Origin of the sequence: Pseudomonas sp. IB20 (assembly GCF_009707325.1) — a bacterium.
GTDB lineage: Bacteria > Pseudomonadota > Gammaproteobacteria > Pseudomonadales > Pseudomonadaceae > Aquipseudomonas.
This window is the reverse complement of sequence record NZ_CP046103.1, coordinates 4060101-4117771: the sequence shown is the minus strand read 5'-3', so window position 1 is coordinate 4117771 and position 57671 is coordinate 4060101. Positions and strand designations below refer to the sequence as shown.

Sequence of the window (57671 nt, the reverse complement as noted above, 5' to 3'; positions counted from 1 at the left end):
TAGTCAGGCCACTTGCGCAAGTAAACATTTAAGGATGCATTTATGTGAATTACTTTGAATGTTTGTAGCAAAGCTACGCAATCGAGTTAATTAGTAGGTGTATGCCTAAAGATAATCTCGTTTATTTTCCGATAACTGCCCGAGGTGACATTTTACGGCCATATAGCGGCTGTAAAACCTTACGCTGTTAAGGGCTGTACCCAGGGCGCGGGGACAGAATAAGGTGCAAGGAATACTGCAGTTTTTCTGCGTAATCGATAGAATGGCGGCCTTTGCGAAGTTCTGGAGTTTCCCCCTAATGCGCACTTTTCGGCTGGTGATCGCTTGCCCGGACCGGGTTGGCATCGTTGCCAAAGTCAGTAACTTTCTGGCCTCCCACAACGGCTGGATCACCGAGGCGAGCCATCACTCGGACGATCTCAGCGGTTGGTTTTTCATGCGTCACGAAATTCGTGCCGACACGCTGCCCTTTGGTCTTGAAGCCTTTCGTGAAGCGTTCGCGCCGATCGCCGAAGAGTTTTCGATGACCTGGCACATCACCGACACCGAGCAGAAAAAACGCGTTGTGCTGATGGCCAGCCGTGAATCGCACTGCCTGGCCGACCTGCTGCACCGCTGGCACAGTGATGAGCTGGACTGCGAGATCGCCTGTGTCATTTCCAACCATGACGACCTGCGCAGCATGGTCGAGTGGCATGGCATTCCTTACTACCATGTGCCGGTCAACCCGCAGGACAAGGAGCCGGCGTTTGCCGAGGTTTCCCGTCTGGTGAAGCAGCACGACGCTGACGTGGTAGTGCTGGCGCGCTACATGCAAATCCTGCCGCCGGAACTGTGCCGTGAGTACGCCGGTAAGGTGATCAACATTCACCATAGCTTCCTGCCATCGTTCGTCGGTGCCAAGCCTTACCACCAAGCCTCCCTGCGTGGCGTGAAGCTGATTGGCGCAACCTGCCACTACGTTACCGAGGAACTGGACGCCGGCCCGATCATCGAGCAGGACGTGGTGCGCGTCAGCCACAGCGACAGCATTGAAGACATGGTGCGTTTCGGCCGTGATGTCGAGAAGATGGTGCTGGCGCGCGGCCTGCGTTATCACTTGGAAGATCGCGTGCTGGTGCACGGCAACAAGACAGTGGTGTTCTGATAACCGCGTTTTGAACGATTGAAGAATAAAGGGCCTGGGCGTTAAATCGTCCCAGGCCCTTTTTCTTTGCCTGCCATTGAGGATTGATTGATGAGCGATCCACTCGACAAAGCCACCTCCAAAGCCCCGGCGACACTGGGGGAAGGCTGTTTGAGTCGATATGACCCGGATGACCTCGACGCCGAGGACGGCACCGAGTTTCCTGGCGCCGCCGAACTGTGGGAGCGTGAGCAGGGCCCATCCCGGACCAAGGACGAATAACGCCCGCCGCCCTGTGAGACGGCGAGCACGCGGATCAGATCCGGAAACTGCCTACCAACTGTTTCAAGCGCGCCGCCTGTTGTTCCAGGTCGGTGCAGGCGCGCAGGGTTGAATGCAGGTTTTCCACACCTTCCTGGTTGAGGGTGTTGATCTCGGTGATGTCCATGTTGATCGACTCCACCACCGAGGTTTGTTCCTCGGTGGCGGTGGCCACGGACTGGTTCATGCCGTCGATCTCGCCGATGCGCTGGGTCACGCTGTTCAGGCGCTCGCCGGCCAGGTTGGCGATTTCCAAGCTGTCCTGGCTGTGGCGCTGGCTTTCACTCATGGTGCTGACCGAATCTCTGGCGCCGACTTGCAACTCCTCGATCATCTTTTGCACTTGTTGCGCCGACTCTTGCGTGCGATGCGCCAAGTTGCGCACTTCATCGGCCACGACCGCAAACCCGCGCCCGGCTTCCCCGGCACGTGCTGCTTCGATGGCGGCGTTAAGCGCGAGCAGGTTGGTTTGCTGGGAGATGCTGGTGATCACTTCCAGAATCTGCCCGATATTCACGGTCTTGCTGTTCAGCGCTTCGATATTGCTGCTGGACGCGCTGATCATCGCGGACAGTTGGGTCATCGCCTTGATATTACGATCGACCACCTGTTGACCGTCTTCGGCCAAGTGCCGCGCGTCGCTGGCCTGGTTGGAGGCTTGTGCGGCGTTACGCGCAATTTCCTGGGCCGCAGCGCCCAGCTCGTTGATGGCCGCTGCGACGCTATTAGTGCGGTTGGCCTGCTCATCGGAATTCACCATCGACGAGTTGGAGGCGCTGACCACGCGTAAAGCGACTTCGTTTACTTGCTCGGTGGCCGAGGACACTTCGCGAATCGATGTATGAATCCGCTCCACGAATCGATTGAAGGCATTACCGAGCGTACCGAACTCGTCGTTGTTCTGGATGGTCAAGCGGCGGGTCAAGTCACCCTCGCCATCGGCGATGTCCTGCATGGCGCGGGTCATCACGTGCAGCGGTTGCAGCAGCACACGGATCAGCATGCCCAGCAGCGCAATGATGATTACCACGGCAATGATCGTGGCAATCACTGCCGAGGTGCGAAATTCGCTGAGCATGGCGAAGGATTTGTCTTTATCCACCGAAATGCCCAGGTACCAGTTCACTGACGGCAAGCCCTTGATCGGTGTGAAGGTCACGATGTTGTCCTTGCCGTTGGCCTGGACTTCGCTGAAATTACCCGTGATCTTCGGTGTGTTTTTTGGGTAGACGTCAGCCAGGGTTTTCATCACCAGGCTCTTGTCCGGGTGCACCAGCACTTTGCCGTCAGCACTGACCAGGAACGCATAACCCATGCCGCCGAAGTTCAGCGCGCCGATGTTATCCACCAGGGTTTGCAGGCTCAGGTCGCCGCCTACCACGCCGATGCTTTGGCCGGATTTGGTGCTGCTGGGAGTGGCGACGGAGATGATCAACTGGCCGGTAGCGGCGTCAATATAAGGTTCGGTCAGCGTCGAACCGTTGCTGCTCTGGGCGCCCTTGTACCAAGGGCGAACCCGCGGGTCGAAGCCGTCCGGCATCTTGGTGTCGGGACGGATGGTAAAGGCGCCTTTGCTGTCGCCCACGTAGGTGGCCATGAACGAGGAGGTCAGGGTTTTCTGCTCGAGCAGGTTGGTAATCACGGTGGGTTCAGGGTTGATAGCAATGTTTTGTGCAGCGTTTTCCACCAAGGCGATACGCCCGGTGAGCCAGGTTTGGATATTGCTGGCGGTGACATCGCCCATTTCGTGCAGGTAGTTATTGAGGTCGTCGCGAATCGCATTGCGTTGCAGGTAGTCGTTATAGAGGGTAAACAGTGCGAAAGCGGCGATGACGATAAGGGAGGCTGCAAGCAGGATTTTGTGGCTGAAACGCAGGTTCTTATTCATGGCTTGTAGGGTCCGCTAGGGTCTAAATATCCGAAGCGCGTCTTTGTGGGATGCGCAAAATGGCTGCGTCAAAAAAGGTGTGATACTGCGGGTGATAGCTCTGTGGGTCCCTCCTGTAGGAACTATGCGCACAGGCACTATCTGACCTATTTTTAGACTTTGTTGGTCTTACATCTGTCTGTATCGACCTGGCTGCACTAAAGATTAACCAAAGGTGACGAAATGCCTGACTCCTCGCAACTGCTTATCGGCGCCGGCCCAGACGGCCAGCCCATCGCCCAGGCCATGCGCCTGGCCAACCGTCATGGGTTGATTGCCGGTGCCACCGGCACAGGTAAAACCGTCACGTTGCAGCGCCTGGCGGAGGCCTTCAGTGAGGCGGGCGTGGCCGTGTTCGCCGCTGATATCAAGGGCGACCTGTGTGGCCTGGGGGCTGCGGCCAACCCTCAAGGTAAAGTGGCCGAGCGCATCGCGGGCATGCCTTTCCTTAATTACACGGCGAAGGCTTATCCGGTAACGCTGTGGGATATTCACGGGCAATCCGGTCATCCGCTGCGCACCACCATCAGCGAAATGGGGCCGTTATTGCTGGGCAGTCTGTTGGAACTCACCGACAGCCAGCAGTCGGCGCTCTATGCCACCTTCAAGGTCGCGGACCGCGAAGGTCTATTGCTGCTGGACCTCAAAGATCTCAAGGCGTTGCTCAACCACTTGCGCTATCACCCGGAACTGCTGGGCGACGATGCCGCGCTGATGACCACCGGCTCCAGCCAGGCGCTGTTACGGCGCCTGGCCGTGCTTGAGCAGCAGGGCGCCGAGGCCTTGTTTGGCGAGCCGGCCCTGCAACTTGAAGATATTTTGCAGCCCGCCAGTGACGGTCGCGGGCGCATCCATCTGCTGGATGCCAGCCGCTTGGTGCATGAGGCGCCGAAAGTCTACGCGACCTTCTTGCTATGGCTGCTCGCAGAGCTGTTCGAACAGTTGCCTGAGCGTGGTGATGCTGACAAACCGCTCTTGGCGCTGTTCTTCGACGAGGCGCATTTGCTGTTCGCGGACACGCCCAAGGCTTTGCAGGATCGCTTGGAACAAGTGGTGCGCTTGATTCGCTCCAAAGGCGTCGGCGTGTACTTTGTCACGCAATCCCCAGGTGATTTGCCTGACACGGTCCTGGCGCAACTCGGCCTGCGTATTCAGCACGGCTTGCGGGCGTTCACCACGAAAGAGCAGAAATCCCTGCGCGCAGTGGCGGATGGTTTTCGGCCCAACCCGGCGTTTGATGCGTTGTCGGTGCTGACTGAACTGGGCACGGGTGAGGCGCTGGTGGGCACCTTGCAGGAAAAAGGCACGCCGGAAGTGGTCCAGCGCGTGCTGGTAGCGCCGCCGCAATCACGCATTGGGCCACTCAGTGAGGCCGAACGTGCCGCACTGATCGCCAGTTCGCCGTTGCAAGGGCGCTATGACAAGCCGATTGATCGTGAGTCAGCCTATGAAGTGCTGATGGCACGTAAGGAGCTGGGGCCGAGCGAAGAGGCCAAGCCCGCCGCCGAAGAGCCGAGCTTTACCGACAAGGCTGGCGCGTTTTTGGGCACTGCGGCCGGCAAGGCGCTTAAATCCGCGATGCAACAGGCCGCCAATCAGATGGGGCGTCAGTTGGTGCGGGGGTTGTTGGGCTCGTTGCTAGGCGGCAGCAAGCGCAAGTAGCGGTTCAGGCTTTGGGCTTGGCGTGGGCGGCCAACCGCTCTAGTGCTGCACGCAAGCCCGGATCGCTTATGCCGTCGGCCGTGGCCTGGATGGTTTCGGCCGCATTTACCGAGAGGTCTATGCTGTGACCCACTGCGCGTTGTGGCGCAGTGGGTGGCTGCACCTTGAACTGGATACGGGTCAATCTGGCAAACTCGTCAAATGCCATCAATTGCCGCAGCAGGCGTTTTTGCTGATAACGCAAACGGGTGGCCCAATGACCGTCGGTGACAATTAATAGAAGATTACCTTCGCGCCAGGACGCCACATGGCAATGTTCCCGCGCGGCAGGTTGCAGCTGGCTTTCTAAAAGGCGTTGCAAACGGCCCAGGCGCTGCGCGTGGCCGAAGATGGCTTTCAACGGTTTGGCTTCGCGGAGCAACACGCTTGGCGCGCGGGCTGTAAGAGGGCGAAATGCCATGTCTAGACACCTTAGGTAACAGAGCCGCCATCTTAGCAGAAAGCGCCTGTGTGCCCCCAGGCCATGCGTCAGCCAGCTTTGCCCATGAAATCAATAGGTAACTTCTGCGCTCCATGGGTTGAAGTTCCAGCAAAAGCCCTTATTTTAAACAAGCCCTCTCACAGCGCCATGCCAGCATCGAGGAACAACGCCACTTTCCTCACCCACGATTCCGGGTAGAATGCGCGTTCGCATGCGGCCGTGAGGGCTGCTCGGGCCACTCACGGTGCGCCCTCCATCCCTATGTGTGGAAGAACCTGCCGATATGTTTGCGCCTTTGTTAAAGAAACTTTTTGGAAGCAAGAATGAGCGCGAAGTTAAACGCATGCTCAAGACGGTGCAGCTGGTCAATGCCTTCGAAGAGCAGATGGTTGCCCTTTCGGACGAGCAATTGCGCGCCAAGACCGAAGAGTTCAAGGCCCGCATAGCCAAAGGTGAAACCCTCGACAAGCTGCTTCCCGAAGCCTTTGCGGTCGCCCGTGAAGCCGGTAAGCGTGTCATGGGCATGCGCCACTTCGACGTCCAGTTGATCGGCGGCATGACCTTGCATGAAGGCATGATTGCCGAAATGCGCACCGGTGAAGGCAAGACCCTGGTGGCAACCCTGGGTGTTTACCTCAACGCATTGTCCGGCAAGGGCGTGCACGTTGTGACGGTGAACGACTACCTGGCTCGCCGGGATGCCAACTGGATGCGTCCGCTGTATGAATTCCTCGGCCTGACCGTCGGCGTGGTAACGCCGTTCCAGCCGCCGGAAGAGAAACGCGCCGCCTACGCTTGCGACATTACCTACGGCACCAACAACGAATTCGGTTTCGACTACTTGCGCGACAACATGGCGTTCAGCATGGATGAGAAATTCCAGCGCGAACTCAACTTTGCCGTGATCGACGAAGTCGACTCCATCCTCATCGACGAAGCCCGTACCCCGCTGATCATCTCCGGCCAGGCCGAAGACAGCTCGCGTCTGTACACCGAGATCAACAAGTTGATCCCGCGTCTGGAGCAGCACATCGAGGAAGTGGAAGGCGTGGTGACCAAAGAAGGTCACTTCTCCATCGACGAGAAGACCCGCCAGGTCGAACTCAACGAAGCCGGTCACCAGTTCGTTGAAGACATGCTGACCCAGATCGGTGAGCTGGCCGAGGGTGAAAGCCTGTATTCGGCACACAACCTGGGCCTGTTGACCCACGTGTATGCCGGCCTGCGCGCCCACAAGCTGTTCCACCGCAACGTTGAATACATCGTCCAGGACGGCCAGGTCGTACTGGTTGACGAACACACCGGTCGTACCATGCCGGGTCGTCGTCTGTCCGAAGGCCTGCACCAGGCCATCGAAGCCAAGGAAGGGCTCAACATCCAGGCCGAAAGCCAGACGTTGGCGTCCACCACCTTCCAGAACTACTTCCGTCTGTACAACAAACTGTCCGGCATGACCGGTACGGCCGACACCGAAGCGTTCGAATTCCACCAGATCTACAGCCTGGCCGTGATGGTGATCCCACCGAACAAGCCGCTGGCGCGTAAAGACTTCAACGACCTGGTGTTCCTGACTGCCGAAGAGAAATACGCGGCAATCATCAACGACATCAAGGACGGCATGGCCCAGGGTCGTCCGATCCTGGTGGGTACCGCCACCATCGAAACTTCCGAGCACGTGTCCAACCTGCTCAACAAGGAAGGCATCGAGCACAAGGTCCTCAACGCCAAGTTCCACGAAAAAGAAGCCGAGATCATCGCCCAGGCCGGTCGCCCAGGCGCGCTGACCATCGCCACCAACATGGCCGGTCGTGGTACCGACATCCTGTTGGGCGGTAACTGGGAAGTGGAAGTGGCTTCGCTGGACAATCCGACCCCTGAGCAGATCGCCCAGATCAAGGCCGACTGGCAGAAACGCCACCAGGCAGTGCTGGAATCCGGCGGCCTGCAGGTGATCGCTTCCGAGCGTCACGAATCGCGCCGTATCGACAACCAGTTGCGTGGTCGTGCGGGTCGTCAGGGTGACGCCGGTTCCAGCCGCTTCTACCTGTCGCTGGAAGACAGCCTGATGCGTATCTTCGCCTCTGATCGGGTGAAGAACTTCATGAAAGCCCTGGGCATGCAGTCCGGTGAAGCGATCGAGCACCGCATGGTGACCAACGCCATCGAGAAAGCCCAGCGCAAGGTTGAAGGCCGCAACTTCGACATTCGTAAGCAACTGCTCGAGTTCGATGACGTCAACAACGAACAGCGTAAAGTGATTTATCACATGCGTAACACGTTGCTGGCCGCCGACAACATTGGCGAGACCATCGCTGATTTCCGTCAGGACGTGCTCAACGCCACCGTCAGCGCACATATTCCGCCACAGTCCCTGCCGGAACAGTGGGATGTTGCCGGTCTGGAAGCGGCATTGAAGAGCGACTTCGGTGTCGACTTGCCGGTTCAGCAGTGGCTGGACGAAGACGACCACCTGTACGAAGAGACGCTGCGCGAGAAGCTGATGACCGAGCTTCTGGCCGCATACAACGAGAAAGAAGAGCAGGCCAGTGCCGAAGCACTGCGCACCTTCGAGAAGCAAATCGTACTGCGCGTGCTGGACGACTTGTGGAAAGACCACCTGTCGACCATGGACCACTTGCGTCATGGTATCCACCTGCGTGGCTACGCCCAGAAGAACCCGAAGCAAGAGTACAAGCGCGAGTCGTTCACGCTGTTCTCAGAGCTGCTGGATTCGATCAAGCGCGATTCGATTCGCGTGCTGTCCCACGTTCAGGTGCGTCGCGAAGACCCGATCGAGGAAGAAGCTCGCCTGCGCCAGGAAGCCGAAGCACTGGCGGCCCGCATGCAGTTCCAGCACGACGAAGCGCCGGGCCTGGACGCGCCTGAAGTATTGGGCGAAGAGGTCGATGTGGCCTTGGCTCAAGCGCCGGTTCGCAATGATCAGAAGCTGGGCCGTAACGAGCTGTGCTGGTGCGGTTCGGGCAAGAAGTTCAAACACTGCCACGGCGAAATCAACTAAGATTTTTGCCTGACGCTGCAACACCCCGCGCCGCGACCGGCATCAGCCGTCGCGGCGTTTTGCCATTAATTCCCACCGTCGATAGCGACGGCACAGACATCACCTATTTTTAAGGAGCGCATTCATGGCTGTTGGTCTTGGTCCTTTGCCCACATTGCACCCGGTTGCCGGTTTTGAACTCGGTATCGCTTCGGCCGGCATCAAGCGCCCGGGGCGCAAGGATGTGGTGGTGATGCGCTGTGCCGAAGGCTCGACCGTCGCCGGTGTGTTCACCCTTAACGCGTTCTGCGCGGCGCCGGTAATCCTGGCCAAGCAACGCGTGGCCGGGCCGATTCGCTACTTGTTGACCAACACCGGCAACGCCAACGCCGGCACCGGCGAGCCAGGCCTGGTGGCCGCCGCGCGCACCTGCGCCAAGCTGGCTGCGCTTACTGGCGTGGACGCCAGCCAAGTGCTGCCGTACTCCACCGGCGTGATCGGTGAGCCGTTGCCGGTGGAAAAAATCGAAGGCGCCCTGCAAGCCGCACTGGATGACCTGTCTGTGGATAACTGGGCGGCTGCGGCCACCGGCATCATGACCACCGACACCCTGCCAAAAGGCGCGAGCCGTCAGTTTGTGCACGACGGCGTGACGGTCACCGTCACCGGCATCAGCAAAGGCGCGGGCATGATTCGCCCGAATATGGCCACCATGCTTGGCTACATCGCCACCGACGCCAAAGTCTCCCGTGACGTGCTGCAACGCCTGATGCTGGACGGCGCCAACAAGTCGTTCAACCGCATCACCATCGATGGCGATACCTCGACCAACGACTGCTGCATGCTGATCGCGACCGGCCAGGCCAACCTGCCGGAAATCACGTCCACCGAAGGCCCGCTGTTTGCGGCGCTGAAACAGGCGGTGTTCGAGGTGTGCATGGACGTGGCCCAGGCCATCGTGCGTGACGGCGAGGGCGCCACCAAGTTCGTCACGGTTGAAGTCAACGGCGGCGGCAATCACCAGGAATGCCTGGATGTGGGCTACACCGTGGCGCATTCGCCGCTGATCAAGACTGCACTGTTTGCCTCCGACCCGAACTGGGGTCGTATCCTCGCCGCGGTAGGCCGTGCCGGCGTGCCGGACCTGGACGTGAGCAAGATCGATGTGTTCCTCGGCGACGTGTGCATTGCCAGCCGTGGCGCCCGCGCCGAAACCTATACCGAAGCCCAGGGCTCGGCGGTGATGCAGCAAGAAGAAATCACCATCCGTATTGAGTTGGGTCGCGGTGAGTGCAGCGAAACCATCTGGACCACTGACCTGTCCCACGAGTACGTGAAGATCAATGCGGAATACCGCACCTGACAGCCAAGAGGATAAGTGCGGTGAAACGAGTGCATGTAGCAGCAGCGGTGATCCGCGGTGTCGATGGCAGGATCCTGCTGGCACGCCGCGCCGATACCCAACACCAGGGCGGCCTCTGGGAGTTTCCCGGTGGCAAGGTGGAGGCCGATGAATCGGTCGCTGCCGCGCTGTCTCGCGAGTTGCAGGAAGAACTGGGCATCCAGGTCACCACGGCGCGGCCGTTGATCAAGGTGCAACATGACTACCCGGACAAGCAGGTGTTGCTGGATGTCTGGGAAGTCTCGGCCTTTACCGGCGAGCCCCATGGTGCCGAAGGGCAACCGTTGGAATGGGTCGCCCCGCGGGACTTGATCAACTATGAGTTCCCCGCGGCGAATGCCCCGATCGTTGCGGCGGCGCGGTTACCGGCTGAGTACCTGATTACCCCTGGCGAGCTGGAAACCCCGGTGTTGCTGCGCGGTATTCAGAAAGCTGTTGCCGGTGGTATCAAGCTGATCCAGTTGCGTGCGCCTAATGGCTACGACCCGAAATACCGTGACCTGGCGGTGGATGCAGTGGGTTTGTGTGCTGGCAAGGCGCAGTTGATGCTCAAGGGCCCGTTCGAGTGGCTGGGAGATTTCCCGGCGGCCGGTTGGCACATGACGTCGGCTCAGCTGCGTAAATACGCGAGCAAGGGCCGGCCGTTGCCGAAGGATCGCTGGTTGGCGGCCTCATGCCACAATGCTGAAGAGCTGGCACTGGCGCAAATGATGGACGTGGATTTTGTCACGCTGTCGCCGGTGCAGCCGACCCAGACGCATCCTGATGCTCAGCCATTGGGTTGGGAGCAGTCGGCCGAGTTGATCCGTGGGTTCAGCAAGCCGGTGTTTCTGTTGGGCGGCGTTGGGCCGGCGGAGCGGGAACAGGCTTGGGAAGCTGGGGCTCAGGGTGTGGCAGGGATTCGGGCGTTCTGGCCGCAGGTTTGATGATCGTACCCACGCTCTACGTGGGAATGCAGCCGAGGACGCTCCGCGTCCCAAAGCGTGACGCGGAGCGTCACAAGAGGCATTCCCACGCAGAGCGTGGGAACGATCTTAGTGTGGCTTCGCTGCCGCCTGCCACAACACCTCAGCCACCCCCTGTCGCTTGGCAATCACCCGCGCCGCCACAAACAACAAATCCGACAACCGATTGATATACGCCAACCCCACGCCTTCCAGCGGTTCCAGCGTATTCAACTGCTGACACCGCCGTTCCGCACTGCGCGCCAGGCTGCGGCACACATGCGCCTGGGCAATCAGCGCTGAACCACCGGGCAAGATGAAGTTTTCCAACGGCCCGACTTCCTCGTTCCAGCGGTCAATCGCCGCTTCAAGCCGGTCGACTTCAGCCGCATTCAACGCCTTGTACACCGGCATCGCTAGCTCACCGCCCAGGTCGAACAGGCGATGTTGGCAAGGTGTGAGCACCTCAATCACATCGTTCAGTTGCGGATGTTTGCCGCTCTGCTCTTCAAGGTTGGCCAACAACAAGCCCAACTGGCTATTCAGCGTGTCCACCTCGCCAATGGCCTCCACCCGTGGGTGGTCCTTGGGCACGCGGCGGCCGTCGCCCAAGCCTGTTTCGCCTTTGTCGCCGGTACGCGTGTAGATTTTCGACAGGCGAAAGCCCATGGTCATTGCTCCAGTTGAGTCAGGTCAAAGGATGGTATTTGGCTGCCGGCCAGGGGCAGGCGCAGGGTGAAGCACGTGCCTTGGCCGAGGGTGGAGTGCACTTCCATCTGGCCTTTATGGTTATTGGTGATGATGAAATACGACACCGACAGCCCAAGCCCAGTGCCTTGGCCGATCTCCTTGGTGGTGAAAAACGGCTCGAAGGTGCGTTTGCGCACGTTTTCGCTCATGCCGATGCCGTTGTCTTCCACTTGGATCTCCGCCCACGGTGCATTGAGGCGTGTGCGCAAAATAATGCGTCCAGGCTCGCGGCCGTCTTCACGCAGGTGAATGGCTTGGGCAGCGTTTTTCAGCAAGTTGAGCAGCACCTGTTCCAGTTCGTTGGCGGTGCCGGGCACTGGGCCCAGTTGCGGGTCGAACTGGCGGATGATCGCCAGGCCCTTGAAGTCGAAGCCGACCGTGAGGTCGAAGTCGTTACCGGCAATTTCTACCGCTTGGTCGATCAGCGCCGGCAAATCGCACGGCGCCATCTGGCGATTACTGCGGCGGCTGAAACTGAGCATATGGGTGACGATCTTCGCCGCCCGCGCGCCGGCTTGCTGGATGCCGTCAAGCAGTTGCGGGACTTCGCGGCCTTGCAGGTAGCGGTTGACCGTATCGAGATCGATGCCCGACTGTTCGGCGTGTTCCAGGTTCTTCGGCAGGTCGGGGGACAGGCGGCGGCGGATGTTTTGCACGTTATGCAGGATCGCGCCCAACGGGTTATTGATCTCATGGGCCATGCCGGCCGCCAGGCCGCCGACGGAGAGCATTTTTTCTGACTGCACCATCATTTCTTCCAGGGACAGGCGCTGGGTGATGTCGTCGATACGGATCACCACGCCGCGCCCGGCGCCGCCCATCAACGGGTAGAACGTCAGGGCGTAATGCTTGGCCTCATCGTCCTTGAACCAGGTGACGCGCTCAATGCGTTCCACCGTGTGTCGCTCGACCGTGGCCTTGATTTGCGGCAGGTAGGGCTTGAGCGGTTGGAAGGCGAGGAAGATCGGCTGGTTCAGCGCTTCATCCAGGCGTGTACCGGAAAGCGCGCTGGCCTCCTGGTTCCACTGGGTGACGTAGAGCTGTTCGTCCAGGGCGATCAGGGCCGACGGCATCGAGTCGATAATGCTGTTCAGGTAGTTCTGAAACCCAGTGAGCTTTTTCTCGATCTTGCTGCGTACCTGGACTTCCAGTTCCAGCTTGCGGTTGGTGTGGCGTGTTTCCTCGGCCAGGCCCTGAGCCTGAGCGTAGGCGGCCTGGGAGTCGTCACGCGCACGCTTGAGTTGTTGCTCGCGGGCTTCGATGCGCGACAACATGGTGTTGAACGCTTCGGCCAAGCTGCCGATTTCATCGTGGTTGCCGCGCCCGGCGCGCAGGGCATAGTTTTCTTCGCGGGTGACCTGGCGCGAGAGTTCTTCCAGTTCGTGGATCGGGCGGGTGATCAGGCGTTTGATCTGCCGGGCGATGACCAGCCAGAGCAACACACTGAAAATCAGGATGCCGAGGCTCGCGGTCAGCGTGCCGGTATAGAACGCCACGGGCAGCTCACTGGTGGCCACCAGCAGCAGGTGCCCAGAAGGCTGGCCGGTGCGGGGCAGGGTGATGATCTGGTTACTGCGAAACTCGGTGACGCGCCAGGCCTCGATATGCCGGTAGTTTTCCGGCAACTGCAAACGGTTGCCGTGTTGCATCTGCGCCAGGCGGTTGCCTTCGCCGTCGTAAAGCGCGGCGGCGCGCAGCGGCGAATAGCTGGTCAGTTCATTGAGCAAGGCTTCGGCCTTGGCTGGGGATTCCAGGCCTTCAGCGGCAAGTGACGGGTTGGACACCAGACGCCCGATGGCCTGCAGCGCCTGGGGCGCCATGCTCTCCTGGGAAATCCAATAGGCGGCACTGATAAACGTCAGGTTGGCCACCAGCAATACGGTGGTCAACAACACCAGCAAGGCGGCCAGCAGTTTCTGCCCTACCGGTAGATTTTCAAGACGCTGGCGCAGTGGCATCAGGGTTTTCCCAGGTGATAGACAGGTAGGCAGGGTAGCGCGTGCCTCAGTTGCTGGCCAATCCGCGTGCACGTAAGTGGTCGATCAGCCGCGATTGCAGTTGTTGCAGGTGCGGCAGGACCAATTGGTGACGGGCGGCGGCCGAGCAGGCATAGCCCAGCAAGTAGCTGATTTCGGTGCGTCGGGCGTTCGCCACGTCCTGATACATGGACGAGTAGTTGGCCGCTGTGGCCTGGATCACCCGTTCCACTTCATTGTGCAGATCCTCGGCCGCCGCCGGCTGGCCGCAACATTCGAGTAACTCGCTTAATTCGGCGCACAAGGTGGCGACTTCACACTGATGATCCTGCAGGCCACCGTTGGGGCACTGGTACAGCACGGTCAGTGGGTTAATGGCGCAATTGAGGGCCAGTTTGCGCCACAGGCGCGTAAGAATGTCAGTGCTCCAGGCGTGGGGAATGCCGGCGGCGTGCAGGTCGTCCAGCCATAACGGTGGAGTAGGGTGGCCTGCATCGCCCAGCCAGGTGTAGCCGTGGCCGGCAAACACCACGCGCCAATCGCCATCGCGGAATGCGCCTTCGGTGCTGGAGGCAAAGATACAGCGGGCCTGGGGAAGCTGTGCGGCCACCGCGTCCTGGCTGCCGAGGCCATTTTGCAGCAGGATCAGTTCGGCATCCGGTACCAGCCGGTGTTGCAGCTGTGCGATGGCGCCTTGGGCGTCGTAGGCTTTGCACGCCACTAGCAGGCGATGAATCGGCTCAGGGCTGTCGGGCATTTCGCCGATCACCGGGTAGGTGTGTTCTACGCCTTGTTCGACCAGCGTCAGCCCAGGTCCTGCCTGGTAGCTGGCGAGGCGCGCAGCATCGCGCAAGATCAGTTTCACGGGCACGCCCGCGCGGGCCAGGCGGGTGGCCCAGAGTGTGCCCAGGCTGCCGGCGCCGAGAATGTGCCAGGTGGTCGACATCAGTTTATGCTCCGTGGGGTCGCTCACAGTGAACGGGACGAAAGAACCGCTATAATGCCTCGGCATTTTAGCTCGGGCGCGCTCCATCTCTACTGAGCCCGCCCCTTATATTGGAGAAATGACATGCCTTCGTTCGACGTGGTATCCGAACTGGACAAACACGAAGTCACCAACGCCGTCGAGAACGCCGTCAAGGAACTGGACCGCCGCTATGACTTGAAAGGCAAGGGCAGCTTCGAATTCAAGGAAAAGGAACTGACCGTCAACCTGACCGCTGAAGCCGATTTCCAGCTGGAAGCGATGATCGAAATCCTCAAGCTGTCGCTGGTCAAGCGCAAGATCGACGCGCAATGCCTTGAAATCAAGGATGCCTACGCCTCCGGCAAGCTGATGAAGCAGGAAGCGGTCCTCAAGGAAGGCATCGACAAAGAGTTGGCGAAGAAGATCGTTGCGCACATCAAGGACGCCAAGCTGAAAGTCCAGGCCGCCATCCAGGGTGAGCAGGTTCGCGTTACCGGCAAGAAGCGTGATGATTTGCAGGACGCGATCGCGGCCCTGCGCGCCAAGACCTTCGACATGCCGCTGCAGTTCAATAACTTCCGCGACTGATGGCACTTTGGGGAACCTGTAGACGTTTTTGACGTCCCACGCCCCAGAGTCTGTGCCTACACTTGAGCCCCACGGGGCTCATTTGCGTTTTCAGGCAGTCAATAAAGCCGCATATCCGCTAAATAGGAGAAGCTACATGGATTTAAACGCAGAAGTGGATCAACTGATCAAGACCTCGCAGTCATGGATCCCGATGATCATGGAATATGGCAGCCGGGTATTGCTGGCCGTTATCACCCTGGCCATCGGCTGGTGGTTGATCAACAAACTGACTCACAAGATGGGTCGTCTGTTGGCCATGCGTAACGCTGACCTGGCGCTTCAGAGCTTTGTTACCAGTATCGTGAACATCGTGCTCAAGATCATGCTGGTGATCAGCGTGACTTCGATGATTGGCGTGGAAACCACTTCGTTCGTTGCGGCTATCGCAGCTGCAGGCTTTGCCATCGGCATGGCGCTGCAAGGCAGCCTGACCAACTTTGCCGGTGGCGTACTGATTCTGTTGTTCCGCCCGTTCCGCATTGGTGACTGGATCGAAGCCCAGGGCACATCCGGTACGGTCGACAGCATTCAGATTTTCCACACCGTGCTGCGTACCGGCGACAACAAAACCGTGATCGTACCGAACGGCATCTTGTCCAACGGCATCATCACCAATACCAACCGTCAGCCGACCCGCAAGGTGGTGTTTGACGTAGGTGTAGACTACGAAGCCGACCTGCAGAAAGCCCGTGAAGTGCTGCTGGAACTGGCGAAAGACCCGCGCGTGCTAACAGATCCTGAGGCGGTGGCTGTGGTGTCGACCTTGGGCGACAGTTCGATCACCGTGTCTTTGCGCTGCTGGACCAAGACGTCGGATTATTGGGACGTGGTATTCATGCTTAATGAATTGGCGCGTGATCGCTTGAAAGGGGCGGGGATTGATATTCCGTTTCCACAGCGGGTTATTCGAGTAATGCAGGAACCAGCGGCCAAATAACTAAGCGGCAAGGGTTCGAACTTGGCCGATAGGTCAGGTTCGAGTCTGGCAGCTAATCTCGTTAGTTAGCTTGCTAGTTATTTTAAGCTGAAATAAAACTGCAATAAAAAAGCCGCTCCCTTTTAAACAGGGGAGCGGCTTTTTATTTAAGGCCGAGGCCTTAAGTCATCGTTGTAATCAAACAGCCAATTACAAGATGTTCAGCGGGTATTGCGCGATCAGACGCAGTTCGTCGAGAGAACCCGAGTAAACCTGATCAGACGAGCGATAGGTCGCTTGACGTACGCGCAGGCTCAGGTCTTTTGCCGGGCCGCTCTGGATCACGTATTTGGCTTCGATATCGCGTTCCCACTCTTTACCGTTGCTGGTGCTGGCGATGTTGGCGCCCGTACCTTTCACGTAGCGAGTCATGAAGCTCAGGCCAGGAATACCGAAGGTAGCCATGTTGAGGTCATAACGTGCCTGATAGGACTTCTCGCCTTCGGCGTTGAAGTCGGAACGGGCGATGGAGTTGGCCAGGAAGATCGTGCCGCCGCCGTCTACGCCGTAGGCGTATTGGCCGTCGCCGGTGACTTTCTGCGCTGCCAGGGTGAAGGTATGGGCGCCGACAGAGTAAGCACCCTGCAAGCTGAACGCACGGTTGTTGAGCTTGGTAGTGCTGTCTTTGTCGGAACGTACCAGGCCTGCGCCGTCGCTCTTGGTGTCGTATATGTTGAAGTCGACAGCCACGGATTGGTCATTGCTGAGCGCGTGGGTCCAGTTCACGTTGGCGTAGAGCTTCTTCCAGTAGTCTTCCACTTTGGAGTAGTAGAGGCTGGTGGTGATCTCTGGAGTCCAGGCGTAGACACCGCCCACGAAGTTGGCATCGCGCAGGCCAGTCTTCGTGCCAGGCTCAGAGCTCCCGATGCTGTCGCGGAAGCTTTTGTCCTGGGCAACGATCGATGTGAAGTGACCGGCTTCCAGTTTCAGGTCTTTGATCTCGCTGCTAGTGATGGAGATGCCTTGTGGCAACTCCGGAAGCAAACGGCTGTCATCGGAGGCGAACACTGGCGCGGTGGTGTATTGATCACCGACCTTCAGGACCGTATTGGAAATACGGAACTTGACGGCAGCGCCGCCTTTGGAATAGTCGTCCTGCGAACGACCGTCGGAACCCGTAGGGAACAGACCGGTACCGGCACGACCCTTGCCGCTGTCGAGTTTGACGCCCAGCAGGCCGATGACATCAACGCCGACACCGATGGTGCCTTGGGTGTAGCCCGAACTGAACAGACCGTGGAAGCCGAGACCGGTTTCTTCGTAACGGCTTTGCTTCGCATCGTGGTTACGGTAGTCACGGCTGAAGTACAGGGTACGAGTCAGAATGCTGGCTGTGCTGTCTTCAATAAAGCCCTTGGAATCATCTTGGGCGGACGCCATTGCGTACTGCGAGGTGCCTGCTGAAACAGCCAGGGCGATCATGCTCCACTTCATCACGCGCATCGTGATTTGCTCCTTTGGTTTTAGGAAGAGTACTGCCGTCCCACCTGTATTTTTATCTGGGCGGCTCTTTCTTTTTTGTGTCGGCGCAAAGTTATATCACGCAGACTCTATTGACGATACTTAGTCATCTATCCTTTCAGCTTCTTTACGAGGCTGTCGTAAATTGCTAGTTCCCTGTCGCAAATTCACAGCCCGAATGTAAACAGGCTGACAACTTAAGTGCTGCTTTCAGACCCCTTTCGAAGTTTGAACTCATCCTTGATAGGCACTCAAACGCTACTGTTTTTTATCGCGAAACACCTGCGTCCAAACGGGTGCCGTTGCCGACGATACGGGTGTGAATGCAACAAGCGTGCACAAAGCGGTAACCGAATGTCATTTTTTCGTGAAAAACGTTACGGCAGTGTAAAAACCTCATAAGCACGGGCTTTTTGCGTCGTTTGGTTTGGGCCTGGCGCTCACGTTTTACCGAGGCGGGGTCGTACACAAATCCTGTGCCTGTGCAAAACGTTACCGGTTGACCCTCATAGTGAGCGATCCCTTTGAGGCACAAGTGGGTCATTTTGGTGCGTTCCGCCCGGGCCCGATCTAGCGTAGCTCAAATATCCGACTGCCTCGAACGGGTGTGTTTTTTTATCGGGCCGCTTCAAAGCTCCCCGTATTCGCCGTGAAGCCTTGAGCATTCAAAGGTATGCTGGGCGCCTGAAACTGACTTGCCCGAACGGAGTGCCCGCGTGTTCGCCTTAGACCAACGCCTGCAACAAGACACACTGGCTATTGGAGACTTCCCGCTCTGCCGCCTGCTGCTGTCCAATGACGCGAATTACCCTTGGTTCATCCTGGTACCGCGCATAGACGGTATCAGTGAAGTGTTTCAACTGGATGTCGCAGATCAACAGATGCTGTGGCAAGAAACGACGGCCTTGGCACAACTGCTCAATGAGGGCCTAGCTGCCGACAAGATGAACATTGGCGCGCTGGGGAATGTCGTCAGCCAGTTGCATGTGCACGTGATTGTGCGCAAACGCGATGATGCCGCCTGGCCCGCACCGGTCTGGGGCAAACATCCGGCCCAGCCGTATACCGAAGAGCAAGTGGCGGCGATTCGCGCCCGACTGCGCGGGTTATTGCCAGCCCACTTCATCTTTACCCAGGACTGAGCCATGGACCTGCAAGACCGCGTCAACGACCTGGAAATGCGCCTGTCCTTCCAGGACGACACCATCGACACCCTAAATGCCATCCTCGTCGCTCAGCAGCGGGCGGTGGAGCGCCTGCAATTGCAGATGATGGCGCTGCTTAAGCGTCAGGAGGAAATGGGCGGCCAGTTCGAATCCTCCGAAGAAGAAGCGCCGCCGCCGCATTATTAAGTGCACGGCATAAAAAAACCGCGACCCAGCAGAGCTGGATCGCGGTTTTTTATTGCGCCGAGGGTGGGAATCAGCGACGCGGCAATGCCGCGATCACGTCTTCGGCTTGCAGGCCCTTGTCGCGGTTCATGACGGAGAACTCTACGCGCTGGCCTTCGACCAGAACGCGGTGACCTTCGCCGCGGATGGCCCGGAAATGGACGAAGATATCGTCGCCCGAATCGCGGGAAATAAAGCCGAAGCCTTTGGAAGTGTTGAACCACTTGACGGTCCCGGTATCCCGGTTGGTCATGTCGTAGTTTTGCGACGCAGCGGCGGGGGACGAACGGTAGAAGCTGATGGCCAGGTGAAGAACGATGGCGACCACAGCAATCACCAGGCTGAGCAGGATGGCCGGGTGGCCGCCGACTTCAGGCATCGGTGCGAGGAGGGTGAGGGTTTGAACGACAACGGTCAGTACCAGCAGCGCGCTGACCAGGTTTTGCAGTTGATGACGCGTGCCTTTGTTCCAGTAAGGGATCACCGGTGCCAGCGTCAGGTTAAGAAGGCCGAACAAGGCCAGGTACAGAGCGTCGTGTTGTTCCAGGTAGGGAGGGCTTCCCTGTTGCAAGCTCGGTATAAAGGACAGCAGCAACGCTGCAACGCCCGTTAGCAGGTGGACGATTTTCAACATTTTGATTAACTCACGTTTAGAAGGATCACAAGGAAGAGCTGACTGGCACGGTTCGCTTCTGAACAATGGGAGGCGTTGGGCACGTGCGCGGGTATCAGCCTATGTGGCGTGCCGCAGAAATAAACGGCCAACCACACAGCGCCTATTTAACAGCAAAGGCTGTGCCTACTCAAATCAAGCATTTCGGGGCGTTGCGAGCGCCATGGCATTTCTGCGTCAAACGCTTGTCCTAGACAGGTGCGGGCTTTTTTTGCGGCATTTTTGAGAATTTTCCTACTCTGTGAAAAGGCTTGCGCGCCGCCGTCAGGCGAGCCGCAGAGGGGCGATTTGCCGCATGCCAGCTGTGTGTGTCGGGCTGCACAGAGTCGGCACTCTTGCTAGAGTGGTCCTGCACCTGATCAATGAATGCTCGTCAATTGAAGGGGAAAAACATGGCAATCGATATTGGTATCAGTGAAGAAGATCGTAAATCCATCGTTGATGGGCTTTCGCGGCTGCTGTCCGATACCTATGTACTGTATTTGAAGACCCACAACTTCCATTGGAACGTCACGGGCCCCATGTTTCGTACGCTGCACTTGATGTTTGAAGAGCAGTACAACGAACTGGCGCTGGCGGTGGACTCCATTGCCGAGCGTATCCGCGCCCTGGGTTTCCCGGCGCCGGGCGCCTATTCGATCTATGCCCGCCTTTCTTCGATCAAAGAAGAAGAAGGTGTGCCCAGCGCTGAAGAGATGATCAAGCAGTTGGTGGCGGGCCAGGAAGCGGTGACGCGCACCGCACGTGGCATCTTCCCCTTGCTGGATAAGGTCAGCGATGAACCGACTGCCGATCTGCTGACCCAGCGTATGCAAGTTCATGAAAAAACCGCGTGGATGCTGCGTTCTCTGCTCGAAAACCAGTAAACCCGCGCCTGAGCGGCGCCGCCCTGGCGCCGCTCACTTGTTTCGCTGCACTTCCTGGCGTTGTCCTACGACTATCAGATCCCCGTCTTCTGGCTGCCCCGCGCTTCCTGCTGTTTTATAGACCCACTGTCCGATGGGAGAAACCCATGGGCTGCTGTTTGGCAATGGAGTGTCAGGTGTATGTCACGCGGAGTGGGTAATGGAGTGATGGAAACCTGTGGTTTTCATAAGATAAAGGTCGACCCCTTTGCAAAAGGGTTCGATATGGGACTGGCCAAGCCATTGTCCCGGTCGGTCAGGCTCAACGGGTTTTCCACCTGTCTGCGGCTCGAACAGATCTATTGGAATATCCTCACGGAGATAGCCAGGATCAATGCCTGCTCAGTCAGTGCGTTGCTGTCTTATGTCGATCGGGAAGTGCATTTGCGTTATGGGGGAGTGAAGAACTTCAGCGGGTTGGTCAGGGTGGTGTGCGTGGTTCACGTATTAAAAGCTCGCACTACCCCGACGAGCGCCGATTAATCCGGCGGTTGCGGAGCCGGCCTTGCGTCATGGCGGGCCGGCCCTGGGGTAGAAAGCCGGCTGCGCTGTGTCGATTTACCAGATATAATCCCGCGCTTTGCTACGCATCCCGGGCTTGCCCACAGGGCCGGCGTGGCGCAGTTAGATCTGATCGCCGAGACATCTCCATGCCCATGTACGACTATCAATGTGCTTCCTGTGGTCATCAGTTGGAAGCCATTCAGAAGATCAGCGCAGCGCCGCTGGTCGATTGCCCTGCCTGCCAGGCGCCTGAGCTGAAGAAGATGTTGTCCATGCCGGGCTTCCGCCTGAGTGGCAGCGGCTGGTACGAGACCGACTTCAAGACCGGCGCCAAGAAGAACCTGGCAGGCGGCGACAAAGCAGACTGAGTTGAACTCTACGCGCAGGCTCCTGCATTATCCGTCCCCTGCTTAACTGTACGGTGACGAGGCGAGCCTCCACCGAATTTCGAATTACGAGAAGTGAAACCACTACCATGATGCGCAGCCACTATTGCGGCCAACTGAACGAGACCCTGGAAGGTCAGGAAATCACCCTTTGCGGATGGGTTCACCGTCGCCGCGACCACGGCGGGGTGATTTTCCTCGATATCCGTGATCGTGATGGTCTGGCCCAGGTGGTGTTCGACCCGGACCGCGCTGAAAGCTTCGCCGCCGCCGACCGCGTGCGCAGCGAATACGTCGTGAAAATCACTGGCAAGGTTCGCCTGCGTCCGGCCGGTGCCGTGAACGCGAACATGGCTTCCGGCGCCATCGAAGTGCTGGGTTACGAGCTGGAAGTGCTGAACGAGTCGGAAACCCCGCCGTTCCCGCTCAACGAATATTCTGATGTGGGCGAAGAAACTCGCCTGCGCTACCGCTTCCTGGACCTGCGTCGCCCGGAAATGGCCGAGAAGCTGCGTCTGCGTTCGCGCATGACCACCAGCATCCGCCGCTTCCTCGACGAAAACGGCTTCCTCGACGTCGAAACGCCAATCCTCACCCGGGCCACCCCGGAAGGCGCGCGTGACTACCTGGTGCCGAGCCGTACCCACGCCGGTTCCTTCTTCGCCTTGCCGCAATCGCCGCAGCTGTTCAAGCAACTGCTGATGGTGGCCGGCTTCGACCGTTACTACCAGATCGCCAAGTGCTTCCGCGACGAAGACCTGCGCGCCGACCGCCAGCCTGAATTCACCCAGATCGACATCGAGACCAGCTTCCTCGATGAAAAAGAGATCATGGGCCTGACCGAACAAATGATCCGCAACCTGTTCAAGGAAGTGCTGGATCTGGAATTCGGCGAATTCCCGCACATGACCTTCGAAGAAGCCATGCGCCGCTACGGTTCCGACAAACCAGACCTGCGTAACCCGCTGGAACTGGTGGACGTGGCCGACCAGCTCAAAGAAGTCGATTTCAAGGTGTTCAGCGGCCCGGCCAATGACCCTAAATGCCGCATCGCCGCCCTGCGCGTGCCTGGCGGCGCGAGCATGCCGCGCAAGCAGATCGACGACTACACCAAGTTCGTCGGCATCTACGGTGCCAAGGGCCTGGCGTACATCAAGGTCAACGAGCGTGCGAACGGCGTTGATGGCCTGCAGTCCCCAATCGTGAAAAACATCCCGCTGGACAACCTGAACGCGATCCTCGATCGCGTCGGTGCGGTCGACGGCGACATCGTGTTCTTCGGCGCTGACAAAGCCAAGATCGTCAGCGAAGCCCTGGGCGCGCTGCGGATCAAGCTGGGCCACGACCTGGACCTGCTGACCTGCAAGTGGGCCCCGATGTGGGTCGTCGACTTCCCGATGTTCGAAGAGAACGACGACGGCAGCTTCAGCGCCTTGCACCACCCGTTCACTGCGCCGAAGTGCTCGCCTGAAGCGTTGGAAGCCAACCCGGCAGGCGCGCTGTCGCGTGCCTACGACATGGTGCTCAACGGCACCGAGCTGGGTGGCGGTTCGATCCGTATCCACCGCAAAGAGATGCAACAAGCGGTGTTCCGCCTGTTGGGCATCAACGAAGCGGAACAGGAAGAGAAGTTCGGCTTCCTGCTCGACGCCCTGAAGTACGGCGCACCGCCGCATGGTGGCCTGGCATTCGGCCTGGACCGTCTGGTGATGCTGATGACCGGCGCCCAGTCGATCCGTGAAGTGATCGCCTTCCCGAAAACCCAGAGTGCTGCGGACGTCATGACCCAGGCGCCGGGCGTGGTTGATGCCAAGGCGCTGCGCGAGCTGCACATCCGTCTGCGCGAGACGCCGAAGGCTGAGTAAGGCTGCTGCGTGAAAGCGCACTGAGGTTTACGCAGTCTAAAAAGGCGCATCTTCGGATGCGCCTTTGCGTTACAAGGGTTGTGCTTTTAAGAGAGAAGTCCTGCCTGGGGCGGGATTGTTAAGGTTTCTAGAGAATTTCGGAGTTGTGTTATGGCTGGCCATTCCAAGTGGGCGAACATCAAGCACCGCAAAGAGCGACAGGATGCCAAGAAAGGCAAGATCTTCACCAAGTGGATTCGCGAACTGACCGTCGCTGCCCGCCAGGGCGGCGGTGACCCGGGCTCCAACCCACGTCTGCGCCTGGCGCTGGACAAGGCGTTGGGCGCGAACATGAGCCGCGACATCATCGACCGCGCTGTGGCCCGTGGTGCCGGCGCGGCCGACACCGACGACATGGTCGAGCTGAGCTACGAAGGCTACGGCCCGGGCGGCGTGGCGGTGATGGTCGAGTGCATGACCGACAACCGCAACCGTACTGCCGCAGCCGTGCGCCATGCGTTCAGCAAATGCGGCGGTAACCTGGGCACCGACGGCTCGGTGGCTTACCTGTTCGAGCGCAAGGGGCAGATCTCCTTCGCACCCGGCGTGGATGAAGATGCGCTGATCGAAGCCGCAATGGAGGCAGATGCCGACGACGTGGTGACCAACGAAGACGGTTCCATCGACGTATTCACCTCGTTCGCAGGTTTCTACGCGGTGCGTAATGCCCTGGAAGCCGCCGGTTTCAAAGGCACTGACGCGGAAATCGTGATGCTGCCGACCACCAGCGCCGAGCTGGACCTGGACGGTGCGCAGAAAGTGCTAAAGATGCTCGATATGCTTGAAGACCTGGATGATGTGCAGAACGTTTATTCGAATGCCGACATTCCAGAAGAAGTGGCCGAACAGCTCTCTTAAGGGGCGCGCCGCTCCACTGTGTGAGCTGGTTTGGGTGGGTGTTGGCTTGCCTGCGATAGCGTCACCTCGGTTTGACAGAAGCACCGAGGTGTCTGCATCGCAGGCAAGCCAGCTCCCACAGTTGATTGATGTTGGCCGCAAGAATTGTGTTTTCCCTACTCCGCAGGCGTTATGACTTTAATCCTAGGTATCGACCCCGGTTCGCGCATCACCGGTTTTGGCGTGGTGCAACATACCCCGCGCGGCTGCGTTTACGTCGCCTCGGGCTGCATCCGCACCGGCGCGGGCGAGTTGGCCGAGCGCCTGCAGATCGTCTATCGCGGCGTGCGTGAAGTGATCCAGACCTACGGCCCGGTGACCATGGGCATCGAAAAAGTGTTCATGGCCAAAAACGCCGACTCCGCGTTGAAACTCGGCCAGGCGCGTGGCGCCGCCATCGTCGCCGGCGCGGAGGAGGGTATGGAAATCGCCGAATACACCGCGACCCAGGTCAAGCAGGCTGTGGTCGGCACCGGTGCGGCGAATAAGGAGCAGGTGCAGATGATGGTTATGCACATGCTCAAGCTCACCTCAAAACCGCAGATCGACGCCTCCGACGCCCTGGCCATTGCCATTTGCCATGCGCACACCCGCTCAAGCTTGCTGCCGCATGGCCTGGGCACGGCACGCAGTCGTGGCGGGCGGCTGCGTCTCTGATAGCATCAGCGCAATCGTTATTTCCGGTCAGGCCTTGTTCTGACCCTAAGCTTTAAGGATCTGAACCGTGATTGGACGCTTGCGCGGCACCCTGGCTGAGAAACAGCCGCCGCACCTGATTCTGGATGTAAATGGGTTGGGCTATGAGCTGGAAGTGCCCATGACCACCCTGTATCGCCTGCCGTCGGTCGGCGAGCCGCTGACCCTGCACACCCATCTGGTAGTGCGTGAAGATGCGCAATTGCTCTATGGTTTCATTGGCAAGCGTGATCGCGACTTCTTTCGCGAGCTGATTCGCCTCAATGGCGTGGGCCCCAAGCTCGCGCTGGCATTGATGTCGAGCCTGGAAGTGGATGAGTTGGTGCGCGCGGTTTCGGCCCAGGACACCTCGGCGTTGACCAAGGTGCCGGGCGTTGGCAAGAAAACTGCCGAGCGCCTGCTGGTGGAACTCAAGGACCGTTTCAAAGCCTGGGAAGTCGTGCCGAGCATGTTTGCCCTGGTGCCGAACCAGCCGGATATGCCGGCCGGCCAGGTCGCCAGCGCCGAAAGCGATGCGGTCAGCGCGTTGATCTCCCTGGGCTACAAGCCGCAGGAAGCGAGCAAAGCCGTATCGGCCATCAAGGATAAGAACCTGAGCAGCGAAGACATGATCCGCCGAGCCCTGAAGGGAATGATTTAAGTGATTGAAGCTGATCGTCTGATCGCGGCCACTGGCCCGCGCGACCGTGAAGAAGTCCAGGACCGGGCCATCCGCCCGCTGAGCCTGGCCGACTATATCGGCCAGCCTACCGTGCGTGAGCAAATGGAGTTGTTCATCCAGGCCGCGCGCGGGCGCAGCGAGTCCTTGGACCACACGTTGATCTTCGGCCCGCCGGGGCTGGGTAAAACCACCCTGGCAATGATTATCGCCAATGAAATGGGGGTGTCGATCAAGTCCACCTCCGGCCCGGTGCTGGAGCGTCCGGGGGACTTGGCGGCGTTGCTGACCAATCTTGAGCCGCACGACGTGCTGTTTATCGACGAAATCCATCGGCTGTCGCCCATCGTCGAGGAAGTGCTGTACCCCGCCATGGAAGACTTTCAGCTCGACATCATGATCGGCGAAGGCCCGGCGGCCCGCTCGATCAAGCTCGATTTGCCGCCCTTCACTCTGGTGGGGGCGACCACCCGCGCAGGCATGTTGACCAACCCGCTGCGAGACCGTTTCGGCATTGTTCAACGTCTAGAGTTCTATAGCACTGCGGATTTGGCCACCATCGTCAGCCGTTCGGCGAGCATCCTTGGCTTGCCCCTAGACCCGGACGGCGCGTTTGAAATCGCCCGCCGCGCCCGTGGTACGCCGCGGATCGCCAACCGTTTGTTACGGCGTGTGCGCGATTTTGCCGAGGTGCGGGCTAAGGGGCATATCACCAAGGCCGTGGCTGATCTGGCCTTGAACCTGCTGGATGTGGACGAACATGGCTTCGATCACCAGGATCGGCGTCTACTCTTGACCATGATCGAGAAGTTCGACGGCGGCCCGGTGGGCGTAGACAGCCTGGCGGCGGCGATCAGCGAGGAGCGCCACACGATTGAAGATGTGCTGGAGCCGTACCTGATCCAACAGGGTTACATCATGCGTACGCCAAGGGGGCGGGTGGTGACGCGCCATGCCTATTTGCACTTCGGGTTAAACATTCCGTCACGATTGGGTGAGATGCCTGTAGTAGACGAATTCCTCGATGCAGTGGACGATTAAAAAGGTCACGCCAGTCGATTTATCTGAGCTTTGTGCTGTCCTAGTGGCTGGTGTCGTCATTCAGTTGTTAGAAATGTGTCATAGGATCAAAAAACAGTTGCCCAGCCGGATTGGCAACCTGAGGAGTAAGCACTAGAGTATGCGCGCGCAAAACGGGGATCAGTCGTTCGCACATCGCTGTCGCGTTTATTACGAGGACACCGATGCTGGCGGCATCGTTTATTACGTCAACTACCTCAAGTTCATGGAGCGGGCTCGAACCGAGCGGCTACGGGAGCTGGGCTTTGCCCAATCCCAGCTGGCAGGGGAGGACCTGTTATTTGTCGTGCATTCCAGCGAGGCGCGCTACCACGCACCGGCGCGATTGGACGATGAATTGTTGGTCAGCGCTGAAGTAATCGAATTGAACCGTGTCAGCCTGCGCTTTAAACAGCAGGTCAGGCGGGCAACGGATGCAACGCTGCTCTGTGAGGGGCAGTTCCTGGTGGCCTGTGTGCGCACCAATAGTTTGAAACCCCGGGCCATTCCCGAAGCTCTACGTGCGGCCTTTGCCGGCGTAAGCGGCGCGGGTAAACAATCAAAGCAGGAGATTTAGCGTGGAACCTACCGTCGTCGACCATTCCTCCATGTGGAGCCTGGTCAGCAATGCCAGTGTTGTGGTTCAACTGGTGATGCTGATCCTGGTAGCCGCATCGGTTACCTCTTGGGTCATGATTTTTCAGCGCAGCAACCTGCTGCGTGCCGGTCGACGTGCCCTGGAGAGCTTCGAGGAGCGCTTCTGGTCGGGTATCGACCTGTCCAAGCTGTACCGCCAGGCCGGCAGCAACCCGGACCCTGATTCGGGCGTCGAGCAGATCTTTCGCGCCGGTTTCAAGGAATTCTCCCGCCTGCGTCAGCAACCGGGCGTTGACCCGGAAGCGGTCATGGAAGGCGTGGCCCGTGCCATGCGCGTCGCCATTTCCCGCGAAGAAGAGAAGCTTGAGCAAAGTTTGCCGTTCCTCGCCACCGTGGGTTCCGTCAGCCCGTACATCGGCTTGTTCGGTACTGTGTGGGGGATCATGAACTCCTTCCGCGGCCTGGCCCAGGCCCAGCAAGCGACCCTGGCCACCGTGGCCCCGGGTATCGCCGAAGCCCTGATCGCCACCGCGATCGGCTTGTTCGCCGCTATCCCGGCAGTAATCGCCTACAACCGTTTTGCCGCGCGCGGCGAGACTTTGATCAGCCGTTACTACACCTTCGCCGATGAATTCCAGGCGATCCTGCACCGTAAAGTGCACACCAGCGAAGAATAAGCAGGTAATTCCCAATGGCTTTAATCGCTCGAGCTCGCAAAAAGCGCAAGCCGGTCGCCGAGATGAACGTAGTGCCCTACATCGACGTGATGCTGGTGCTGCTGGTGATCTTTATGGTGACCGCGCCGATGCTCAATCAGGGCGTGAAAGTTGATTTGCCCAAGGTTTCCAGCGAAGCCTTGCCGCAAGACAACAACACTCAGGTCCTGACCATTTCGATCAAGGCTGACAAGACCTATTACTGGAACCTTGGCAGCGAAGTCGACACCCAGAAACAGCAGGACAAGGCCATGACCTTGCCGCAGATGACCGACGCCGTGACCAAGATCATCCGGTCCGGCAACGAAGGCGGCAAGCACACGCAAGTGTTCATTCGCGGCGACAAAGTGGTCGACTATGGCTCCGTCATGGGCGCCATGGGTGGGCTGCAGAAGGCCGGCGTGGGTAACGTTGGCTTGATTACCGAGGCGCCCTGATGCACCAACAGCGAGAGCCGTCCGCCTCGGAAAGCTTCTTCTGGCCTAGCGTCTGGGCAATTGCCCTGCACGTCCTGGTGTTTGGCATGCTGTTCGTCAGCTTTGCCATGACCCCGGACCTGCCGCCAGCCAAGCCGATCGTGCAGGCGACCCTGTATCAGCTGAAATCGAAAAGTCAGGCCACCACCCAGACCAATCAGAAGATTGCGGGTGAGGCCCAGAAGTCGGCTGCGCGCCAGACTGAAGTCGAGCAGATGGAACAGAAGAAGGTCGAGCAGGAAGCGGTGAAGGCTGCTGCGGAACAAAAGAAAGAAGAGGCGGCTCAAAAGGCCGAGGAATCGAAAAAGGCTGACGAAGCCAAGAAAGCTGACGAGGCGAAAAAGGCTGATGAAGCCAAGAAAGCCGACAAAGCTGCCGAAGCTAAAAAAGCCGAAGAGAAACAATTGGCTGATATAGCCAAGAAGAAGTCTGAAGAAGAAGCCAAAAAAGCGGCCGAAGAAGAGGCCAAGAAAAAGGCCGCTGAAGACGCCAAGAAAAAGATAGTCGAAGACGCGAAGAAAAAAGCCGCCGAAGACGCCAAGAAAAAAGCTGAAGCAGACGAGGCGAAGAAGAAAGTCGCCGACGACGCGAAGAAGAAAGCTGCCGCCGACGCCAGCAAGAAAAAGGCCCAGGAAGCAGCACGTAAATCCGCCGAAGAGAAAAAGGCCCAGGCCTTGGCAGATTTGCTCTCCGACACGCCGCAGCGTCAGCAAGCCTTGGCAGATGAACGTGGTGATGAAGTCGCGGGCAGTTTCGACGATCTGATTCGGGCACGGGCAGCGGAAGGCTGGACACGTCCACCTTCGGCACGCAAAGGCATGACAGTAGTGCTGCAGATCGGCATGTTGCCGGACGGTACGGTGACTTCGGTCAGCGTGGCCAAGTCCAGTGGTGACGGTTCGTTCGACAGTTCGGCGGTTGCCGCGGTCAAGAACATTGGCCGGTTGACCGAGATGCAGGGAATGAAACCAAGCGACTTCGCTCCCTATCGTTCATTCAAGATGACATTCACACCTGAGGATCTAGCCTTGTGAGAAACCTTCTTCGAGGAATGCTTGTCGTTATTTGCTGTATGGCAGGGATAGCGGCGGCGGATGAAAAGAACATCCTGGTCACCAGCGGTAGCGATCGGGCCACCCCGATCGCCGTAGTACCGTTCGGCTGGCAGGGCGGCAGCGTGCTGCCGGACGACATGGCCCAGATCGTCAGTGACGACCTGCGCAACTCCGGTTACTACGCGCCGATTCCGAAAGGCAACATGATCAGCCAGCCCAACCAGGCGAGCGAAGTTGTGTTCCGTGACTGGAAAGCAGTGGGCGCGCAGTACCTGATGGTCGGCAACATCACGCCAGCCGGCGGTCGCCTGCAAATCCAGTACACGTTGTTCAACGTGGCCACCGAGCAGCAGGTCTTGACCGGCAGCGTATCGGGCACCGCCGAACAACTGCGGGACATGGCGCACTACATCTCCGACCAGTCGTTTGAAAAGCTCACCGGTATCAAAGGTGCTTTCTCGACGCGTCTGCTTTATGTAACGGCTGAGCGTTTCTCCGTAGATAACACGCGTTACACATTGCAGCGTTCGGACTACGACGGTGCACGGGCTGTGACGTTGTTGCAATCGCGTGAGCCAATCCTGTCGCCGCGTTTTGCGCCGGACGGCAAGCGTATTGCCTACGTGTCGTTCGAGCAGCGCCGTCCACGTATCTTCGTGCAGCACATTGATACGGGTCGTCGTGAGCAGATCACCAACTTCGAAGGCCTCAACGGTGCACCTGCCTGGTCGCCGGATGGTTCGCGCCTGGCGTTCGTACTGTCCAAAGACGGCAACCCGGACATCTACGTGATGAACATGGCTTCGCGCCAGATCAGCCGTGTTACCAGCGGCCCGGGCATCAACACTGAACCGTTCTGGGGTAAAGATGGTTCTACCATCTACTTCACCTCCGACCGGGGCGGCAAGCCACAGGTCTACAAGGCAAATGTGAGCGGCGGCAGCGCGGAACGAGTGACCTTTATTGGTAACTACAACGCAAATCCGAAGCTTTCGGCTGATGAAAAGACGTTGGTGATGATTCACCGTCAGGATGGTTTCACTAATTTCCGGGTTGCGGCCCAGGATTTGCAGCGCGGAACCGTAAAAATCCTTACAGATACCAACCTTGATGAGTCAGCTACTGTTGCGCCCAACGGCACCATGGTAATCTACGCCACCCGCCAGCAGGGCCGGGGAGTCTTGATGCTCGTATCCATTAATGGACGCGTAAGGCTCCCACTTCCTACCGCACAAGGCGAAGTCAGAGAACCATCCTGGTCCCCTTACCTGAACTGACGCGGCGCTACAAAAAGAAGTACTTAACACACTGGGGTTCATTAGGAGTTTCACGATGGAAATGCTGAAGTTTGGTAAGTTTGCTGCTCTGGCTCTGGCTCTGTCCGTAGCCGTTGGTTGCTCCTCTAAAGGCGGCGACAATGCCGGTGAAGGCGCAGCTGTTGATCCAAACGCTGGTTACGGCGCTAACACTGGTGCAGTTGACGGCTCCCTGAGCGAAGAAGCTGCTCTGCGCGCTATCACCACTTTCTACTTCGAATACGACAGTTCGGACCTGAAGCCAGAAGCCATGCGCGCTCTGGACGTTCACGCCAAGGACCTGAAAGCTAACGGCGCTCGCGTTGTTCTGGAAGGTAACACTGACGCCCGTGGTACTCGTGAGTACAACATGGCACTGGGCGAGCGTCGTGCGAAAGCCGTTCAGCGCTACCTGGTACTGCAAGGTGTTGCTCCAGGCCAACTGGAACTGGTTTCCTACGGTAAAGAGCGTCCAGTTGCAACTGGCAACGACGAACAGTCGTGGGCTCAGAACCGTCGCGTCGAACTGCGTAAGTAATTCGTCATGCGAACGTGCCGTCGTGCTCTAACTGTATTGGCTCTCAGCCTCGCACCGCTTGCGGTGTGGGCTGCGGTTCCTGTAACGGATAGCAACTCAGGCTATAACAATAGCGGGAGCAGTTATCCGCCAGCGGGTTATGGCACGAACGGCGCCTATGCTGGGGGAGCGGTTACGTCCGCTCCCTCGGCACAGGGCGAACTGTTCAACCAGCTGCAACGCATGCAGGATCAATTGTCCCAGCAACAAGGCGCAATTGAAGTTCTGCAGAACCAAGTGAACCAGCTGAAGCAAGAAGGCCTGGAGCGATACCAGGATCTTGATCGTCGTATTGGAGCCGGTGTTACACCTGCCGCCACTCCTGATAATTCTTCTGCCGGTGGTGCGCCAAGTGCTGCCGCCGGTGGTGCTGCAGCGGGGGCCGCTGCTGCCAGCCAAGCCCCTGCCGCCAGTAGCGAACCGGGTGATCCTGCGAAGGAAAAACTGTATTACGATGCAGCCTTCGACCTGATCAAAGCCAAGGATTTCGATAAGGCCAGCCAGGCTTTTACCGCCTTCCTGCGCAAGTACCCGAACAGTCAATACGCGGGCAATGCCCAGTACTGGTTGGGCGAGGTCAACTTGGCCAAGGGTGACTTGCAAGCAGCAGGCCAGGCGTTTGCCAAGGTCAGCCAGCTTTACCCAAAGCATGCCAAGGTGCCTGATTCGCTGTACAAACTCGCTGACGTAGAACGCCGCCTGGGTCATACCGACAAGGTCAAAGGCATTCTGCAGCAGGTGGTTGCCCAATATCCGGGTACCTCCGCTGCCCAGTTGGCGCAACGGGATCTGCAACGCTTGTAAGCGCTGCAGCCCCGTTCAGAAGAAACCCGCGCCTGGCGCGGGTTTTTTCGTTAGAATCCACGCCCTTTTATGAAACACGCTCCTTGGGGTTGACGCGTTGGCGCAATCCCTCGAAGTGCCTGACGGAGGCGGACAGCCTGTTTAGCTGTTACGCCCGTGGCGACTATGCAAGACACATTACGTATTACCGAAGTTTTTTACTCGTTACAGGGTGAAACGCGAACCGCTGGCCTGCCCACCGTATTTGTACGGCTGACCGGCTGCCCTTTGCGTTGCCAATACTGTGACAGCGCCTACGCCTTCAGTGGCGGCACCGTGCGCACCATCGACGACATCCTTGAGCAGGTTGCCGGCTTCAAGCCGCGCTACGTCTGTGTCACTGGCGGCGAGCCCCTGGCCCAACCCAATGCCATCCCATTGCTCAAGCAGCTGTGTGACGCCGGTTACGAGGTCTCGTTGGAAACCAGCGGCGCCTTGGACATCTCGGCGGTGGACCCGCGCGTCAGCCGAGTGGTCGACCTCAAGACCCCAGGCTCCAAAGAGGCGCACCGTAACCTCTACGACAACATGGACCTGCTGACGGCCAACGATCAGGTCAAGTTCGTGATCTGTTCCCGCGACGATTATGACTGGGCGGCCTCCAAGCTGATCCAGTACGGCCTTGACCGTCGCGCAGGCGAGGTGCTGTTCTCCCCAAGCCATCACGACCTGAACGCCCGCGACCTGGCGGACTGGGTGGTAGCGGACAACCTGCCGGTACGCCTGCAATTGCAGTTGCACAAATACCTGTGGAATGACGAACCGGGGCGCTGAGATGGCTGATCAACAACGTGCAGTCATCCTGCTCTCTGGCGGCCTGGATTCCGCCACGCTGGTGGCCATGGTCCGCGCCCGAGGCTACAGCTGCTACACCATGAGCTTCGACTACGGCCAGCGCCACCGCGCCGAGCTGGACGCCGCCGCGCGTGTCGCCCATGACCTGGGCGTAGTCGAGCACAAAGTGATCGGCCTCAACCTCAATGGCATCGGCGGTTCGGCCCTGACTGACAGCAGCATCGACGTACCCGAGAGGCCGAGCGAAGGCATCCCGCTGACCTATGTGCCCGCACGTAACACCGTGTTCCTGTCCCTGGCCCTCGGCTGGGCCGAAGTGCTGAATGCCCGCGAGATCTTCATCGGCGTCAATGCACTGGACTACAACGGCTACCCGGACTGCCGTCCAGAGTATGTCGAGGCATTCGAGCGCATGGCCAACCTGGCCACCAGAGCCGGTGTAGAAGGGCAGGGGTTTCGCATCCAGGCGCCGCTGCAGAACATGAGCAAGGCGGACATTGTGAAGGTTGGTCTAGGGCTTGGCGTCGATTACACGCTGACTGTTTCCTGCTACCAAGCAGACAATGCCGGCCGTGCGTGTGGGAAATGTGATGCTTGCAGACTGCGTGCAGAAGGCTTTCAAGCGGCCGGAATTGCTGACCCAACGCGCTATTTCTGATTTATTTCAAATAAGGTGTTGAATAATCCTTAGAAGTCAGTATTATACGCGCCACAACACAGCGGGTCGTTAGCTCAGTTGGTAGAGCAGTTGGCTTTTAACCAATTGGTCGTAGGTTCGAATCCCACACGACCCACCATTTTTGGCGGTTTAGAAAATCCGGAAGGCCCACGCAAGTGAGGATTTCCGGGTTTTTTTTTGCCTGCGATTTGGTGGGGTTCGAGTCCCGATACACGGGTATCACCAACGTACGGTACTGCTAGCTGTGCAGGCGTCTAATATCACGCCTGAGTGCTAGACGTCTTCTGTCACATCAACCGTGACTGTCAGTTACTGACCTTGTTTTTTTAGGAAAAGCCCGGGCTCTTTTAGTGATTTTTCTGACAGTCTCTTCTGGTGTCGGCCCTCTACTGTTGTGTTATGAAAAATTAACGAGCCGCGTGGTATCGCTTCGAACACTGTGCATCCCCTCTCAAATGGTGCTGCTGGCGCACGGACTGTTTTGCCAGCGCTCACTACCGATACTTCAAAGCTTAATAAAGTCAGCGATCCAAGGCACGAAATTAAGAAAGAGGCAACATCGCCCAATGGACTGCTTGCTGTGAGTTACTCACTTGCTACACCTAGCTCTGGGTTGAGCAATATCACCTTTCCAATGTCTATCGACGAAGGTCTTCAAAGAAAGAGTGGCACGGACGCGGGCATTTATTACGCGATGATGTTTGGTGTTAATACCGAGAAAAATACCTATCTTGGCCGCGGCTATATCGGCATGCAGCCGCGCGGGGACGCAAAGGCGCTGATTATTTTTTCTGGGTATGGGCCGCACTTCAAAGCATCACAAGGCACAGCTGAGTTTGATGGAGTAAAGGGGGCCAGCAATAGCACATTGGTAGACTTTAAATTTGGCAATAAATATAACCTTACGGTTGAGCGAGATCCTGCGAATGCGAAGAACTTGAAAGCCTATATTCAGGATGTCACGGATCCCGATAATCCTGAGCCCAGGCAGCATGTCAAAGATCTGTCTGTCGATCAGCGTGTTGTATTGGTCGGCACAGATACAGGTTTCGTCGAACAGTACGGCGCGAAAATAAATCAAAGCTCGCAGATAGCGCCTACTCGAGGTAGTTTTTTTGCACCTTTCACGACAGATGATGAGGGCAATATTAAAGTGGGTGAAATCAAGAGCAATGGTTTATATGGAAGGTACAAAAACTCAGTGGTGGGTCAGCAGCAGATTGTCAAAGCAGGGGGTGTAGGTAAGGAGTTAGAGTTTTCTTTACAGGGCGTGGTTAAAGAGGAAGCCCCGGCGGCGGCGAAATGATAGAAACTGTTTCTTCGGGGCTATAGAAACTGTTTCTTGACCTGCGGGGCTCTGTCAGAGTCCCGCACGCCCCACGATGAAGGCGGTACTTATAAAATACACTGCCAACGGCTCAGCCAAACCGCTCGGTAATATAGTCCTCGGTCTGCTTCATCTTCGGCTTGGTAAAAACCTCGTCTGTATTCCCATACTCAATCAATTCCCCCATGAACATGAACGCGGTGTTGTCCGACACCTGCGCGGCTTGCTGCATGTTGTGGGTCACGGTGATCACCGTGTAGTGCGCCTTCAACTCTGTAATCAGCTGCTCGATACGCCCAGTGGAAATCGGGTCGAGCGCTGAAGTCGGTTCGTCCAGCAGCAACACCTGCGGGCGCAGCGCAATGGTGCGTGCAATGCGCACGCGCACGCGCCTTCGCCTGGGGCGTTGGTCATGATCAGGTTGAAGTCCTTGGCGTTGGCCCAGTCGGCGGTATCCGCAGCCCTCGATACGCCCAGTGGAAATCGGGTCGAGCGCTGAAGTCGGTTCGTCCAGCAGCAACACCTGCGGGCGCAGCGCAATGGTGCGTGCAATGCGCACGCGCACGCGCCTTCGCCTGGGGCGTTGGTCATGATCAGGTTGAAGTCCTTGGCGTTGGCCCAGTCGGCGGTATCCGCAGCCGCCTGGAACGCCTTGGCGTCAGGTTTGACGAATGTGCCCGACGCATTTTTCAGCTGGGCGTAGGTCATCTTGTTCTGCAGGGCGTAGGCGTATTCCACAAAGCCGATGGAGTTCTTGATCTGCTTCACGTAGGCCGAAACGCCTTCGTTACCCTTGCCGCCCACACTGACCGGCCACGGCACGGTGGTGCCGAAACCAATCTTGGTTTTCCAGCTGTCACTGACTTTGGCCAGGTAGTTGGTGAACATTTAGAAATGTTTGCAGCGGTGAACGTAGGCGTGCCCACGTCCACCGCCGCGATGCTACTTAGTTGATGCTCTGGTCGCGGCACGGTGGTGCCGAAACCAATCTTGGTTTTCCAGCTGTCACTGACTTTGGCCAGGTAGTTGGTGAACATTTAGAAATGTTTGCAGCGGTGAACGTAGGCGTGCCCACGTCCACCGCCGCGATGCTACTTAGTTGATGCTCTGGTCGATCCCAGCCTGCAACTCTTGGCTATCACTGTGCCCGCCGACCCGCAGCGGCCCAAGGTTGAAGGCTTGATCCTTACGCGTGGCGTCGTCCTGTTTCTGGGTCAGTTCGTCCTTGGCGCCCAGCACCAGGTTGACCGGTGACTTCGACAGGTTCAGCCCCACATCGGCTCGGTAGTCGCTGCCGGCCAACGTCGTTGCCGTCACCTTGGAACCACCCAGGTCGACCTTGCCCTGGTCCGCGCTGATCCGCGCGCCCGTCAGGCGGGTTTCGCCACTCACCTGCAGGTTGACGCCCTGCGTACCGCGGATGCCCGATGCTTGAGTGACGCTGTCTTTCACCACATGGCTGACGTCCAGGTTCAACGTCGGGGTGTAGGACGTGTTGCCGCTCTTGTCGCCGAGCAGCACGCTTTCGGCGGTATTGGCCACCGAGCTGCCGGTGGTGTTCTTGCCGCTGACGGCGTAGCTGTCAGTGGTTTTTGGCCAGACCTTTTCCTTGAGGTCCGACAGGCGAGTGCCCACGGCATCCTTCTTGTCCGCCAGGTAAGCCTTGGCTTTGTCCACGCTCGTACCGAAGGCGCTACGCGGCTCGGGGTTCACGTCGTAGCTACCGTTGCGGGTGAGTTTTTCGCCCAGGCGTTCCTTGGCGTTACCAACGCTGTTGACCACGCTGTCCTTGGCCGAGGCCAGGTGCTCGGTGCCCTTGTCGACGGCGTTCTCCAACTTGTCGCGATGCTTGTCGAACGCGCCCTCGGCCTTGGCTTGCACCTTGTCCTTGAGCGGGCCGCTGGCCTTAGCCAGTTTGTTGACCACGCCGGGCTGGTTTTTCTCGACATCAAGCTTGGCGTCGACGTTGACTTGGGTGCTGCTGACTTGATCCTTGCGGCTCTCAACGACGAGGTCGCCGCCGACATTGCCACTGACCTGCTCGGCTTCAATCCGCGCGCCGGCCAGATGGGTGTCACCGGCACTGTTGATCACCACCGTATTCGCCTTGATCAGGCTGTCGTGCTGGGTGGTGCCTTGCAGGTGATCCACGTCGACCTTGGCCCGCGCATTGATGCCGTGCTGGGTCTTGGGGGTGTCGTGTTCACCGGCGTCGGCCAGGGTCGTTTTTCCGCCGCTGCCGCCTGCGCCCAGGGTCACGCCCCAGCTGTTATGCGCCTGGGTCGATTGCGCCGATTCTTGCAGGATGCCGCCGTTTTGCGCATCCAGATTGACGCTGTCAGCCACCACCTGAGTGCCTTGCAGGTGGATGGCATCCGCCGCGTTGGCGCCGCTGGTGAGGCTCACCTTGCCGTGGCTGTGCAACTGCCCGACGCTAACGCCTTGGTCGTTTTCGGCGACTTTGCCGATGTTGAAGTTGGCGCTCAGGCTGCCGGTGGTGCCGCTGCTTTCGGCGCTGTTGGTCTTGCCGGCACCGACCGTCAGGCCGCCGCCCAGGTTGCTGCCGCTGCTCACGTGAGTATCGGTGGCTGCTTGCAGGTTCAGCTTGCCGCCAGCGTTGAGGCTGATGTCACCGGTCTTCGCGGTGCTGCTGCCGACCTGAGTGCCTTGCAGGGTCATGTCGCCACCGCTGCTGAGCTGGATCGGGCCGTTGCCCTGCAGCGTCGCGACACGCGCCAGGCTGTCCTGGGTGTTCAGGCGCTTGTCGTCCAGTTGCACACCGGCACCGAGGTTGACGTTCGTACCGTTGCTGCCCGGCGCCGTGCCCACGGTCAATGAACCGCTGCCACGCAGGCTGTTATTGGTGTTGCTCTGGGTATCGTTGGCCTGGTTCAGCGCCAATTCGCCACCGGCTTTGAGGTTGACGCCCGCCTGGCCGCCGTTGAACTGGCTGCCTTCATAACGCGCGTCGCCTTGGGTCTCGATGTTTACACCCTGGGCGCCGGCGTAGCTGCCGACCACCGCTGTGCTGCTGGCCTCGCGCACATCGCTGCTGCCGCCTGCGCCATTGCCGCGCACGTTCAAGTCTTCACCGGTGGTGGTGTAGACGCGCACGCCCACTTTGGCGTCAACGCCTTGCTCGCTGCTGGTGTGGGTGTTGGCGGCGGCGGTGGCGAGGTGCTCGCCAGCATTGATCTTCAGCCCGCCCTCACTGGCGCGGTATTGAGTGCCCTCATCTTTTACGGTGTTGGCGACATTGACCTGCACCGTGCCACCACTGAACTGGCTGACCACGGCGGTACTGTCCTGCTGTGTGCGGGTCTTGTTGGTATGGCCGATTTCCACATCGAGCCCGACATTCGGTTGCTCGAAGGCATCCAGCAGGCCTGGCTGATGGAATTTGGCCTGCGCCACGCCTTCGACGGCTTTTTCGATAGGCCGGGTGAGGCCTTTGTATTCGACATTAGCGCCGACGTCGGCGGTCCAGCCGTTCTCCTTGTGGGTACCGGTCTCGGTGTTATGCGCCGCCTGGTTATCGACCTGGGCCGCGTTGACCTGCAACTCAGAACCGGCCTTCACCTGCGCGCCTTGGCTGGTGAGGGTGTTGCCGGCGTTGATCGTCAACGTGCCGGCCGACGCCACGCTGCTGGTTTGCGCCGTGGTTTTGTGGCTGGTGTCATTGCTGCTCTGATGGCTGAACTGAGCACCATTGCCGGCTCGGTCCAGGCCGCCGGTGTAATACACGCCGCCAGCGGTGGTGGTGGTGTCGGTTTGGTTGCGGGTGCTGTTATCGGTCGCCAACAGCTCGACGTTTTTGCCGCTCACGGTCGCATCGCCCTGGGTCGCCTTCAGCTCGGAACCCTTGATGCTCACGTCGCCACCGGCCGTAACGGCCAGGCTGCCGCCGCTGAGGCTGGAGGCTTGCTGCTGGGTGGTGTCGGTCTTGCTGGTGTGCTGCTGGTCTGCATAGTTCACACCCGCGCGGTACTGACGGGTGCCGTCGGCGGTTTCCTTGGCGTAGCCATCGAAACCCCGCGTGTGAGTGCTGGTGGTGGTGTCAGAGGTGTTTTCAGCCGATACGACCTTGATGTCACCCTTGGCATCCGCTTGCAGTTTGCCTGCCGCAGAGACCTTGGAGCCGCTGACGCTGATGTCCTTGGCGCTTTGCAGTTTGAGGTTGCTGTCCGAGCGCAGGTTGCTGGCGACGACGGTGCTGTCCTTGAGGTTCTTGCGGCTTTCATCCTTGGAGATACCAAAGAACTTGCTGTCGTTGCTGTAGCTATTGTCGTGGGAGGTGTCTTGTACGCCGTCGATCACCAGTGAGCCTTTGTCGCTGATGACGCTGGCCTGTTGGCCACCACGCGCCTGGCTACCGCTGATGCGCACGTCGTCCGCCTTGACGATCAGCTTGCCGTCGGCGTTGACCTTGCTGCCGGTGTTCAGGGTCTTGCCCTTATCGCCATCGCCGTTCTTGCCGAAGAAGCTGCCGCCGGTCAGGTCGCCGGAGTAAGCGTTGTCGCGGCTGCTCTGGGTACGGCTGGCGCTGGTGATATCGACTTGCCGGGCGGCCAATTGAATATCGCCCGCAGATTTCAGCTCGGCGCCCTGCAGCTGCAGTTTTTGCTGGCTGGTCAGCTCCAGGGTCTTGCCGGCCTTGAGGCTGCTGGTGACGCTGCGCTGTTCGCTGCTGGACTTGTCCCAGTTGGCTTTCCACAGGTGCTTGCGATGGTTGCCTTGGTCGCGGGTTTCATGGGTTTCGGTGGCGGCACTCAATTGCAGGTCGGCGCCGCTGTTGACGCGCAAGTCTTCGCCCGCTTCGACCTTACTGCCCTCGATCTCGGTCTTGGCACCCGACGACAGTGCGGCATTGTGTTGCGCGACGACGTTGTTGCCGTGCTGGCGCGAGTCCTTGTCGGTGGTGGTGCGGTCATAGGTTTCGTAGGTGAACAGGAAGTTGCTGTTGTTCCACTGTTCACGCTTTTCCTGGAGCTTGCGGCTTTCCAGGCTGCTGAGGGTGAGGTTGCGGCCGGCGTCGAGCTTGACGTTGCGCCCGCCGACGTCGGTGGCGGCGAGGCTCAAGTCCTTGGCGCTGTGCAAGTCGACATCGCCCTGGCGGCTTTGCACACCGGCGCGGGTGGCGTCGAGGCTGTTGGCGTGGACCTGGCCGCTGATATCGAGGTCGCCAGCGGAGCTTACATTCACTCCGTCGCGACCCTCGACTTGCACCGCGCCCACGCGCACACCGGCCCCTTCGGCGGTGCTGATGATGTTGATACGGCCGGCCTGCATCGCCCCAAACAGACGGGCGTCGATACGCTGGTCTTGGGTTTTGCTCGCCGGGTCGACCTGGCGCACCTGGCCGCTGGCGTAGTCGACCTGATTGCGGCCGACCGTGAGGTTCAATTGGTCACGCGCACTGAGGCGCCCATCGCTGTCGATGCGCGGCGCAATCAGGTTGATCGAGCCCGCGCCGTTTTGCAGGCCCTGGCCTAGCACCGTCAGTTGGCCGCTGGCATCGCGCGTGTTCAAACCTTGTAGCTTGCCGTCGTTGAGCTCAGGGCGGCCCACCACCAAGTTGGCATTCGGGGTGTTGATGAAACTGCCGCCGTTGACGGAAATCCCGTTGGGGTTGGCCAGTACATAATCGGCGGCCCGGCCAAAAATCTCCTGGGCGCCATTGATGGCCGAGGCGTTGCGGCTCACCACCTCGTTGAGGATCACGCTCGCCGCCTGGCCCTGGAACTGCGGGTTGGCCGCCAACTGCCCGGCGAGTTGCGATTGGCCGGCCTGCAAGGCGTTGTTCAACACCACGCCTTGGCGGTCGACGTTGTAGTCCAGGAACTGGTTATGGGACAGGCCGCCGGCATTTGGCGCGACGATATTGACGATGGGCACGCCGCCCTGGTTTTGCAGCTGCGGGGTCCCGCCAGGCCCTTCGACGACGGTCAAGCCACCGGCCAGCACTAGCTGCGGCAGCAGGAACAGGCTGGCGATGGCCCAGCGCAGTTTGCCCTGGGGTGAAAGGTGAAACGTATGGATGTTAGTCGGCATAAATAAATTCGCTCTGTGTTGGCTGATCCGCGACGTGCGTTGTTCGTTGCAACGCTGCTGGGGTGGTCAGGTACGGCGGTTAATTCAGGCTAAACAGGTGTTTGTTCATATCTGCAAGCTAAGGCGCGTCAGCCAGACCTCCGGTTCCTGGCCAAACCCCGTGGGCGTGTTGAGGTTGCGTTGGTAATCGAGGTCCAGTTGCACATTTTTCCAGCTCAGGTTGAGCCCGACACTGGCGCCGCTCAGGCGCTGGCTTTGGGCGCCGTGTTCGCGCTTGAGCCAGCCGTTGTCCAGGCCCAGGCGCGGGGTGATTTTTACCGGCAGGTTGCTGCTCCACGGCAGGCGCAAGGTGTTGCGCCATACCGCACCGATGGCCCCGGACGCGCTGTTTTCGCGGTAGCCACGTACCGCCGAATCGTCGGTGCCCAGCAGTTGTTCGATGGCAGGCAACGCATCCGGGCTGTATTGCGCCGACAGCTGGCTCTGCCACTGCCACGGCTGGCCCAGCCATTGGCCGTTGCGCCATTGGGTGAGGTTGGCGCGGTACTTATGGAATTGCGCCTGGGGCAAGTTTTTTTGCGTTTGGTCAGCATCACGGTCGGCGCCGAACCACGTCAGGCCTTGGGCGTAATTGACGTCGAGGTTCCACACTGCGCTGTTGAGCCAGAACAGATTCAGGCCAGCCTCGGCCACTGTCAGCGTCGGGCTCTGGATGCCTAAGCGAACCTTTTGCAGGTAGCTGTCGACGTCCTTGTAGGCCAGTTGCAGGTTGGCGCTGAGTTGATGGCCCTGGTCGCGCCACAGCACGCGGTCGGTGCGCAAACTGACCTGGTCGGTACGGCCGCTGTTATAAAACGTGGCGCGGCTGAGCTTGAACGGCGAGCGGTATTCGTTATGGCTGGCGAACAGGCTGTAGGTCCAGTACCCGTAAGGGATGGAATAAAACAGGCTGTTGCTGCGGCTGTAGCGCGGCCCGTGGTTGAGCGTGTCGCTGAAGCTCAGGTTGAGCGAATCATTGAGCTCCAGCGGGCTGTCCAGGCTCAGGTTGATGGCATTGCGATCACGCCCGGTGCCGGCGCTGCCGAGGTTATCCACCCCAAGCCCCAACGCCCAGCGCGAGGCGGTGCTGCGCGAACGCAGGATGATGCGCGAGGCGCCAGCTTCACTGCCAGGGGCGATGTCGGCGGTAAGGTCCACCGAGCGCAGGCGGTTGAGCTGGTCCAGGCCTTGTTCCAAATCGCGCAGGTTCAGCGGCTTGCCGAGCATCCCGGGGAACGCGCCGCCTAACGACACCGGCAGGCTCTGGTCGGCCAGTTCGATGGCTTCGAGGTAGCCCTCTTCGACGTGAATATCCAGCGACTGCCCGGCCGCCGGCGGGCTGATCAGGTACGGGCGGCTGGCGATATAGCCGGCTTGCACATACAGCTGGGTGATCTCGGCCAGCAGGCGGTTGATCTGGGTGACGCCCATGCACGGCGCCACATAGGGTTCGATACGTTTGTTCAGCTCAGCCTGGCTGAACAGCGTGACCCCGGCCAGGCGCGTGCCGCTCAGCGGCCAGCAGCGTTCATCTTTGGCGATGTCTGTTGGCAAGGCCGGCGTGGCCGGTTGCGTACCGAAACTGCCGCGTTGCAGCTGCCGTTGACGCTGCTCCAGTTGTAATTGCTGCAAGTCGCGCTGCTGTTGCTGCTGCAAGCGCAGCGCTTCATGGCCCGCTTGCGGCCCATCGGCGGCGGCGGCCGGCAGCGCGCACAGGCAGAGCAGGGCGACGCCCAGTCTCTGGATACAACACCGGCGTTGTGTTGAGGGCTGATTCGGCACTAGACATCCTTAACGTAAACATACACACGATTCATAACCCTGAGCCAAACCGTGGGCCCAGTGGTCTTTTGCCACTAGAGCCATCATTAAACGGATTGTTACGTCGGCTGTAGGATTTATTGCATAATAACGTGAGGAATGCCGCGTTATTCAATAAAAGAATGCGCAAACATGGTGCGTGGTGCCGGTGTGGGCACCTAGTGTGTGTTGAATTTTCGGGTTTTGGTTGCAATGCAGAGGCGCGGGGCAGTTTCTGATTGTTGCAGAGGAACCGTTCAATCGGCGTGTTTATAAACGGGGCCTGCGCAGCCCCGGTTCTGGCTTAGGCTTGTGCAATCAGGTTCAGACGGCTCTTGACGACTTTTTGCAGCAGCATGGCCAACCCCTCGGTGGAGTAGGGCTTTTGCAGCAACACAAAGCGCTGGGCTTCTTCCTGGGCAATGCGTGCGTATTCATCGTTGTAGCCGGTGGTGAGTACCACCGGCAGCCAGGGGTAGAGGGCTTCGATGGCGTCGAGTAATTCCAGCCCGCTCATGCCCGGCATGGAGATGTCGGAGAACACTACCTGGAAGCTTTCCGGGTTGGGCGCCAGGGCTTCCAGCGCACTGTTGGCGTCTGCCACCCACAGCACTTTAAAGCCCATCTGCTCCAGGGTCTGCGAGGTGTAGAGGCCGACATCGGCGTTGTCCTCGACCATCAGCACGCACAAGTTCGAGGCGATGAGGGCGTCGTGATTGTCCTGGATGACTGGCGTCACACCGGCCTCGACCTTGGGCAGGTACAACATGAACTGGCTGCCTTTGCCGCATTCGCTCTGCACCAGAATTTCCCCGCCCGACTGCTTGGCAAAGCCATACACCTGCGACAGGCCCAGCCCGGTGCCTTGGCCGATGCCCTTGGTGGTGTAGAAGGGTTCGAAGATCGCGTCGAGCTTTTCCGCTGCAATGCCTGAACCGGTGTCGCTCAACTCAATGGTCACGTAGTCGGCGATGCGCACCGGGTGGGCACGCACTGAAGGCAGCCACGTAGCTGTTGCTACCTTGATCGCCAACTGGCCACTGCCGTCCATGGCATCCCGGGCATTGACCACCATATTCACCAAGGCGGTATCGAACTGGCTTTCATCGGCGTTGATAAAGCAGGCTTCTTGCGGCACCTCGATAGTGACCTTGATGCGAGAGCCGGTCAGGCTGTCCATCATCTCGCCCACCCGCAGTACGCTGTCGCTGACGTTGAAGACTTCCGGGCGCAAGGCTTGGCGGCGGGCGAAGGTCAGCAATTGGGCGGTCAGGCGCGCGGCGCGGTCCACGGTGTTGGCGATGGCGTCCACGTACTTGATGCGCCGCACTTCGCTCAGGGAAGGGGTTTTGAGCAAGTCAGCGCAGGACTTGATCACGGTCAGCAGGTTATTGAAGTCGTGTGCGACGCCGCCGGTCAGTTGGCCAATCGCTTCCAGTTTCTGCGATTGACGCAGGGCGTCTTCCGTCAGGCGCAGGGCTTCCTTGGCTTCTTCCTCGGCCTGGATATCCCGGCCCACCGCGTGGATGTAGTCGCTGTCGGGCACGGCGGTCCAGGCAATCATGCGGTAGCTGCCATCCTGGTGGCGGTAGCGGTTCTTGAAGTTGGGGAAATTCTTGCCATCCCCCAGGCGGCTGACCGCTGACGATGAGACGGCCAGGTCGTCCGGGTGCACCAAGGCCAGCAGCTGGCTGCCCACCAAGTCGTGTTCGGTGTGGCCGAGCATGCGCGTCCAGGCCGGGTTGACGGCGGAGATGACGCCGTCGAGTTGGGCGACCAGCATCAGGTCCGGCGACAGGCGCCAGATACGGTCACGGTCGCGGGTGCGCTCCACCACCCGTTGTTCCAGGGATTCGTTGAGGCTGCGCAACGACTCCTCGGCTTCACGCAGGGCGGTGATATCTCGGGAGACGCAGAGGATCTGCTCCGGCTGGCCGGCACTGTCAAGGATCGGGCTGACCTGCACATGCCACCATTTCGGGTTACCGGCCAAGGTCTGGGCGGGGCCGATGAAGCTCGCGCTTTCACCGCGTTTGGCGGCCTGCACGGCCGCCTTGGCATCCAGGTTGCCCTGGTCTTGCCAGAAGTCGGGCCATGGGCAGCCACGGATGCTGTTGAAGTCGCTGACTTCCATGATTTTCATGCCGCCTTCACTCATAAAGGTGAGGCGGGCATCGAGGTCGAGGACCTTGATGCAGTCGTTGATGCTGGCCAACACGCGCTCGGTGAATGCCTCGTTCCTGCCCAGGCCGCTGGTGGCCAGTTCGCTTGGCTCAGGGCCCATCCCGACAGTGGTATTCATTTGAGTGTGGCCGAGTGGGTTAAATGGTCTTCATCATGTCATTACGATACCTATCCCACCAGCGACTTCCTCACGCACGGCGCTGCCCAATGCTGTCACGCCGATCGATAACCTGACCTTCGACGTGGCGTATTCCTACTTGAAGGAAGAGCCGATCAAGGTGCGCCAGACTCAGCCAGCACGGGGCCTGACCTACCACGCCAAGTATGAAAACAGCGCCAACGGTTTTGGTGGTTCGGTGACTTACCGTTTCTGAGCTTCGTTGTACCGCGAAGAGCCCGGCTTGTGGCAGGGCTCTTCGCCGTTTATTCCCCCCGACAGACGTGCCCGAGAATGCCAGATTAGGCTTTTGAACAAGTATGAAAACAGCGCCAACGGTTTTGGTGGTTCGGTGACTTACCGTTTCTGAGCTTCGTTGTACCGCGAAGAGCCCGGCTTGTGGCAGGGCTCTTCGCCGTTTATTCCCCCCGACAGACGTGCCCGAGAATGCCAGATTAGGCTTTTGAATCCATTCGATATTCTGTAGCCTTGCGCAGCTTCACCCGTGCTTGATGAACACAACCACTTCGTCCGGCGGCGCCCAAAGGGCTCCAGAGCCGGTGGTACACTCGACTTTCGCGCAACTGCGCCTGCAGGTCTTGCGAACATGACGCAAATTTCCGAACGCCTTCTGGTTCAAGCCCACCTCGACGCCAAGCAGCCCAAAACTCTGAGCGCCGAAGAGGAGACGCGCCTGCGTGCCGCCATCGCCGCCGAGCTCAAGGCTCAAGACGCGGTGCTGGTTGCCCACTTCTACTGCGACCCGGTGATTCAGGCCTTGGCCGAAGAAACCGGCGGCTGTGTTTCCGACTCCCTGGAAATGGCCCGCTTCGGCGCTGCCCACCCGGCCAAGACCGTGTTGGTTGCCGGCGTGCGATTCATGGGTGAGACCGCCAAAATCCTCACCCCCGAAAAGCGCATCCTCATGCCCACCCTGGAAGCCACCTGCTCGCTGGACCTTGGCTGCCCGGTGGATGAGTTCTCGGCGTTCTGCGATCAGCATCCGGAGCGCACGGTGGTGGTGTATGCCAACACCTCGGCGGCAGTTAAAGCCCGGGCGGATTGGGTCGTCACCTCCAGCTGCGCACTGGAAATCGTCGAAAGCCTGATGGACAACGGCGAGACGATTATCTGGGGCCCGGACAAACACCTGGGCACTTACATTCAGCGCCAGACCGGTGCGGATATGTTGCTGTGGGACGGCGCGTGCATCGTCCACGAGGAATTTAAGTCCAAGCAGTTGGAAGACATGAAGGCGCTGTACCCGGATGCCGCGATTCTGGTGCACCCAGAGTCGCCGACGGCGGTGATTGAATTGGCGGACGCGGTGGGTTCCACCAGCCAACTGATCGCGGCGGCCCAGCGTTTGCCGAACAAGACCTTTATCGTGGCGACTGATCGCGGCATCTTCTACAAGATGCAGCAGCTGTGCCCAGACAAAGTCTTCGTTGAGGCGCCGACTGCCGGTAACGGCGCGGCATGCCGCAGTTGCGCGCACTGCCCGTGGATGGCGATGAATACGCTGGAGCGCACGTTGCAATGCCTGCGTGAGGGCAGCAACGAGATCTTCGTTGAGCCGTCGGTGATTCCACAGGCGGTGCGGCCGCTCAAGCGCATGCTGGATTTTACCCAGGCTGCGCGCCTGAAACTGGCTGGCAATGCCTGACCCAAGCTGTAAAAACGAAATGTGAGTCTATGCTGCGATAGCATCACCCAGGTCTGCCTGATAGACCGAGGTACCTGCATCGCAAGCCAGCCAGCTCCGACATTTGATTTGGGTTGCCTTGAATTACTTCTTCTGCTTCGGAACCCGCACCAACTGCGTATCCGAATAAATGTCATGCCAACTGCGTTTCTGCTTATCAAACAACGACCAGATAAACCCCAACCCCACGCACAGCCACGACGCAATCGACACCACAAAGCGTAACAGCGCCTGCCACAGACTGATCCGCGAGCCGTCGGCGTTCTGTACGCGCACGCCCCACACCTGCATGCCCAGCGTCTGCCCGGAATGGGTCCAGAACTTCGCGAAAAAACCAAACAACACAAAAAACAAAATCGTCGACAGCAACGGGTCACCGTCCAGCGCGCCGGATTCGGTGAGCGTGCGCATCTTGGCTTCGCCGATAAACGCCATCCACACCAGCTTGTAGACAAACGCGGTGACGATCAGCAAGGCGGTGCACAACAGAAAGTCATAAAACATCGCTGCCAGACGACGGCCCAGGCCAACGGCGGGGAATTCGCCTTGGGGGCTCAGCAGGGGTTTGGACATGGCAGTCTCTCTAGAGAAAAAAGCCATTTTACGAGCAAACGCACATAAAAAAGCCCCTGATGTCACCATCAGGGGCTTTTTGTCGCAGTAAGGATCAACCGTCTGCTTGTACTTCGTCAGCCTGCATACCTTTTTGGCCTTGCACGGCGATGAAGCTCACTTTTTGGCCTTCTTTCAGGCTCTTGAAGCCGTTGCCCTGAATAGCGCGGAAATGGACGAACAGATCCGGACCGCTTTCTGGAGTGATAAAACCAAACCCTTTCTCGTCGTTAAACCACTTGACGGTACCGCTCTGACGTCCACTTTTATCCGACATTTTCTTATTTCCTTGACGCAAAAATTAATGACAGCCCCTTTCGCATGAAAGAGTACTGGGCTGGGTTGCAGGAAAGTAAGAGACGTCGAACGGGTTGTAGCGCAACTACTTCAGCTACTGCCCAGGTCCAGGTTCCAAGCGACCCATGCAAACACAGTGAAGAAACTCTACGCCAACTAATGGAGAAAAAACAAGCCCCGTCAAAAGCCCAGGTTTTGCTTGGCTTCATGGCTGTTTGATCAACAATGTGGATCCCACTTATTCGATAGAGTTGATCACTTGTTATAGGTTAAGTGTTAGTGCATTGACTATCGTCAATGCACTGTTTTATGGCGGTTGCGTTACAGTTTAGTGCGCGTTAACGCAACCGCGTTACTTATAGAAACAGTCAATCAGCCACGGTAGTAACGTTGTGGCACGAATGGCATTTTACTTACACGCAGTGGCACCTTTTTCCCACGTACCAACGCAGACACTTCGGTATCCAAGGCGATGAATGCGCTGTCCAAGTAACCCATGGCCAGTGGGCCGCCCAAGGTCGGGCCAAAGCCGCCGCTGCACACGCTGCCGATCACGGTGCCGTGCTCATCGACGATTTCTGCGCCTTCGCGCACCGGGGTACGTTCCTGTGGCAGCAGGCCGACACGCTTACGGCTTACACCGGCTTGTTGCTGGGTGAAGATCCGGTCGGCGCCGGGGAAGCCACCGGCACGTGCGCCGTCGGCACGCCGGGCCTTGGAGATCGCCCACAGCAGGCCGGCTTCAATCGGTGTGGTGTCGGTGTTCATGTCATGGCCGTACAGGCACAGGCCGGCTTCCAGGCGCAGCGAGTCACGCGCGCCCAGGCCGATGGCCTGCACTTCGGTCTCGGCCAGCAGGCTACGCGCCAGCGCTTCTGCGTTGCTGGAAGGTACGGAGATTTCAAAACCGTCTTCACCCGTGTAGCCGGAGCGGCTGACGTAGCAGTCCACGCCCAGCAGGCGCAGGGTGGCGAACTGCATAAAGGTCATCTTGGTCACTTCCGGTGCCAGGCGCGCCAGTACCTTCACCGCCGCCGGGCCTTGCAGGGCCAGCAGGGCGCGTTCTTCGAACAGCGGTTCGATGCTGCACTGCTCGCCAATGTGTTTGCGCAGGTGCGCCAGGTCCTGGTCCTTACAGGCGGCGTTGACCACCAGGAACAGCTCGTCGTTACCCAGGTTGGCCACCATCAGGTCGTCAAGAATGCCACCTTGGTCATTGGTGAACATTGCGTAGCGCTGCATGCCGACCGGCAGGTCGATAATGTCGACGGGCACCAGGGTTTCCAGGGCTTTGGCGGCATTCGGGCCGGTCAGGCGGATCTGGCCCATGTGCGACACGTCGAACAACCCGGCGTGTTCACGGGTGTGCAGGTGTTCCTTCATCACGCCCAGCGGGTATTGCACCGGCATGTCGTAGCCGGCGAAGGGCACCATGCGCGCGCCCAGCTCAAGGTGCAGCGCATGCAGTGGGGTTTTCAACAGGGTTTCGGTGGACATATTCAGCTCCTGAAAAACGTGCGGACGCGTGTGTAAGCGTCAGCACTCGATAATGTTGACCGCCAAACCGCCACGGGCGGTTTCCTTGTATTTGCTTTTCATGTCGGCGCCGGTCTGGCGCATGGTGCGGATGACCTTGTCGAGGGAGACAAAGTGCTGCCCATCGCCGCGCAAGGCCATGCGCACTGCATTGATCGCCTTGACCGAGCCCATCGCATTGCGCTCGATGCACGGCACTTGCACCAAGCCGCCAATCGGGTCGCAGGTCAGGCCGAGGTTGTGTTCCATACCGATCTCGGCGGCGTTTTCCACTTTGGACACGCTGCCACCCAACACTTCACACAGTGCACCTGCGGCCATCGAACAGGCCACGCCGACCTCGCCCTGGCAGCCGACTTCGGCACCGGAGATCGAGGCGTTTTCCTTGTACAAAATCCCGATGGCGGCGGCGGTGAGCAGAAAGCGCACCACGCCGTCTTCGTTCGCGCCCGGAATAAAGCGCATGTAGTAATGCAACACCGCCGGCACAATCCCGGCCGCGCCGTTGGTGGGAGCCGTGACCACACGCCCGCCGTTGGCGTTTTCTTCGTTGACCGCCAGCGCATACAGGTTGACCCAATCGAGCACCGACAACGGGTCGCGTAGCGCCGATTCGGGGTTCTTGCACAGCTGGCGATGCAGCGCGGCGGCGCGGCGCTTGACCTTCAAGCCACCGGGCAGAATCCCTTCGTTGCGGCAGCCGGCGTCTACGCAGTCTTGCATCACCTGCCAGATTTTCAGCAAACCGGCACGGGTTTCCGCTTCCGGGCGCCAGGCGCTTTCATTGGTCAGCATCACCTGGCTGATCGACAGCCCATAGGTGGCGCAATGGCCAAGCAAGTCCTTGGCGTGCTTGAAGGGAAAGGTCAGGGGCGTGGTGTCTTCGACAATCCGGTCAGCGCCGGCGGCGTCTTCATCCACCACAAAACCGCCGCCGACCGAGTAGTACTCGCGGCTGCGAACCTGGATGCCGGCGGCGTCAAACGCACGAAAGATCATGCCGTTAGGATGGTAGGCGAGGGGTTTGCGAATCATCGCCAGGTGTTCTTTCTCGTTGAACGCAATGCTGTGTTCACCGAGCAGGTTCAAGCGACCGTCGCTGCGCATCTGCGCCAGGCGTGCAGCCACGGTTTCAGTGTTCACGGTGTCCGGGTGTTCGCCTTCCAGGCCGAGCAACACGGCCTTGTCGCTGCCGTGGCCTTTGCCAGTGGCGCCCAGCGAGCCATAGAGTTCCACCTTGATGCCGGTGGTGGCGCTCAGCAGGTTGTCGCGCTTAAGGCCTTCGACGAATCGGGCGGCGGCGCGCATCGGGCCAACGGTGTGGGAGCTGGAGGGGCCGATGCCAATCTTGAACAGGTCGAACACGCTAAGGGACATGGTTGTTCTCCGGTTTCTTATTATTTTTCAGGCGTACTCGGTCAAATGGTGGAGGAGGACTGTGTGGCGCGCCCCACACAAGCCAGCTTCTGCATTAAATCGGGTACAACCTCAGGTTACGCGTAGCTCTCGATCGACGAGCACGCACACACCAAATTGCGATCGCCAAACACGTTGTCGACCCGGCCAACCGGCGGCCAGTACTTGCCTTCGATCAGCGACGCAACCGGGTAAACCGCTTGTTCACGGCTGTACGGGTGGCTCCATTCACCGACGATTTCAGCAGCCGTGTGCGGCGCGTTTTTCAGTGGGTTGTCGTCCTTGTCCAACGTGCCGTTTTCTACCGCGCGGATCTCTTCGCGGATGGCAATCATCGCGTCACAGAAGCGGTCCAGTTCTTCCTTGGATTCGCTTTCGGTCGGCTCGATCATCAAGGTGCCCGCCACCGGGAACGACATGGTCGGCGCGTGGAAGCCGAAGTCGATCAGGCGCTTGGCCACGTCGTCGACGCTGATGCCGCTGCTGTCTTTCAAGGGACGCAGGTCGAGGATGCATTCGTGCGCCACCAGGCCATTGCTGCCGGTGTAGAGCACTGGGTAATGCTCTTCGAGGCGACGGGAAATGTAGTTGGCATTCAGGATCGCCAGTTGGGACGCGCGTTTGAGGCCCGCGCCGCCCATCATGCTGATGTACATCCAGGTGATCGGCAGGATGCTCGCGCTGCCGAATGGCGCCGCGCACACCGCGCCTTCCTTGCGTTCCATGGCCGCGTGGCCGGGCAGGAACGGCGTGAGGTGGGATTTGACGCCAATTGGGCCAACGCCCGGGCCGCCACCGCCGTGCGGGATGCAGAAGGTCTTGTGCAGGTTCAGGTGGGACACGTCGCCACCGAACTTGCCCGGTGCGCACAGGCCGACCATCGCGTTCATGTTGGCGCCGTCGATGTACACCTGGCCGCCGTTGTCGTGAATGATGCCGCAGATTTCGCGGATGCCTTCTTCGAACACGCCGTGGGTGGACGGGTAGGTGATCATCAGCGCGGCGAGGTGTTCGCGGTGCTCGATGGCCTTGGCGCGCAGGTCTTCGATGTCGACGTTGCCACGTGCATCGCAGGCGGTGACCACCACGCGCATACCGGCCATGTTGGCGGTAGCAGGGTTAGTACCGTGGGCCGACGATGGGATCAGGCAGATGTCGCGACGCTCTTCGCCACGGCTCTGGTGATAGGCGCGGATGGCGAGCAGGCCTGCGTATTCACCCTGGGAACCGGCGTTAGGTTGCAGCGAGATGGCGTCATAGCCGGTGGCCGCGCAGAGCATGGCTTCCAACTCGGAAGTCAGCTGCAGGTAGCCGGCGCTTTGTGCGGCCGGGGCGAACGGGTGCAGGGCACCGAACTCAGCCCAGGTCACCGGGATCATTTCGCTGGCGGCGTTGAGCTTCATGGTGCACGAGCCCAGCGGGATCATGGTGCGGTCCAGCGCCAGGTCCTTGTCGGCCAGCTTGCGCAGGTAGCGCATCAGCTCGGTTTCGGAGTGGTAACGGTTGAACACCGGGTGGCTGAGGATCGGCGACTGGCGCAGCAGCGCGGCGGGCAGGGTGCTTTCGGTGTTGGTGAAAGCGGGCAGTGCCTTGCCGTCGGCGAAGATCGACCACAGGGCTTCGATGTCGGCTTGGCTGGTGGTTTCGTCGACCGACAGGCCCAGACGCTCAGCATCGACCACACGCAGGTTGATGCGCTGTGCGTGCGCCTTGTCGTGCAGGGCAGCGGTGTTGGCGCCCGTGTTGAGGGTCAGGGTGTCGAAGAAGTGTGCCTGCTCGACCTTCAAGCCCAAGGCGGTCAAGCCCTTGGCCAGGATCGCGGTCAACTGGTGAATGCGTTGGGCAATCTGGGTCAGGCCTTTGGGGCCGTGATACACGGCGTACATGCTGGCGATGTTGGCCAGCAGCACTTGGGCGGTGCAGATGTTACTGGTGGCCTTCTCGCGACGGATATGTTGCTCGCGGGTTTGCATGGCCAGGCGCAGGGCCGGCTTGCCGAAACGGTCGACAGACACACCGACCAGACGGCCCGGCATGTCGCGCTTGAACGCATCCTTGGTAGAGAAGTACGCCGCGTGCGGGCCACCAAAGCCCAGCGGCACGCCAAAGCGTTGCGCGCTGCCGATGGCCACGTCGGCGCCGAACTCACCCGGTGGGGTCAGCAGGGTCAGGGCCAGCAGGTCGGCGGCGACCGCGACCAAGGCGTTGGCGGCGTGGAAGCGCTCGGTCAGTGCGCGGTAATCAAACACGTCACCGTTGCTGGCCGGGTATTGCAGCAGGGCGCCGAAGAACGCGCTGACGTCGGTCAGTTCACGCTCGTCGCACACGACCACGTCGATACCCAGCGGCTCGGCACGGGTGCGCAGCACGTCGAGGGTTTGCGGGTGGCTGTGGATCGAGGCGAAGAAGGCGTTGCTGCTCTTGTTCTTGCTCAGGCGCTTACAGAAGGTCATGGCTTCGGCAGCGGCGGTGGCTTCGTCGAGCAGCGAGGCGTTGGCGATCGGCAGGCCGGTGAGGTCGCTGATCAGGGTCTGGAAATTCAGCAGCGCTTCCAGGCGGCCTTGGGAAATCTCTGGCTGATACGGCGTGTAAGCGGTGTACCAGGCCGGGTTTTCCAGCAGGTTGCGCAGGATCGGCGACGGCGTGTGGCAGTTGTAGTAACCCTGGCCGATGTAGGTCTTGAACAGTTGGTTCTTGCCGGCGATGGCCTTGATCTTGGCCAGGGCCTCGGCTTCGCTCAGGCCGTCTTCCAGGCCGAGCACGCTGGTGCCCTTGATGCTTTCCGGGATCACGCTGGCGCTCAAGGCTTCCAGGGAGTCAAAGCCCAGGCTGGTGAGCATTTTTTGCTCATCTTCCTGGCGCGGGCCGATATGACGGGCGATGAATTCGTTAGCGGTGCTGAGATTGATAGTCATGGCGGCTCCTCAGGCTTCGGCGTTGGCTTTGATCAGGCGGTCGTACGCATCCTGATCCAACAGCTTAGCCACTGCATCGGCATCGGCGGGTTTAAAGCGGAAGAACCAACCTTCGCCCATCGGGTCTTCGTTGACCAGTTCCGGGCTGCCATCGAGTTTGTCGTTGACTTCGAGGACTTCGCCGTCCAGCGGCATGTACACGCCGCTCGCAGCCTTGACCGATTCCACGGTGGAGGCTTCGGCGCCCTTGTCGTAGGCCTGCAACTCCGGCAGTTGCACGAAAACCACATCACCCAGCGCGTTCTGCGCGAAAGCGGTGATACCCACGGTGACGCTGCCATCGGCTTCGGCGCGCAGCCATTCGTGATCTTCAGTGAAACGCAACTCGCTCATGGAAACTCCTCAGGGCCAGATTCGTCTGGTGGACGGGATTGGAATAATGAGGAGTTACTTAGCAATATCGCGGCCAATGTCATTAAGTTGTTGTAAATCAACAAGTTAATAAAATTGGTTATGGCGTTAGACGTTTTGGCTGTAGCGATTTCGCTACAGTCGGGCTTGTGAAAAAAAGCCTATGTGGATCAAAGCCTTGCATGGCGCGCAAAAAACAGGGTTGTAGCGATATCGTTACGCTGTAGCGCTTTCAGTACAGCCGATGTCGTTCTCAGACCCAATTTTGTGTGGAATGCGATCACTGTGGGAGCAGGCGAGCCAGCTCTCACATTTGGACCGCGTTTTGGGATCACTGTGGGAGCAGGCGAGCCAGCTCTCACATTTGGACCGCGTTTATTCAGTCAGGGCTTGCTGGGAATGCCGTACTTGCGCAGGCGATGGGCGATGGCTGTGTGCGAGGTCTGCAAGCGGCTGGCCAGTTGGCGGGTCGAGGGGTAACTGGCGTAGAGCTTCTCCAGCAGGCTGCGCTCGAAGTCTTCCACCGCCTGTTCCAGGCTGTCGACTTCGCCGTCGCTCTGGCGCGCCACCGAGGTGCCGGCGATGTCCAGGTCGCCGATGTCCACCAAACTGCTTTCGCAAATGGCGGCGGCGCGGAAGATCACGTTTTGCAGTTGCCGAACGTTGCCCGGCCAGCGGTTGCCCAGCAGCGCCGGGTAAGTGCCGGGCGCCAGGCGGCACACCGGGCGCTGGATCTGCGCGCAGGCCTGCTGCATGAAGTAGCGGGCCAGCAGCAGGATGTCCTGGCCGCGCTCACGCAGCGGCGGTACTTCGACGTTGAGCACGTTGAGGCGGTAGAACAGGTCTTCGCGAAACGTACCCTCGCTAACCATCTTTTCCAGGTCGCGGTGGGTGGCGCTGAGGATGCGCACATTGACCTTCACTTCGCGGTCACCGCCCACACGGCGGAAGCTGCCATCGTTGAGAAAGCGCAGCAGCTTGGCCTGCAAATACGGTGACATCTCGCCGATTTCATCAAGAAAAACGGTGCCCTGGTTGGCCAACTCCATCAGCCCCGGCTTACCGCCGCGCTGCGCACCGGTAAAGGCGCCGGGGGCGTAACCGAACAGTTCACTCTCGGCGAGGTTTTCCGGCAACGCTGCGCAGTTCAAGGCCAAAAACGGCGCACTGTGGCGCGCACTGATGGCGTGGCAGGCACGCGCCACCAGCTCTTTGCCGGTGCCGGTTTCGCCCTGGATCAATAACGGTGCATCCAGTGCGGCGACGCGCTGCGCGCGGGCCTTGAGGGTGCGAATCGCTGGGGACTCGCCCAACAACGCATCAAACCCTTCGGCATGGTCATGGTGCAGTGCCGACAGCTGTTCGCCGATGCGGTTGGGCGGGTACAGGGTCAGCAGGGCGCCGGCGTCGGTGATTGGTGTGGCGTCCAGCAACAGGGTCTGGCCGTTCACACTGATTTCGCGCAGGGGCAGGCGAAAGCCGTGTTCCAGCAAGGTGCCCAGCAGCGCGGGGTCGTTGAACAGTTCGCTGATGCTTTCCCCGGCCGGCTCGCGGCCGTACAGGGCGATCAGCGCCGGGTTGGCCAGCAGGATCTTGCCGGCGCTGTCCAGGGCCAGCACCGGGTCGGTCATGGCCGCCAGCAAGGCGTCGAGCTGCAAGTGACGGCGCTGGCCGGGGAGGATGTCGACCACGGTGACCGCCTGTACGCCGTGCACGCTGAACAGCGCGTCGCGCAGCTCTTCGAGTACCTCGGCGCTCAGCGTCGGCGCGTCGATGTAGACGTTGGGCGGCACCATCTCTACCGCATCCAGGTTGAGATTGCGCCCACCGAGCAAGGCCAGGACTTCCTGGGTAATGCCGACGCGGTCGATAAAGCTGACGTGGATACGCATGGGGCAGCTGACAATTCTGGGGAGCTTGAGGCGGCAAGTATGCCTGACAGGTGATAGAGATCAAAAATGTGGGAGCGGGCTTGCCTGCGATGGCGAACGATCAGTCAATATTTGCGGCGACTGATCCACCGCTATCGCAGGCAAGCCAGCCCCCACAGTTGATCTGTTTTGGCTGTGGGAGCGGGGTTATTCCAGGTGTTCGGGCTTGACCGGATCTCCCGACTTCACATCCAACTGATGCCGTACATCCTCAAACATCAGGTCGTACTGCTTGTGCATCTGTCCGTTAAGCGTCGCAATCTTCGGCATCCCATACTTCTGCGCGCGGTTCATCGCGTGCCGGGCGAAATCAAATGCCTGGTCCTTGGGCAGGAAGAACTCTTCCTTAAGGTCCTTGCCTTGCACCGATCCGTGCAGTTTGAAGAGCATTCCCTTGCCTTCCTTTGGATCCTGGATGACCTCGTAGTCGATGCACAGGTTGTAGCTGTAGTCATCCTTGTTGAGCGCGTGACGTTCGACGTGCAAGTGACCGGGTTCAAAGGTGGCCATAGGCGTTTCTCCTCTACTTCACAGGTAGGTGATGCCAGGTTTTGCCGTGCTGATGCGCGTGCCGGCGCTGCCCTGGACGATGGCTTCGATGTCCGAGAGTGAACCGATGACGGCAGTTTTGCCAGTCTGGCGGGCGAACTCGCAGGCGGCTTGCACCTTCGGGCCCATGGAGCCGGCGGCGAACCCGAGTTTTTCCATTTCGTCGGGGTGGGCCTGGCCGATGGCCTTTTGGGTCGGCTTGCCGAAGTCGATAAACGCAGCGTTGACGTCGGTGGCGATCACCAGCAAATCGGCGTCCAGTTGCGCGGCCAGCAGCGATGAACACAGGTCCTTGTCGATCACCGCTTCAATGCCGCGCAGCTTGCCGTCTTCGCCATACAGGGTTGGAATCCCGCCGCCACCGGCGCAGATAACAATGGCGCTTTTTTCCAGCAGCCACTTGATCGGGCGAATTTCAAAGATGCGTTTCGGGCGTGGGCTGGCAACCACGCGGCGGTATTTATCGCCGTCCGGGGCGATGGCCCAGCCTTTTTCGGCGGCGAGTTTTTCGGCTTCGGCTTTGGAATACACCGGGCCGATGGGCTTGGTCGGGTTCTGGAAGGCCGGGTCCTTGGGGTCCACTTCTACCTGGGTCAGCAAGGTCGCGAACGGCACTTCGAAGTCCAGCAGGTTGCCCAGTTCCTGTTCGATGATGTAGCCGATCATGCCTTCGGTTTCGGCGCCCAGCACGTCAAGCGGGTAGGGCGACACGCTGGTGTAGGCCGCCGCCTGCAACGACAGCAGGCCGACTTGCGGGCCATTGCCGTGGGCGATCACCAGCTCGTTGCCGGGGTGGATCTTGGCGATCTGTTCGGTGGCGATTCGGATGTTGGTGCGTTGGTTGTCCGCAGTCATGGGTTCACCACGGCGGAGCAGGGCGTTACCGCCCAGTGCAACGACGATACGCATAATGCAATCCTTCTAGAATTTAGCTTTGTGACCACAGGACAAAATGTGGGAGCGGGCTTGTGTGGGAGCCGGGCTTGCCCGCGATGGAATCACCTCGGTACATCT

Annotated in this window: 48 protein-coding genes, 1 tRNA gene and 4 pseudogenes; 31 read left to right on the top strand and 22 right to left on the bottom strand. The window is 59.4% G+C overall.

What is annotated here, in order from left to right:
* The first annotated feature begins 298 nt into the window (after nucleotides 1-298).
* Complete coding sequence (gene purU, locus GJU48_RS19190; protein WP_019821236.1) at nucleotides 299-1147, top strand: formyltetrahydrofolate deformylase; 849 nt, start codon at nucleotides 299-301, stop codon at nucleotides 1145-1147.
* Nucleotides 1148-1237: 90 nt separating this feature from the next.
* The gene (locus GJU48_RS24970; RefSeq protein ID WP_176462980.1) at nucleotides 1238-1408 is read left to right on the top strand and encodes a hypothetical protein; all 171 of its coding nucleotides are present in this window, start codon (nucleotides 1238-1240) and stop codon (nucleotides 1406-1408) included.
* A 34-nt stretch (nucleotides 1409-1442) separates the two neighbouring features.
* Here the strand turns inward: GJU48_RS24970 and GJU48_RS25780 are convergent, their stop codons facing one another.
* Both GJU48_RS25780 and GJU48_RS25775 read right to left on the bottom strand, forming a co-directional pair.
* On the bottom strand, nucleotides 1443-2207 hold the full coding sequence (locus tag GJU48_RS25780; protein ID WP_371917702.1) for a methyl-accepting chemotaxis protein: 765 nt from the start codon (nucleotides 2205-2207) through the stop codon (nucleotides 1443-1445).
* A 93-nt stretch (nucleotides 2208-2300) separates the two neighbouring features.
* Nucleotides 2301-3335 (bottom strand): annotated as a pseudogene (locus GJU48_RS25775) (HAMP domain-containing protein); the annotation flags it as partial.
* 222 nt (nucleotides 3336-3557) lie between these two features.
* Between GJU48_RS25775 and GJU48_RS19180 the strand changes: the two are divergent.
* A complete protein-coding gene (locus GJU48_RS19180) occupies nucleotides 3558-5036 on the top strand; it encodes a helicase HerA-like domain-containing protein (protein WP_094952420.1) in 1479 nt (492 codons plus the stop codon).
* 4 nt (nucleotides 5037-5040) lie between these two features.
* On the opposite strand, the gene GJU48_RS19175 is transcribed toward GJU48_RS19180, so the two are convergent.
* Nucleotides 5041-5496, bottom strand: coding sequence for a DUF721 domain-containing protein (locus tag GJU48_RS19175; RefSeq protein WP_094952421.1), 456 nt, complete (start codon nucleotides 5494-5496; stop codon nucleotides 5041-5043).
* Nucleotides 5497-5800: 304 nt separating this feature from the next.
* Between GJU48_RS19175 and secA the strand changes: the two genes are divergently transcribed.
* The 3 genes from secA to GJU48_RS19160 all read left to right on the top strand — a co-directional run bounded on the left by secA (nucleotide 5801) and on the right by GJU48_RS19160 (nucleotide 10843).
* Complete coding sequence (gene secA / locus GJU48_RS19170) at nucleotides 5801-8536, top strand: preprotein translocase subunit SecA (protein WP_094952422.1); 2736 nt, start codon at nucleotides 5801-5803, stop codon at nucleotides 8534-8536.
* Nucleotides 8537-8660: 124 nt separating this feature from the next.
* Nucleotides 8661-9878 (top strand): bifunctional glutamate N-acetyltransferase/amino-acid acetyltransferase ArgJ, encoded by a 1218-nt coding sequence (gene argJ / locus GJU48_RS19165; RefSeq protein WP_094952423.1) that lies wholly within the window; start codon nucleotides 8661-8663, stop codon nucleotides 9876-9878.
* Nucleotides 9879-9898: 20 nt separating this feature from the next.
* Nucleotides 9899-10843 (top strand): Nudix family hydrolase, encoded by a 945-nt coding sequence (locus GJU48_RS19160; RefSeq protein WP_094952424.1) that lies wholly within the window; start codon nucleotides 9899-9901, stop codon nucleotides 10841-10843.
* Between the two features lie 108 nt (nucleotides 10844-10951).
* On the opposite strand, the gene GJU48_RS19155 is transcribed toward GJU48_RS19160, so the two are convergent.
* The 3 genes from GJU48_RS19155 to GJU48_RS19145 are packed head-to-tail and all read right to left on the bottom strand — an operon-like array spanning nucleotide 10952 to nucleotide 14533.
* A complete protein-coding gene (locus GJU48_RS19155) occupies nucleotides 10952-11530 on the bottom strand; it encodes a cob(I)yrinic acid a,c-diamide adenosyltransferase (protein ID WP_094952425.1) in 579 nt (192 codons plus the stop codon).
* Nucleotides 11531-11532: 2 nt separating this feature from the next.
* Entirely contained in the window at nucleotides 11533-13569 is a 2037-nt protein-coding gene (locus GJU48_RS19150) for a sensor histidine kinase (RefSeq protein WP_094952426.1), read from the bottom strand.
* Nucleotides 13570-13615: 46 nt separating this feature from the next.
* Entirely contained in the window at nucleotides 13616-14533 is a 918-nt protein-coding gene (locus tag GJU48_RS19145; RefSeq protein ID WP_094952427.1) for a putative 2-dehydropantoate 2-reductase, read from the bottom strand.
* A gap of 123 nt (nucleotides 14534-14656) precedes the next feature.
* Here GJU48_RS19145 and GJU48_RS19140 point away from each other — a divergent pair, with 123 nt between their 5' ends.
* Complete coding sequence (locus tag GJU48_RS19140) at nucleotides 14657-15142, top strand: YajQ family cyclic di-GMP-binding protein (protein WP_053135814.1); 486 nt, start codon at nucleotides 14657-14659, stop codon at nucleotides 15140-15142.
* 136 nt (nucleotides 15143-15278) lie between these two features.
* Entirely contained in the window at nucleotides 15279-16121 is an 843-nt protein-coding gene (locus GJU48_RS19135) for a mechanosensitive ion channel family protein (protein ID WP_094952428.1), read from the top strand.
* 189 nt (nucleotides 16122-16310) lie between these two features.
* Here the strand turns inward: GJU48_RS19135 and GJU48_RS19130 are convergent, their stop codons facing one another.
* On the bottom strand, nucleotides 16311-17603 hold the full coding sequence (locus GJU48_RS19130; RefSeq protein WP_094952429.1) for an OprD family porin: 1293 nt from the start codon (nucleotides 17601-17603) through the stop codon (nucleotides 16311-16313).
* Between the two features lie 734 nt (nucleotides 17604-18337).
* Here GJU48_RS19130 and GJU48_RS19125 point away from each other — a divergent pair.
* Both GJU48_RS19125 and GJU48_RS19120 read left to right on the top strand, forming a co-directional pair.
* A complete protein-coding gene (locus tag GJU48_RS19125; RefSeq protein WP_094952500.1) occupies nucleotides 18338-18763 on the top strand; it encodes an HIT domain-containing protein in 426 nt (141 codons plus the stop codon).
* A 3-nt stretch (nucleotides 18764-18766) separates the two neighbouring features.
* Nucleotides 18767-18973: a SlyX family protein gene (locus tag GJU48_RS19120; protein ID WP_094952499.1), complete on the top strand. Its 207-nt coding sequence runs from the start codon at nucleotides 18767-18769 to the stop codon at nucleotides 18971-18973.
* A 70-nt stretch (nucleotides 18974-19043) separates the two neighbouring features.
* On the opposite strand, the gene GJU48_RS25510 is transcribed toward GJU48_RS19120, so the two are convergent.
* Entirely contained in the window at nucleotides 19044-19646 is a 603-nt protein-coding gene (locus tag GJU48_RS25510) for a cold-shock protein (RefSeq protein WP_083356990.1), read from the bottom strand.
* Between the two features lie 431 nt (nucleotides 19647-20077).
* Between GJU48_RS25510 and GJU48_RS19110 the strand changes: the two genes are divergently transcribed.
* The 19 genes from GJU48_RS19110 (at nucleotide 20078) to GJU48_RS19020 (ending at nucleotide 35033) form a co-directional block, all read left to right on the top strand.
* The gene (locus GJU48_RS19110; protein ID WP_003193874.1) at nucleotides 20078-20551 is read left to right on the top strand and encodes a Dps family protein; all 474 of its coding nucleotides are present in this window, start codon (nucleotides 20078-20080) and stop codon (nucleotides 20549-20551) included.
* Between the two features lie 180 nt (nucleotides 20552-20731).
* Nucleotides 20732-21073, top strand: a complete 342-nt coding sequence (locus GJU48_RS19105; RefSeq protein ID WP_094952498.1) for a ribbon-helix-helix domain-containing protein — start codon at nucleotides 20732-20734, stop codon at nucleotides 21071-21073.
* A gap of 167 nt (nucleotides 21074-21240) precedes the next feature.
* Nucleotides 21241-21462 carry an FmdB family zinc ribbon protein gene (locus GJU48_RS19100; protein WP_003193872.1) on the top strand — a complete coding sequence of 74 codons (222 nt, stop codon included), beginning with the start codon at nucleotides 21241-21243 and terminating at the stop codon, nucleotides 21460-21462.
* A 107-nt stretch (nucleotides 21463-21569) separates the two neighbouring features.
* Entirely contained in the window at nucleotides 21570-23345 is a 1776-nt protein-coding gene (gene aspS / locus GJU48_RS19095; protein WP_094952497.1) for an aspartate--tRNA ligase, read from the top strand.
* Nucleotides 23346-23495: 150 nt separating this feature from the next.
* Nucleotides 23496-24242 carry a YebC/PmpR family DNA-binding transcriptional regulator gene (locus GJU48_RS19090; protein WP_094952496.1) on the top strand — a complete coding sequence of 249 codons (747 nt, stop codon included), beginning with the start codon at nucleotides 23496-23498 and terminating at the stop codon, nucleotides 24240-24242.
* Nucleotides 24243-24413: 171 nt separating this feature from the next.
* Complete coding sequence (gene ruvC, locus GJU48_RS19085; RefSeq protein WP_024077147.1) at nucleotides 24414-24938, top strand: crossover junction endodeoxyribonuclease RuvC; 525 nt, start codon at nucleotides 24414-24416, stop codon at nucleotides 24936-24938.
* A gap of 67 nt (nucleotides 24939-25005) precedes the next feature.
* Complete coding sequence (gene ruvA / locus GJU48_RS19080) at nucleotides 25006-25617, top strand: Holliday junction branch migration protein RuvA (RefSeq protein WP_025854761.1); 612 nt, start codon at nucleotides 25006-25008, stop codon at nucleotides 25615-25617.
* Complete coding sequence (ruvB, locus tag GJU48_RS19075) at nucleotides 25618-26676, top strand: Holliday junction branch migration DNA helicase RuvB (RefSeq protein ID WP_094952494.1); 1059 nt, start codon at nucleotides 25618-25620, stop codon at nucleotides 26674-26676.
* Nucleotides 26677-26815: 139 nt separating this feature from the next.
* On the top strand, nucleotides 26816-27271 hold the full coding sequence (ybgC, locus tag GJU48_RS19070; RefSeq protein WP_071484353.1) for a tol-pal system-associated acyl-CoA thioesterase: 456 nt from the start codon (nucleotides 26816-26818) through the stop codon (nucleotides 27269-27271).
* Between the two features lies 1 nt (nucleotide 27272).
* Complete coding sequence (gene tolQ / locus GJU48_RS19065; RefSeq protein ID WP_048727035.1) at nucleotides 27273-27968, top strand: protein TolQ; 696 nt, start codon at nucleotides 27273-27275, stop codon at nucleotides 27966-27968.
* 23 nt (nucleotides 27969-27991) lie between these two features.
* Nucleotides 27992-28444 carry a protein TolR gene (gene tolR / locus GJU48_RS19060; RefSeq protein ID WP_161630238.1) on the top strand — a complete coding sequence of 151 codons (453 nt, stop codon included), beginning with the start codon at nucleotides 27992-27994 and terminating at the stop codon, nucleotides 28442-28444.
* Nucleotides 28444-29517: a cell envelope integrity protein TolA gene (tolA, locus tag GJU48_RS19055; RefSeq protein WP_083356996.1), complete on the top strand. Its 1074-nt coding sequence runs from the start codon at nucleotides 28444-28446 to the stop codon at nucleotides 29515-29517. The genes tolR and tolA overlap by 1 nt, the downstream gene beginning before the upstream one ends.
* A 17-nt stretch (nucleotides 29518-29534) precedes the next feature.
* Nucleotides 29535-30815: a Tol-Pal system beta propeller repeat protein TolB gene (tolB, locus tag GJU48_RS19050; protein WP_176462982.1), complete on the top strand. Its 1281-nt coding sequence runs from the start codon at nucleotides 29535-29537 to the stop codon at nucleotides 30813-30815.
* Between the two features lie 55 nt (nucleotides 30816-30870).
* On the top strand, nucleotides 30871-31371 hold the full coding sequence (gene pal / locus GJU48_RS19045; RefSeq protein WP_003193861.1) for a peptidoglycan-associated lipoprotein Pal: 501 nt from the start codon (nucleotides 30871-30873) through the stop codon (nucleotides 31369-31371).
* Between the two features lie 6 nt (nucleotides 31372-31377).
* On the top strand, nucleotides 31378-32214 hold the full coding sequence (gene ybgF, locus GJU48_RS19040; protein WP_094952492.1) for a tol-pal system protein YbgF: 837 nt from the start codon (nucleotides 31378-31380) through the stop codon (nucleotides 32212-32214).
* Between the two features lie 165 nt (nucleotides 32215-32379).
* The gene (queE, locus tag GJU48_RS19035; protein WP_094952491.1) at nucleotides 32380-33027 is read left to right on the top strand and encodes a 7-carboxy-7-deazaguanine synthase QueE; all 648 of its coding nucleotides are present in this window, start codon (nucleotides 32380-32382) and stop codon (nucleotides 33025-33027) included.
* Between the two features lies 1 nt (nucleotide 33028).
* Complete coding sequence (gene queC, locus GJU48_RS19030) at nucleotides 33029-33706, top strand: 7-cyano-7-deazaguanine synthase QueC (RefSeq protein ID WP_176462981.1); 678 nt, start codon at nucleotides 33029-33031, stop codon at nucleotides 33704-33706.
* Between the two features lie 63 nt (nucleotides 33707-33769).
* A tRNA-Lys gene (locus GJU48_RS19025) sits at nucleotides 33770-33845 on the top strand.
* Between the two features lie 363 nt (nucleotides 33846-34208).
* Nucleotides 34209-35033: a hypothetical protein gene (locus tag GJU48_RS19020; protein ID WP_094952489.1), complete on the top strand. Its 825-nt coding sequence runs from the start codon at nucleotides 34209-34211 to the stop codon at nucleotides 35031-35033.
* 112 nt (nucleotides 35034-35145) lie between these two features.
* Here GJU48_RS19020 and GJU48_RS19015 read toward each other — a convergent pair.
* From GJU48_RS19015 to GJU48_RS18995, 5 genes and pseudogenes are all read right to left on the bottom strand, one after another.
* Nucleotides 35146-35439, bottom strand: a pseudogene (locus GJU48_RS19015) (phosphate ABC transporter ATP-binding protein); the annotation flags it as partial.
* Nucleotides 35440-35618: 179 nt separating this feature from the next.
* Nucleotides 35619-35939 (bottom strand): annotated as a pseudogene (locus tag GJU48_RS19010) (phosphate ABC transporter substrate-binding protein PstS); the annotation flags it as partial.
* A 210-nt stretch (nucleotides 35940-36149) separates the two neighbouring features.
* On the bottom strand, nucleotides 36150-41105 hold the full coding sequence (locus GJU48_RS19005; protein WP_094952488.1) for a hemagglutinin repeat-containing protein: 4956 nt from the start codon (nucleotides 41103-41105) through the stop codon (nucleotides 36150-36152).
* Between the two features lie 105 nt (nucleotides 41106-41210).
* Nucleotides 41211-42926, bottom strand: coding sequence for a ShlB/FhaC/HecB family hemolysin secretion/activation protein (locus tag GJU48_RS19000; protein ID WP_094952487.1), 1716 nt, complete (start codon nucleotides 42924-42926; stop codon nucleotides 41211-41213).
* 322 nt (nucleotides 42927-43248) lie between these two features.
* Nucleotides 43249-45246, bottom strand: a complete 1998-nt coding sequence (locus tag GJU48_RS18995) for a hybrid sensor histidine kinase/response regulator (RefSeq protein WP_242152261.1) — start codon at nucleotides 45244-45246, stop codon at nucleotides 43249-43251.
* A gap of 97 nt (nucleotides 45247-45343) precedes the next feature.
* On the opposite strand from GJU48_RS18995, the pseudogene GJU48_RS18990 reads away from it, so the two are divergent.
* Nucleotides 45344-45502, top strand: a pseudogene (locus tag GJU48_RS18990) (transporter); the annotation flags it as partial.
* 390 nt (nucleotides 45503-45892) lie between these two features.
* Nucleotides 45893-46951 carry a quinolinate synthase NadA gene (gene nadA, locus GJU48_RS18985; protein ID WP_094952486.1) on the top strand — a complete coding sequence of 353 codons (1059 nt, stop codon included), beginning with the start codon at nucleotides 45893-45895 and terminating at the stop codon, nucleotides 46949-46951.
* A 123-nt stretch (nucleotides 46952-47074) separates the two neighbouring features.
* Here the strand turns inward: nadA and GJU48_RS18980 are convergent, their stop codons facing one another.
* The 9 genes from GJU48_RS18980 to arcC all read right to left on the bottom strand — a co-directional run bounded on the left by GJU48_RS18980 (nucleotide 47075) and on the right by arcC (nucleotide 57566).
* Nucleotides 47075-47563 (bottom strand): RDD family protein, encoded by a 489-nt coding sequence (locus GJU48_RS18980; RefSeq protein WP_094950800.1) that lies wholly within the window; start codon nucleotides 47561-47563, stop codon nucleotides 47075-47077.
* A gap of 94 nt (nucleotides 47564-47657) precedes the next feature.
* Nucleotides 47658-47879, bottom strand: coding sequence for a cold-shock protein (locus GJU48_RS18975; protein ID WP_094950801.1), 222 nt, complete (start codon nucleotides 47877-47879; stop codon nucleotides 47658-47660).
* 392 nt (nucleotides 47880-48271) lie between these two features.
* Nucleotides 48272-49396 (bottom strand): glycine cleavage system aminomethyltransferase GcvT, encoded by a 1125-nt coding sequence (gene gcvT, locus GJU48_RS18970; RefSeq protein WP_094950802.1) that lies wholly within the window; start codon nucleotides 49394-49396, stop codon nucleotides 48272-48274.
* Between the two features lie 39 nt (nucleotides 49397-49435).
* The gene (locus GJU48_RS18965; RefSeq protein ID WP_094950803.1) at nucleotides 49436-50812 is read right to left on the bottom strand and encodes an L-serine ammonia-lyase; all 1377 of its coding nucleotides are present in this window, start codon (nucleotides 50810-50812) and stop codon (nucleotides 49436-49438) included.
* Between the two features lie 116 nt (nucleotides 50813-50928).
* Complete coding sequence (gene gcvP, locus GJU48_RS18960) at nucleotides 50929-53766, bottom strand: aminomethyl-transferring glycine dehydrogenase (RefSeq protein ID WP_094950804.1); 2838 nt, start codon at nucleotides 53764-53766, stop codon at nucleotides 50929-50931.
* Between the two features lie 9 nt (nucleotides 53767-53775).
* Nucleotides 53776-54159, bottom strand: a complete 384-nt coding sequence (gene gcvH, locus GJU48_RS18955; RefSeq protein WP_005790845.1) for a glycine cleavage system protein GcvH — start codon at nucleotides 54157-54159, stop codon at nucleotides 53776-53778.
* Nucleotides 54160-54560: 401 nt separating this feature from the next.
* Entirely contained in the window at nucleotides 54561-56069 is a 1509-nt protein-coding gene (locus GJU48_RS18950) for a sigma-54-dependent transcriptional regulator (protein WP_094950805.1), read from the bottom strand.
* A gap of 186 nt (nucleotides 56070-56255) precedes the next feature.
* On the bottom strand, nucleotides 56256-56618 hold the full coding sequence (locus tag GJU48_RS18945) for a DUF5064 family protein (protein WP_094950806.1): 363 nt from the start codon (nucleotides 56616-56618) through the stop codon (nucleotides 56256-56258).
* Nucleotides 56619-56636: 18 nt separating this feature from the next.
* Entirely contained in the window at nucleotides 56637-57566 is a 930-nt protein-coding gene (gene arcC / locus GJU48_RS18940; RefSeq protein WP_094950807.1) for a carbamate kinase, read from the bottom strand.
* Nucleotides 57567-57671 lie beyond the last annotated feature (105 nt).

Bases quoted from the DNA above. Each gene is read 5' to 3' on its own strand.
- aspS (WP_094952497.1), top strand. From the start codon at position 21,570: ATGATGCGCAGCCACTATTGCGGCCAACTGAACGAGACCCTGGAAGGT.
- GJU48_RS19120 (WP_094952499.1), top strand. From the start codon at position 18,767: ATGGACCTGCAAGACCGCGTCAACGACCTGGAAATGCGCCTGTCCTTC.
- GJU48_RS18975 (WP_094950801.1), bottom strand. From the start codon at position 47,879: ATGTCGGATAAAAGTGGACGTCAGAGCGGTACCGTCAAGTGGTTTAAC.
- queC (WP_176462981.1), top strand. From the start codon at position 33,029: ATGGCTGATCAACAACGTGCAGTCATCCTGCTCTCTGGCGGCCTGGAT.
- pal (WP_003193861.1), top strand. From the start codon at position 30,871: ATGGAAATGCTGAAGTTTGGTAAGTTTGCTGCTCTGGCTCTGGCTCTG.
- GJU48_RS19100 (WP_003193872.1), top strand. From the start codon at position 21,241: ATGCCCATGTACGACTATCAATGTGCTTCCTGTGGTCATCAGTTGGAA.
- argJ (WP_094952423.1), top strand. From the start codon at position 8,661: ATGGCTGTTGGTCTTGGTCCTTTGCCCACATTGCACCCGGTTGCCGGT.
- GJU48_RS19105 (WP_094952498.1), top strand. From the start codon at position 20,732: ATGTCACGCGGAGTGGGTAATGGAGTGATGGAAACCTGTGGTTTTCAT.
- tolB (WP_176462982.1), top strand. From the start codon at position 29,535: ATGCTTGTCGTTATTTGCTGTATGGCAGGGATAGCGGCGGCGGATGAA.
- gcvH (WP_005790845.1), bottom strand. From the start codon at position 54,159: ATGAGCGAGTTGCGTTTCACTGAAGATCACGAATGGCTGCGCGCCGAA.
- GJU48_RS19145 (WP_094952427.1), bottom strand. From the start codon at position 14,533: ATGTCGACCACCTGGCACATTCTCGGCGCCGGCAGCCTGGGCACACTC.
- nadA (WP_094952486.1), top strand. From the start codon at position 45,893: ATGACGCAAATTTCCGAACGCCTTCTGGTTCAAGCCCACCTCGACGCC.
- ruvC (WP_024077147.1), top strand. From the start codon at position 24,414: ATGACTTTAATCCTAGGTATCGACCCCGGTTCGCGCATCACCGGTTTT.
- GJU48_RS19130 (WP_094952429.1), bottom strand. From the start codon at position 17,603: ATGCGCGTGATGAAGTGGAGCATGATCGCCCTGGCTGTTTCAGCAGGC.
- GJU48_RS18945 (WP_094950806.1), bottom strand. From the start codon at position 56,618: ATGGCCACCTTTGAACCCGGTCACTTGCACGTCGAACGTCACGCGCTC.
- gcvP (WP_094950804.1), bottom strand. From the start codon at position 53,766: ATGACTATCAATCTCAGCACCGCTAACGAATTCATCGCCCGTCATATC.
- secA (WP_094952422.1), top strand. From the start codon at position 5,801: ATGTTTGCGCCTTTGTTAAAGAAACTTTTTGGAAGCAAGAATGAGCGC.
- GJU48_RS25510 (WP_083356990.1), bottom strand. From the start codon at position 19,646: ATGTTGAAAATCGTCCACCTGCTAACGGGCGTTGCAGCGTTGCTGCTG.
- tolA (WP_083356996.1), top strand. From the start codon at position 28,444: ATGCACCAACAGCGAGAGCCGTCCGCCTCGGAAAGCTTCTTCTGGCCT.
- purU (WP_019821236.1), top strand. From the start codon at position 299: ATGCGCACTTTTCGGCTGGTGATCGCTTGCCCGGACCGGGTTGGCATC.
- queE (WP_094952491.1), top strand. From the start codon at position 32,380: ATGCAAGACACATTACGTATTACCGAAGTTTTTTACTCGTTACAGGGT.
- GJU48_RS19155 (WP_094952425.1), bottom strand. From the start codon at position 11,530: ATGGGCTTTCGCCTGTCGAAAATCTACACGCGTACCGGCGACAAAGGC.
- GJU48_RS19175 (WP_094952421.1), bottom strand. From the start codon at position 5,496: ATGGCATTTCGCCCTCTTACAGCCCGCGCGCCAAGCGTGTTGCTCCGC.
- GJU48_RS24970 (WP_176462980.1), top strand. From the start codon at position 1,238: ATGAGCGATCCACTCGACAAAGCCACCTCCAAAGCCCCGGCGACACTG.
- GJU48_RS18995 (WP_242152261.1), bottom strand. From the start codon at position 45,246: ATGAATACCACTGTCGGGATGGGCCCTGAGCCAAGCGAACTGGCCACC.
- gcvT (WP_094950802.1), bottom strand. From the start codon at position 49,396: ATGTCCACCGAAACCCTGTTGAAAACCCCACTGCATGCGCTGCACCTT.
- GJU48_RS19090 (WP_094952496.1), top strand. From the start codon at position 23,496: ATGGCTGGCCATTCCAAGTGGGCGAACATCAAGCACCGCAAAGAGCGA.
- GJU48_RS25780 (WP_371917702.1), bottom strand. From the start codon at position 2,207: ATGGTGAATTCCGATGAGCAGGCCAACCGCACTAATAGCGTCGCAGCG.
- GJU48_RS19150 (WP_094952426.1), bottom strand. From the start codon at position 13,569: ATGCCACTGCGCCAGCGTCTTGAAAATCTACCGGTAGGGCAGAAACTG.
- GJU48_RS19135 (WP_094952428.1), top strand. From the start codon at position 15,279: ATGGATTTAAACGCAGAAGTGGATCAACTGATCAAGACCTCGCAGTCA.
- GJU48_RS19180 (WP_094952420.1), top strand. From the start codon at position 3,558: ATGCCTGACTCCTCGCAACTGCTTATCGGCGCCGGCCCAGACGGCCAG.
- ybgC (WP_071484353.1), top strand. From the start codon at position 26,816: ATGCGCGCGCAAAACGGGGATCAGTCGTTCGCACATCGCTGTCGCGTT.
- arcC (WP_094950807.1), bottom strand. From the start codon at position 57,566: ATGCGTATCGTCGTTGCACTGGGCGGTAACGCCCTGCTCCGCCGTGGT.
- ybgF (WP_094952492.1), top strand. From the start codon at position 31,378: ATGCGAACGTGCCGTCGTGCTCTAACTGTATTGGCTCTCAGCCTCGCA.
- GJU48_RS18950 (WP_094950805.1), bottom strand. From the start codon at position 56,069: ATGCGTATCCACGTCAGCTTTATCGACCGCGTCGGCATTACCCAGGAA.
- GJU48_RS19110 (WP_003193874.1), top strand. From the start codon at position 20,078: ATGGCAATCGATATTGGTATCAGTGAAGAAGATCGTAAATCCATCGTT.
- GJU48_RS19005 (WP_094952488.1), bottom strand. From the start codon at position 41,105: ATGCCGACTAACATCCATACGTTTCACCTTTCACCCCAGGGCAAACTG.
- GJU48_RS19140 (WP_053135814.1), top strand. From the start codon at position 14,657: ATGCCTTCGTTCGACGTGGTATCCGAACTGGACAAACACGAAGTCACC.
- GJU48_RS18965 (WP_094950803.1), bottom strand. From the start codon at position 50,812: ATGTCCCTTAGCGTGTTCGACCTGTTCAAGATTGGCATCGGCCCCTCC.
- GJU48_RS18980 (WP_094950800.1), bottom strand. From the start codon at position 47,563: ATGTCCAAACCCCTGCTGAGCCCCCAAGGCGAATTCCCCGCCGTTGGC.